Source organism: Streptomyces sp. NPDC057565, assembly GCF_042801455.1.
Lineage (GTDB): Bacteria > Actinomycetota > Actinomycetes > Streptomycetales > Streptomycetaceae > Streptomyces > Streptomyces yanii.
Window position 1 is genome coordinate 1 of sequence record NZ_JBHVFU010000028.1, and the last position, 57,671, is coordinate 57,671.

Sequence of the window (57,671 nt, forward strand, 5' to 3'; positions counted from 1 at the left end):
ACGTGCACACAGTCCGCAAAACAGACACCGCGAAGCGGCGGACGAAGAAGTCAACGACCCCACGTCCACGCCGAACAGGTTAAAGATCAAGCTAGATCGCGCCGAGGAAGGCACGGACCGCGGCGGCGAATGCGTCCGGGGCGGTGGAGGGGATCAGGTGGTCGCCTTCCAGCTCGGAGGTCACGGTGCCGGGACGACGCTCGACCATGGCGCGGATCTGCTCGGGCGGGATGATGCCCTTGGTGCCGTGAATGAGCAGGGCGGGGCAGGTGCTGGCCGTCCAGTCGTCCCAGTGGTCACCGTGCACCTGCTCCTCGGACCGGTGCATGTCCTGCGGGTGGAAGGGCAGTCGCCAGCTGCCGTCGGGGTTCTCACGGAGCCGGTCGGAGAAGTACGGCGCGGCCGGGCCCAAACCGGCCACGAGCGCGTCTCGGGTGGCTGCCCCGTAGGGCAGCCCCAGGAGGAAGCCGAGCGGATTCGGCCCGTCCAGGTCGAGCGCGACGGGGCCCTCGGTGTTGACGAACGCGCTGACGCGCTCGGGGTGGCGGGCTGCGAACTGGTAGGCGTTGATGGCTCCGAGGGAGTGGCCGAGCAGGACGACGCGGCCCAGATCGAGGTGGTCCAGGAGCGCCAGGACATCGGCGAGGTAGCCCTCCCGGGAGTAGTCACAGGCACGGTCGGACTCACCCTGGCCGCGCTGGTCCGGGGCGATCAGCCGCCATTCGGGGGTCAGCGCACGGGCGAGCGGGGCGAACGTGGCGCCCTCGGACAGGTGTCCGTGCAGCGCGACCAGCGGGCGGCCGGTGCCGCCGAAGTCGAGGTAGGACAGCCGACGTCCGTCGATGTTCAGTTCGGCGCGGACTGCGGTGCCGTTCGAAGCCGTGTCGTTCACTGCGGATCTCCCCTGCTCGATGGCGATGGAAGGACCGTAGGGAAAATTGGGCGCTTGCACAAGGCGTTTGCCTCATTCGATCGCCTAAGGCTTTCGTCTGATGCGTTCGATCCACCGTTGGATAGCATGCGGCCATGGGAAATCGCGAAGACCTGCTCGCCGGGGCCCGCCGCTGCCTGGAGGAAAAGGGGTGGGCGCGCACCACCATCCGCGACATCACGGCCGCGTCCGGCGGCGTCAGCATGGCCGCGATCGGCTACCACTTCGGCTCCCGCGAGGCGCTGCTGAACGCGGCGCTCATCGAGGCGATCGACGAGTGGGGGACGCACACCGGCCGCACCCTCGCCGCGTTCGAGCGGGAGGGGGCCACGCCCGCCGAACGCTACGAGGCGATGTGGGACCGGGTGATCGAGTCCTTCGGCACCCACCGCGCCCTGTGGCTCGCCTCGATCGAGGCGCTCGCCCAGGCCGAGCACTCCGCGGACCTCCGCCGCTATCTCGCCGGGGGCCAGGCCGAGGGCCGGCGCGGGCTGGCGGCGATCCTCAGCGGTGTCGACGAGGACGCGGTCGACGACGCCGCCGCGCGCACCCTGGGCGGCGTCCAGATGGCCCTGCTCAGCGGCCTGATGACGCAGTGGCTCACGGATCCCGGCCAGGCCCCCACCGGCGCCGACGTCGTCGCCGGGCTGCGCGCGTTGGCCCGGATCGTCGGCCCCGGCCGGTCCTGAGCCGCCCGCCGGGCCCGGTGTTCGACCGGCTGGAGAAGGAGCGTCACGCCATCGCCGGCGTCATCGAGCGGATCGACCAGGCGCTGGGGGCCCGGGTCATCGGCGAGGACGGCGCCGGAGCGGCGACGATGACGCTGCGTTCGGCCATCGAACTGCTCACCGATGTGCTGGTCCCGCATCCGGCAGACGAGGAGCGTGAACTCATCGAGCCGATGGCCCGGTTCGGCACCGGCCGGTAGGGACGCATCGCGGGTGAGGGGCCGGCCGTGGAGGTCGGTCCCTCACCCGTGTTGCAGCGCTCGGGGCGTGTTGCCCGTGACGACGGGGCGGCCCAGGTCCGCGTCTCGGTGACGCCGCACCGGATCCGGGGGCAATCCACCCCGTCGGCCGGGTACACCGCCTGCCGCACCGGGGATGATCCGGTCACGCCTCCGGCCTGCCCTTCGCCACCGCCCCGGGCTACTCCTCGAAGTAGGCGTCAAGCACCACGTCGAGTTCTTCCGCCCACGCCTTGAGACTGCTTCTGTCGGCCGCCTCGACCTCGGCGTTGAACCAGCGGCGGGACGACATGTGGACGGTGACGGTGAATCGGCGCCCGAACCGGGGGACCTTCACCTCGACCGCTCCGACCTCGTCCCAGTGGAACTCGGCCTCCTGGTCGTCCAGCCGGAACCGGATGCCGTCACGGTCCGCGGTGATCGAACCCCGCCGGTCGCTGACCTCGAATACGGGCCCGTTCTCGGCCTTCTCGTCCTTCTCGTGTTCCTCCTGCTCCCCGTCCTTTGCGTCCTCCGAGCCGGAATCGGCGGCGGAGCCCCCGGGGGCACCCTCCGCAAGGGCGCCGTCGGGGACGGCACCTTCGGGCGCCGGCTCCTCGGTCTTCTCCTGGTCCGCCTCGGGCGTCCCGACGGCGAGGGGGGCCGTGAGACCAGGTATGTACGCCGGGTCTGTCCCTGCGGCGTACGCGGGCTGAGTGTTCGGATCTATGCGCTGCTCCACGGCGGGCAGTATGGCCGACGAACCTGTACGAGACCAGTAAGGGCCGGACGGGCCGTGAAGTCATGCGAGAACGTACCGAGTTGGCGGAGCACGAACCGGCGTCCGCAGGACCTCCGCGGCGCCCGCGGCCAGGAGCCCCGGGTGATCGATACGATCGACGCCCCGGGAGGGGCATGCCCTGCTCCTGTTCCGCAACCCGCAGTCCGGCGGACGGGATGGCGATCGCCTACCGCTCGATGGTGACCTTCGGAGCCCTGCCGTCACTCCCGACCGTCTCCTTCCGCAGCGTTCACGACTTCACCGCCCTCCAGACGTGTCCGCCTTCCTGGTGCCGTCGCTGTCGATCGACACGGGCACGCAGACCGGCGAGCGGACGACCACCCGCCCCGCGCCCCGGACCGGGCTGCTCACGGGGCTGCCCGTCGGCGCCGCCGGAACCTCTGGCGCTCGCCCTCGGGATCTCCACCGACGTCGGGTGCGGTGCGGTCGTCGGCTGCGGGCGTGCCCACACACGCCCGTTCGTACCCATTCTTTGCCCGAGTCTGTTTACATCGCCGCCTCACGGCCGTAACCTGACGGCGAAACCACACAGTCGGACATTGATCGGAACCAAAACAACATGTACGCACCGGAGCGGCAGCAGGAAATCCTCCGCCTCGCCCGCGAGAGCGGCCGGGTCGATGTGGTGTCCCTGGCCGAGGAGTTCCAGGTCACCGCCGAGACCGTGCGGCGTGACCTGAAGGCCCTCGACCGGGCCGGGCTGCTGCGGCGCGTCCACGGCGGTGCGATCCCGGCCGGGCGACTCGACTTCGAGCCCGATCTGGCCGAACGCGATGCGGTGGCCATCGACGAGAAGGAACGCATCGCGGCCGCCGCGCTCGGCGAACTCCCCGTCGACGGCAGCGTGATCATCGACGCGGGCAGCACGGCCGCCCGGCTGGCCGCGGTCATCCCGCTGGACGCCCACCTCACCGTGGTCACCCACGCGCTGCCGGTCGCCGTCCGGCTCGCCGACCACCCGGGCATCGCGCTGCACCTGGTCGGCGGCCGGGTCCGGCACCGTACCCGCGCGGCCGTCGACGCCTGGGCGCTGAACGCCTACCGCGAGGTCAACGCGGACGTCGTCTTCCTCGCCACCAACGGCTTCTCCCCGAACGGCGGTCTCACCACGCCGGACCTGGCCGAGGCCGCCGTCAAGCGCGCCATGATCTCCGCCGCGCGGCGGGTCGTGCTGCTCGCCGACTCCGCCAAGTTCGGCCAGGAGCACTTCGCGCGCTTCGGTGATCTCGCCCAGGTCGACCTGCTCATCACCGACACCGGACTCGGCCCCGACGACGCCCTCGCCATCGAGAGCCAGGGCACGGAAGTAGTACGTACATGATCCTCACCGTCACCCCCAACCCGAGCCTGGACCGTACGTACGAACTGCCCGGGCTCACCCGCGGCACCGTGTTGCGGGCCACGACGGACCGGGTCGACCCCGGCGGCAAGGGCATCAACGTCTCGCGCGCGGTCGCCGCGGCCGGCCACCGTACGGTCGCCGTCGCACCGCTCGGCGGGCCGGAGGGCGCACTGCTCACCCGGCTGCTCGGCGAGCACGGCATCGAGGCGGCAGGAGTCCCGATCGTCGCCAGCACTCGTATCAACGTCACGCTCGTCGAGCCCGACGGGACACTCACCAAGGTCAACGCCGTCGGTCCGCAGCTCACCGGCGCCGAAGCGGAGGCCCTGCTGGAAGCGGTACGGATCCGGTCGGCGGGCACGGACTGGATCGCCTGCTGCGGCAGTCTGCCGCGCGGGCTGCCCCCGCAGTGGTACGCAGAGCTGGTCGCCCGGAGTCACCGCGCCGGGGTCCGGATCGCCCTCGACACCTCCGGAGCCGCGCTGACCGCAGCCCTGCGGGAGCGGCCCGATGTGATCAAGCCGAACGCGGAGGAGCTCGCCGAAGCGGTCGGTCGCCCGCTGGCCACGGTGGGCGACGCCGTGAAGGCGGCCGAGGAGCTGCGTGAGCGCGGTGCCCGAGCCGTGCTCGCCAGCCTGGGGGCCGACGGGCAGCTGCTGGTCGACGGCACGGGCACCTACTTCGGCACCGCCCGGGTGGAGTCGGTCCGCAGCAACGTCGGAGCGGGCGACGCCTCCCTCGCGGGCTTCCTCGCCGCGGGCGGAAGCGGCCCGGCCGCGCTCGCCGCTGCGGTCGCCCACGGGGCGGCGGCCGTACAGCTCCCCGGCAGCGTCATGCCGACCCCCGCCGATCTCGACCTGTCGGCGGTCACCACGACCCCCGACATCCCCCTGGACCGCCCCCTGAAGGAGCCGGCGCCGTGACCGCCGCGCCTCCGCGAACGACCCCGCACCGCCCCACGTCCCCCCGCACCGCCCACAGGACGGTCCCCGAGCAAGGAGCCCCGCGATGAGTGAACTGATCACCGCGGCACTGGTCGATCTCGATCTTCCCGCCGAGACGAAGGACGACGCCGCCAGGTCGCTCGCCGAGCGGATGGTCGCGGCCGGCCGCGTCACCGACCTCGACGGCTTCCTCGCAGACGTCGCCGCCCGTGAGGCCCAGATGCCGACCGGTCTGGACGGCGGCATCGGCATCCCGCACTGCCGCAGCGAGCACGTCTCCGTGCCGACCCTCGCGTTCGGCCGCAGCGAGCGTGGCATCGACTTCGGCGCTGCGGACGGCCCCGCCGATCTGATCTTCCTGATCGCGGCTCCGGCCGGGGCGGACGACGACCACCTCACCATCCTCTCCGGCCTGGCACGACGGCTGATGGACCCGGAGTTCACAGGCGCACTGCGCGCGGAGCGCGATGCGGGTGCGGCCGCCGCCCTGATCCGCGGCGAAGAGGCCGCGGCGGACGAGTCGGCGCCGGACGCTGCGGCGACCGAGGAGCCCGCAGGAACCGCCCCGGCCACCCCCGCCGCCGAACCCTTCCGAATCGTCGCCGTCACCTCATGTCCGACCGGCATCGCCCACACCTACATGGCTGCGCAGTCCCTGGAGGCCGCCGCCCGCGCCGAAGGCGTGGAACTCACCGTCGAGACGCAGGGCTCGGCCGGCTTCGAGCGGCTGGACCCCGCGGTCATCGCCGCCGCCGACGCGGTCATCTGGTCCCACGACGTCGAGGTGCGCGAGAAGGCGCGGTTCGACGGCAAACCTCTCGTCGACACCGGGGTCAAGGCGGGGATCAACCGGCCCGCCGAGCTGATCGCCGAAGCCCGGCAGAAGGCAGCGCGCGGCGAGATCAGCACTGTCTCGGACGGCACCGGTCCCCAGGACGACGGCACCCCGTCCGCCGGTGACCACGCACACTTCGGGATCCGGCTGCGGACCTATCTGATGTCCGGCGTCAGTTACATGGTGCCGTTCGTCGCCGCCGGTGGCCTTCTCATCGCGCTGTCGTTCGCCATCGGCGGCTACGAGATCGCCGGCGCCAAGTCCGTCGCCGACCACTTCGTCTGGGGAGAGACCGCCAGCTGGGCCGCTCTGCTCAACCAGATCGGCACCGCGGCATTCGCCTTCCTGGTGCCGGTGCTGGCCGGATACATCGCGTACGGCATGGCTGACCGGCCCGCACTCGTCCCCGGTTTCGTCGGCGGTGCCATCGCCCTCACCATCAACGCGGGCTTCCTCGGCGGTCTTGCCGCGGGTCTGCTGGCCGGTGCGGTGGTGATGGCGATCCAACGGGTGAAGGTCCATCCCACGCTGCGTGGCATCATGCCGGTGCTGGTGATCCCCCTGGTCGCCTCGACCGTCGTCGGCTTCCTGATGTTCATCGTCGTCGGCAAGCCGATTGCCTCGCTCCAACGGGCCCTGACCGACGGACTCAACGGGCTCTCCGGATCGAACGCGATCATCCTGGGCGTCGTCCTCGGCCTGATGATGTGCTTCGACATGGGCGGTCCGCTCAACAAGGTCGCGTACGCCTTCGCGGTCGGCGGCCTGGCCGACCCGACGCCCGGCAGCCTCAAGGTGATGGCTGCGGTCATGGCGGCCGGCATGGTGCCGCCGCTGGCCATGGCCCTCGCGACGACCGTGCGCGGCAGCCTGTTCAGCAGGACCGAGCGGGAGAACGGCCGGGCGGCCTGGGTGCTGGGCGCGTCCTTCATCAGCGAGGGCGCGATCCCGTTCGCGGCGGCCGACCCCCTCCGGGTGATCCCGTCGGCCATGGTCGGCGGCGCGGTCACCGGTGGACTGTCGATGGCCTTCGGCTGCACACTCCGCGCCCCGCACGGCGGCATCTTCGTGGTGCCGCTCATCGGCAGCCCGTTCCTCTACCTGCTGGCCATCGCCGTCGGTACGGCGGTCGCGACCACCCTGGTCGTCCTCCTCAAGGGGATGCGCAGGACCGCGCCGACGCCCGCCCCGGCGACCGGCGAACCCCAGATATCCGTCGCCGCCTGACGGACTCCACCTCCCACCACCCACACGGAAGAGAGATCACCATGCACCAGCGCACCGTCGCCGTCGGCTCCCGCAGCGGACTGCACGCCCGTCCGGCCTCCTTGTTCGTCCAGGCAGCCACCCGGCAGCCGGTCAGGGTGACCATCGGCCGGGACGGCCAGAGCCCGGTCGACGCCCGGAGCCTGCTCTCGGTTCTCGCCCTCGGGGCCCAGCACGGCGACTCGATGGTGCTGGCCGCGGACGGCGAGGGTGCGGAAGCCGCGATCGAGGAACTGGCCACGCTCCTCGCCCGCGATCTCGACGCGACGCCGTAAAGCCGCAACGCCGCCGGACGGCGCGGCAGCACCTCGTCATTCGGCCCGCAGGGCGATCTCGAACCAGGTGGTCTTGCCGCGCCCCGCGGGCGAGCTTCCCCAGTCGCCGGCAAGCGCGTCGACGATCAGCAGTCCGCGCCCGGACTCGGCCTCCTGATTGGTCTCCTCGTCCGCGACGATCGCCGTCGGGACGGGCGGATGTGGGTCACTGTCGCGGACTTCGACGCGGATGCGGTCCGGGTACTCCCGCAGCCTCAGTTCCACTTCGCTGTCGGCGTGGATCAGTGCGTTGGTGACCACCTCGGTCGTCACCAGTTCCAGGGTTTCCTGCAGCTGCGCCCTGTCCCACTGGCGCAGCAGGTCCCGCAGGAACACTCTGACCTGGGCGACTGCCTGCAGGTGGTGTCGCTGTACCGACATCCGCGCCGTCCGCCGGTGGCCCTGGGGATGCGCTCCCTCGTACCGCACCAGCAGCAGAGCCGCGTCGTCGGCGAGCACCCGCCACTCGCGGCGGTCCGCGACGATGCGGTCGGCGAGCACCTCCAGGTTGTCTCCGCTGTGGTCGGCGAGCACCCGGCCGAGCTTCGCCATCGCCGCGTCCGATCCGAGGAGCCGCGCGTCCAGCAGGCCGTCGGTGAACAGTGCCAGTACCGAGCCCGGCTCCAGCTGCGCATCGCTCTGCTCGTACCGCGCCAGTGGGTCGACGCCCAGCGGAGGTCCGACGGGCAGCGGCCCGGTGATGCTCCGCCCTCCCGCTCCGACGAGGAGCGGACTCGGGTGGCCCGCGGTCGCCGTGGCGGCGGTCCCGGTCGACAGATCGAGCCAGACGCAGCAGCAGGTGGCGTACAGATCCGTGTCCAGCCCGGACAGGAGCCGGTTGCTCCGTTCGAGCACGGTGGCCGGGTCGTGCCCCTCGGTGGCGTACGCCCGGACGCCGCTGCGCAGCTGCCCCATGACCGCCACCGCTTCCAGGCTGTGGCCCTCCACGTCACCGATGACCAGGCCGATTCCGCCGCCGGGCAGCGGGACGATGTCGTACCAGTCGCCGCCCACCTCCGCCCCCTCGGTCGCCGGGAGATAGCGGGCCGTGGCGACCGCCTCGGTCAGATGCGGGAGGCTGCGGGGCAGCAGACTGCGCTGCAGGGTCTGGGTGAGTGCGTGCTCGATCTCGTACGAGCGGGCCCGCTCCAGGGACTGGCCCACCTGCTCCAGCATGATCGCCAGGACGGCGAGCTCCTCGGGCGCGATGGGGCGCGCGGGTTCCGGGAATTCCAGGACGCAGCAGCCCATGGCCCGACCGTTGGAGACGAGGGGGAGGTAGGCGCGGGCCTGGACCTCCGGGTCAGGATCGCCATCCGGATAGGCGTCCCGCAGTTCCTCGGCGGACCGGAACGACCGGATCTCGAGCGAGCGGATCGTGTCCGTCTCCGGGGTGTGGCGGGACAGCAGCGTCCCCTCCACCCGGTGAACCGCCTCGCGTGAGAACCCCGAGGCGCCGATCACGTGCAGCCGCCCCTGCTGGGCGAGGCACAGCATCACCGCCCGGCCGCCGAAGGGCCGCACCACTTGGGATTCGGCGGCGGCGAGTACGTCCCGGATGTGCACCGCGGCCGTGAGTTCGGCGGCGAGCCGTTGCAGCTGGTAGAGGAACATGCTGCTGGTCGGCACGGGGGCGGTCGGCGACTGTGCTCCCCCGCTCCTTTCCGTGGGGGCGTTGCTGTGCGGCAGCGCGGAAATGAACAGCGGGAGGTCCGGAGCCTTCATCGACACGCCCTGCTGTGCGAGGTCCTGCAGCTCGACAGCCAGGTCCTCCGCGACAACCCGGAGGTAGTCCAGCGTCTCGTCCGCGACCGGCCGCGGCGGCACCCACCGCATGGTCACGGCACCGAACCGGTGCCGGTCGGTCCGTACCGGCGCGGAGGCGACCATCATCGGGTAGGGGTTGGTGAGGAAGAGCGCGGGAACCCGACGGGTCAGCTCCCGCAGCTCCGAGTTCTCGAACAGCACCACCCTCCCCGACTGATGCGCTCGCGCCGCGGAGAAGTTGCTGTCGTCCGCCGCGATGCCCGAGGGCACCGTGAAACTCATGGTGGTGTCGACCATCATCGCGGCCACCAGCGCCCGGTCGTCCTCCGTCAGCAGATAGGCGGTGCAGGTGGTGAAGTCGACATGGTGATTCAGGCGTCGCAGGGCCGCGGCGATGGCGCGGTCACGGGACGTCGTCGCACGCCCGGCCGGCCCGTCGGGGCATGCCGCGGAGGATGGGGAGTCCATGAGATCCACCCCGGTGCGTCGGCGACAGGTGGGGCTGCCCGGCTGCTCGGCGATACGCGCCGTAGCCATTTCAGTATGGGCGCAATCCTTTAGGTACGCGCCCGCGCGACGCCACTCGGTGTCCCCACCGGTGCATGGAGGGCCGGGCGGACAGGTCGTGGTCGCCGCATCGGACTCGGAGATCCCACCGCGTACCCGTCGCGCCGCCCGGCAGGGCCGGACGCAGGCCGAACGGGCCTTGAATCCCGTATTCAAGAGGAGCTCCCTGGCCGGGGGCGGCCACCGATGAATAAGGTTGCGCTTGCACATCCCACCGAAGAATCCGGCCATGGGAAACAGTCCGTGCACACATCCGTCCTTGCTGCCGCGTGGGACGTTCACCCGTACCGAACAGCCGACAGCACAGGAGCAGGCACGATGTCAGGGACCGGCCGGGCGGCCTCGGCCGACGAGGCAGCGGAAACCCCCGCGCGCGGCGTACCGGAGCGGCCTGACCGCCCGGTGGGCCAGGACGCCCCTCTCGTGATCGGCGAACGGGTGAAGCGGCTCCGCAAGGAGCGTGAGCTGACCCAGCGCCAGCTGGCCGAGCCCTCCTACACGGCCGCGTACATCTCCACCCTGGAGGCCGGAAAGGTCCGGCCCTCCGAGGCGGCGCTGCGCCACCTCGCCGAGCGGCTCGACGTCTCGTACGAGGAGCTCGCCACCGGGCGCCCCGGCCATCTCGCCACCGCGCTCCGGCTTCGCCTGGCCGACGCACAGCGGATCCTGGCCACCGGAGACGCGGCCGATGCGGCCGTGGAGTACGGGCGGCTGCTCGCCCGGGCCGAGGAGTACGGCCTCCGGACCGAACAGGCAACCGCCCTCACCGGGCTGGGCGAATGCGCCTTGGAAACAGGTGAACTCGCCGAGGCGCGTGCCCACTTCGAGGCCGCCGAGCAGCAACTCACCGACGCGCCCCTGCCCGAGCGGGCCCGAGCGGTACGCGGCCGGGCGGTCGCCCACTTCCTCGCGGGCGAACTCCGCTACTCCTGCTACCTGCTGGAAAGCGCCCTCGATGAACTGAACACCTCGGGCCTGCAGGACCCCGGCGCCCTGCTCCAGCTCTACACCGCCTCCATCGCGCCCTACATGGACCTGGGAGCGCACGCACGCGCCGCACAGGCCGCCGACCTGGCCCTGGCGCTGGCTCCGCAGGTCTCCGATCCCGCGCTGGTCGCCTCCATGCACCGCTCGGTGGCCCGCACCCTCATCGCGGAGGGCCGGGCAGCAGCAGCCGACGCCGCGCTCGCCAAGGCGGCCGAGCTCTACCAGCAACTGCAGATGCGCACCGAACTCGCCCACTGCCATTGGATGCGCGGCTACGTCCACGCCCAGCACGACGACCTGGAAAAGGCGGAAAGCGAACTGCGCACCGCGCACTCCATGCTGATCTCCAAGCGCGCCGCCCTCTACACCTCCCAGGTCGAGGTGGAGCTCGCCGATGTACTTCGCCGCCGCGGCAAGGCCGACGAGGCCGCGGCCCTGTTGCGCGACCTGCTCGGCGGCCTCCACCCCGACCGCGGCGCGGTCCACGCGGGCGGAGCCCATCGACTGCTCGGCCTGATCGCCGAGGAATCCGGTGACGCCGAGGCCGCCGAGGAGCACTACGTCACCGCTCTCTCCCTGCTCGAACGTGCCGGAGCGGCGGGTGACCTCGCCGACATCTGCCGACTCCTGGGCGACCTGCTGCGCAGCGAGGGCCGCACCGAAGCAGCCATGGACGCCTACCGCACCGGTCTCGGTCACCGCTCCAGTCCGGGCACCACCACCCTCGGCCCGGCTCCGGCCCGTCCGCCGGAGACGCCCTGGGGCTGACGGTCCCGACCGTGGCCCCGTTTCTCACTCTCCGACTCCGCGACACGGGCGAGGAGTTCGTCACGGCCGATCGGGTCGGTTCGCGTCGACTCCACCGTGCAGGCGTGGGCTCCGGCCACCGCACCGTAGAGGCCGCACCGCCGCGGCGGTTCGCCGGCCAGCCAACCGAGGAGGAAGCCGGACACGAAGGCGTCGCCGGCGCCGTTGGAGTCCACCACCGGCCCCGGGGGCGTGACGGCCGGAATCCGGGTCACCTCGCCGTCGGCCAGCAGATAGGCGCCCTCGGCTCCGGCCGTGGCAACGACCACCTGGGCACGTCCCCGCTCGGCGACCCGTCGCATGGTCCGCTCCGGGTCTGCCAGGGCGACGGCGGAGACGAAGACGAGGTCCGCCTCGTGGGCGAACGGTTCGTGGTAGGGGTTGACGCCGTCCCAGTTGTGCAGGTCGGTCGAGATCGTCACTCCGGCCTCCCGCAGCACGGGAAGAGCGAAGGCACACGGGTAGGTGATCGAGACATGGGCATGACGGCTCGCCGTGGCCAGGGACCGGACCGTTGCCTCGGGCAGCCTGTCCCCCTCCTGCGACCGGCTGTCGTCGTACAGGGACAGCCGTCGCCCGTCGGGGCCGACGAGATTGACGGCGCGCTTGGTACCGCCGGGCAGCGGAACCTCGGTGAGTGCGATGCCACGGTCGCGGTGCAGCGCCCGGATCAGGTCACCTGCGTGGTCGTCGCCGATCATGTCGAGGTGATGGACGCGCAGGCCCAGGGCGCTCACCCCCAACGCAACGAAGTCCCCGGTCTGCCCCGCCCGTGTCTCGATCCCCGGGCGGATCATGTAGCTGTCGGCGTACGGGAGGGGCAGCTCCGGCACGTACACGATCGTGTCGACGCCCGCGCCTCCCAGGACGAGGACATCGGTCTCGGCGCTCATGGGTGTTCCTCTCCGGCCGACCGGCAACTGTGGCTGTCGGCAGGCGAGTCAAGCAGGGCAGCCATCACGACCACAAGACGTTGCAGAATCTTCCCGCAAGCATTTGCTTCTCGCCTGCCGACCCGTCGCTTCCGTTCCCTCAGGCGCGGACCAGTGGCGTGTCGACCAGGTGCTCGGCCAGGAACCACGCCTGGAGCTCGCCGGTGCGGATCACCTGGGAGACGAACAGGTCGTTGGTGCCGTCGTCCCCCAGCTCGGCGGCCCGGGCGGCGGCGTCGTGGGCGTCGATGAGGATGGCCTCATGGGCCTCGAGGAGCCGGGACAGCATCGCCGGCACCTCCTCCACGCCGTCCGGAGGACGCGGGATCGACGTGATCTCCGCTACGTGCCGGGGGTCGCCCACCGCGACGCCCCCCAGGGACTGGACACGTTCGGCGATGGTGTCGACGATTTCGAGCTGTTCCCCCGCGTGCTTGTCCAGGACCAGGTGCAGTTGGTAGAAGGTCGCTCCGCGCATCAGCCAGTGATGCTTCTTGTAGAGGCCGTAGAGGATCTGCGTGTCCGCCAGGGCCTTGTTCAGACGCTGGCAGGAATACATCCGCGCCTCGTAGGACAGACCGACCGGGAACTGCTTGACGGTCCCGAACTCCTGGATCACCTCGCCCTTCTGGTGCAGCCACGGCTGGCTGCTGCTCACGGGCTGGGACTTGTTGGTCATGATCCGCCTCCTGCGGTGCCGTGCTGTGCGTACCCGGGTGACGCTAGGCGCCCGGACGGGGCAGGGGTTGCCCGCAAGCGCACGCGGTGATGCCTGCCCGCGCACTGTGTCCGTCGCATGTGCGAGGCGTTCGCTCTCGGGCGAGACCCCGTGCGCTGGCAGGCATGGGCGGTTGCCCTGCCGCTCTAGCCTCGGCCGGGCAACCCACGCCCGGTGAGCCGGGGAACGAGGAGAGACATGAGTACGAACGAGCAGGTGGATGTGGTGGTCGTCGGGCTGGGGCCGGGCGGCGAGTACGTCGCGGGCACGCTGGCCGAGGCCGGACTCGACGTGGTGGGGGTCGAGGCGGAACTCGTCGGCGGCGAGTGTCCGTACTGGGCGTGCGTGCCCAGCAAGATGATGATCCGGGCCGGTAATCTGCTCGCCGAGGCGGGCCGGATCCCCGCTCTCGCCGGTGAGGTGGCCGTCACTCCGGACTGGGGCCGCGTCGCCGGGCGTATTCGCAACGAGGCGACCGACGGCTGGAACGACCAGGTGGCGGTCGACCGGCTCGCGGCCAGGGGCGGTCGACTCGTCCGGGGAACAGGTCGCCTCACAGGGCCGCGCCGGGTGGCGGTCGGCGACCGTACCTTCGAAGCCCGGCGCGGTGTCGTGCTGGCCACCGGCACGAGGCCCCGGATCCCTCCGGTGCCAGGCCTCGAGGGAACGCCGTACTGGACCAACCGGGATGCCATGGCGGCCAAGGAGCTGCCGGAGTCGATGGTCGTGCTCGGCGGAGGCGCCATCGGCGTCGAACTCGCGCAGGTCTTCGCCCGCTTCACGTGTGTGGTCACGGTGATCGAGGGGCAGGAACGGCTGCTGTCACAGGAGGAGCCGGAGGCGGGGGAGCTGGCGGCGCAGGCTCTGCGGGCGGACGGGGTCACCGTCCTGACAGGCGCTCGGGTGCGGCAGGTCAGTCACGACGGCACGGCGTTCACCATACGGTTGGAAGGGGGCGGGGAGCCGCTGCGTGCCGAGAGACTGCTGGTCGCCGCCGGGCGTCAAGCCGACCTTGCTCCGCTGGCGGTCGACTCGGTGGGGCTCGACCCGACCGCAGGAGTCGTGCACACGGACGGGCAGATGCGGGCCGCGGACGGACTGTGGGCGGTCGGTGACATCACCGGCCGGGGTGCCTTCACCCACGTGTCGATGTACCAGGCCGAGATCGCGGTTCGGGACATACTCCGCCGGCCCGGTCCCGACGCCGACTACCGGGCGCTGCCCCGTGTCACCTTCACCGACCCGGAGATCGGCGCCGTGGGGCTGACGGAGCGTCAGGCGCGGGAGCAGGGGCTGCGGGTGCGCACCAGCGTGCTGCCCCTTTCCTCCTCCACGCGGGGGTGGATCCACGGGCCGGGCAATGAGGGGTTCGTCAAGCTCGTCGAGGACACCGACCAGGGCGTACTGGTCGGTGCGACGTCGGCGGGGCCTGCGGGAGGAGAGGTGCTCTACGGGCTGAACGTGGCCGTCCACGCCGAGATACCCGTCGACCGCCTCCAGCACATGATTTACACGTATCCCACCTTCCACCGAACGGTGGAGGCCGCGCTCGGAGCCCTCCGCTGAACCGCCCACCGATCACTCACACCGACCCGGCACCCAGGCGATGGCGCACCATGCCGGGCCGCGACCCCGGCGAGCCGCACAGGTCCGCCACCCCGCTGGAACTCCTCTTCGACCTGTGCTTCGTCATCGCGGTGGCGCAGGCGTCCGGGAGTCTGCACGAGGCGCTGACCGATGGGGAGTACGCCACCGGTGTCCTGCGCTTCGCGCTGATCTTCTTCACCATCTGGTGGGCGTGGATGAACTTCACCTGGTTCGCATCCGCCTACGACCCGGACGACCTCCTGTACCGGCTGACGGTGTTGGTCCAGATCACCGGGTCGCTCGTGCTCGCCGCCGGTGTTCCCAGCGCGTTCGAGGAGGGCGATCTGCGGGTCATCACGGCCGGATACGTCGTGTTGCGCACGGCCCTGGCCGCCCTGTGGCTGCGTGCCGCGTGGTCCGATCCCGCTCGGCGGCCGACCACTCTGCGCTTCGCCGCCGGAGTGTCGCTGTGTCAGATCGGGTGGGTCGGGCTGCTCGGTCTCCCGGTCTCGGCGCGGCTGCCGGGCATGCTCGTGATGATCGTCGCCGAGGTCTCCGTCCCGGTGTGGGCGCAGTCCGCCGGGATGACCCCATGGCATCCGCGCCACATTGCCGAGCGCTACGAACTCTTCACCCTGATCGTCCTCGGGGAGTCCGTCGCGGCGGCCACCGTCGCCGTCCGGGGCGCCTTCGACCGGCACCAAGGCACCGGTTCGCTCTACGCGGTGGCAGCCGGTGGCCTGTTCATGGCCTACGCCATGTGGTGGCTGTACTTCGCCAGGCCCGCGCACACCCTGCTCGCCACGACGCACCGGGCCCACCGCAGGAGATTCATCTGGGCCTACGGCCACTACCTGATCTTCGCTTCGGCGACCGCCGAGGGAGCCGGCCTGGCCGCGTACGCCGATCACGTCACGCGTCGCACGGACGCCTCGCCGTTGGCCGCCGGCGCGGCGGTCACCGTCCCCGCGGCCGTCTTCCTGATCACTGTCTGGGCTGTACACCTGCGGCCCCACCAAAGAACCGTGTCCGAGTGGATTCCCTATCCCGTCGCCGCGGTCGGCATCCTGCTGGCCGCTTGCTCCCCGGCCCCGGCCCTCGCCGCCGGCGCGCTGCTGGCGGCCCTGGTCGTGGTGGTCACGGTGCGGCGCCGGTGAAGAAGCCCGCAGCGGGATCTCACGCTGGGCCAGGACCGAAGGCCGCGCGACCGAACTCCCCGTATGGGGAGTTCGGTCGCGCGGCCGCATGCGCCGCCTGCGGCACGCCGGACTCACCCCCACCCTGGGCCTGGCGCCGGTGCTGATCACGGCGACCTCCGTGGCCTGGCACCGCCTCTCGGCCTCGAACGCCGCCTGGACCGGGCCGCAGTCGTGAAGGGGCGCGGGCCCCGCACCCGGATCGTGGCGCGGAGCCCGCTCCCTTTCCCGGGGTCGTACGCCTCAGACCGAACGGGCCAGGTCGGCCGTTCGCCGCTGCTGCGTGCCGGCGGTCGCGCGCCACTGGGTCGGAGAGACCCCGTAGGCCCGGCGGAAGGCACGGCTGAAGTGGGCCGGGTTGATGAAACCCCAGCGGGCGGCCACGGCCGAGATCGCCAGGTCGGCCGCGCCGGGACGGGCCAGTTCGGCCCTGCACGCATCGAGTCGCCGTTGGCGTACCCAGCCGCTGACCGTGGTGCCCTGCGCGTGGAAAAGCTTGTGCAGGTAGCGCAGGGAGATGCGGTGCTCGTCGGCGAGCATCCGGGGAGACAGCTCGGGCTCGCCGAGGCGGGACTCGGCCGAGGCCTTGATCCTGTCCAGCACCGTGACCGGCCCCGCCTCGGCCGCGGGCCGCCCGTCCGCGTCCACCAGGTCTTCGGCCAGTGTGGAGAGCAGACCCGTAACGGTGCGCGCGAGTCGCTCGCGTACCTGGGGCGAGGCGGAACCGATCTCCTGCGCCAGCCCGGACAGCAGCGGCAGAATCAGTTCTGACGGTCGGTCGGCCGTGCCGCCGACGGCCCTCGCGGTGACCCGGCGCATCCCCGCCTCGTCCAGCCTCAGCATCGCGCGGGGAACCATCAGGACACAGGCCCGGTGCGGCTCCGGCAGGACAAGGGTGAACGGCCGGCTCGCGTCGTAGAAGGCCAGGACTCCCGGGTGCAGCTGCGCGGCGCGGCCGTCCTGGGACAGCAGCGCCGAACCCTCCAGCTGGACGCGGGCGAACATGTACGCGCGGCCGTCCCCCGCCGCGCCCTCCGGGGTCCGAAGGACCTTCACGGGGTCCGACTCCTCGGTGGCGACCTGAAGCGATCCCAGCCGGTCCGCCCTGAGGGACCCCTTCCAGGACCGCGGGTCTTCCCGGACGACCAGATCCAGATCGACGTAGGTCCGCGAAAGGGCCCGCTTCCAGGCCGGGACCCTGTCCGCGGGCCCGACGGTCTCCGTGGACAGGTCCATCGGCGGCACACCGCCCGTCAGCGGCGTTCGGACCGGCATGTCACTCGCCCCCCTCGACGGAGCGTCGGCCCTGCTCGTGCCGCAGCCACTCGGTCGGCGACGTCCCGTATTCCCGGCGGAAGGCCCGTCCGAAATGGGACGTGCTGGTGAATCCCCAGCGGCGGGCGACGCTTCCCACGCCGGCGCCCCGCGCGGTGGTGGCCATCAGCTCCCGGCGGCACTCCTGCATGCGCAGCTCACGGATCCAACGGCTGACCGTCGTACCCTCCCCCTCGAACAGCCGGTGCAGATACCGCACCGAGATGTGATGGGCCCGTGCGACGGCCTCGGGGGTGAGGTCCGGTTCCGCCAGATGCCAGCGGATGAACCGGTGAATACGCAGCAGCAGGACGCGGTCGGCGCCGGGCAGGCTCGTCGGCTCCGCGCCGAGTTGCTGCGCCGCCGCCGCGGCCAGCAGGTCCACCGCGCTGCCGGCCAGTTGCTCGGCGGCGGACGGGGAGTACGACTCGGACGTGTCCGCCAGGCGCGACATGAACGGCGAGAGCAGGGCCGCCAGCCCGGTCTCCGGGCGCATGGACCTCGCCGTGATCTGTCTGAGGTCCGCCTCCGCCAGGCCCAGAAGGTTTCGCGGCACGGCGAAGATCTTCAACTGGAACCGTTGGGGAAACCGGATGCGGAAGGGGCGAATGCTCTCGAAGAACCCGACATCGCCCGGTTGCAGCTCCGTGGCGCGGTCATCCTGCTCGACCTGGGCGACGCCCCTGGTGAGTACGGCGACGAACACCTCGTGGCCGTCGCCACCGGCGATGAAGCGCGGGGCCCGGTGGACCACTCCGGGATCGCACTCGATCGTGCTGATCTGAAGGTCGCCGAGGTGGTCCGTACGCATGGTGGCGTCGTATGTTCCCCCTTCCGCGGAGATGTCCATCCCCACGAGCTGCGCGAGGACGGCGTCGTGCCAGAAGTCCATACTCTTGCTGAGGGGCACGGTGCTCGTGCACAGCACCTGACGCGGGCGTCGCCGCGTGGCGGGGTCATGGACGTGGACACCGTCCCCCGGGAAGGCACCGAAACTCGTTCGCATACAGACCAGCGTGCCTTCGCCGGGGTGTCGGACGCATCAGTCGGCCGACTGGTCCGGTCCCACCTGCTCCGTCCTGGCCGGGCACAGCGGGCAGCCGCCCTCACCTCAGGTGGCTGCGAAGGAAGAGTCCTCCCAGCAGCACGGCCGCCCGCGTGGGCGGGCTGTCGCGCAACGCGGTCAGCGACACGAAGTCGTGGACCGTGCCCAGGAATCTGGCTGAGGTCACCTCGACTCCGGCACGACGCAGCCGGTCCGCGTACCGCTCTCCCTCGTCCCGTGTCACATCGGCCTCCGCCGTGATCACCAGCGCAGGCGGCAGCTCGGCGAGCTCCGCGACGCTCGCACGCACGGGGGACGCGGCCGGCTCGTCCCGCTGCACGGGATCGTCGGCGTACTGCTGCCAGTACGAGCGCAGCGCTTCCCGGGTGAGCAGATAGCCCGTGGCGAAGTGCCGCTGGGAGGGGCTGTCGCAGCGGGAGTCGGTGAGCGGGTAGTACAGCAGTTGGGCGCGGACCCTCGGGCCGCCGCGCGACTTCGCCATCAGCGTGAGCGCCGTGGCCACGGTGGCGCCGGCGCAGTCCCCGGCGACGGCCAGCCGGTCGGCGTCGAGCCCGAGTGCCCCGGCCTGCCGGACCACCCAGGTCATCAGCGCGTAGCACTCCTCGAGGGCCACGGGGTAGCGGGCCTCGGGAGTACGGCTGTACTCGGGGACGACAGCGGCCACGCCCGCGCCCCGCACGAGCTCGCTGACGAGCCGTGCGTGGGTCTGTGCGTCTCCCAGCATCCATCGGCCCCCGTGGGCGTAGAGCACGGTGGGAAGCGGGCCGGCGAGGCCCAACGGCCTGAAGATCCAGAAGCCGACCAGGCCGGAGGGCCCCACGGGCGCCACGTGGAAGGTGGCATCCACCTCGAAGTCGTCGACCAGGTGGATCTGAGACTCCCGCAACGCCTGTCGGCCGTCCACCGGTCCCAGCTCATGCAGAAAGGGGGGTGCCGCGGACGCGTCGACGAGCCGCTGCACCAGCGGATCGAGGATCACGGCCGACAGAGGTTCTCCGCCCGCTTCCCCTTCGGGGTCCAACTGCATCCGGTTCGCCTCTCGCACGGCCCCTCGGGGTTCTGGTTCGTTGCCCGTCACCTGTCATACAGGAGGTCCCGCAGTTGGTGGCGGCTGCTGACGCCGAGCTTCGGATAGACGTTGTAGAGGTGCGAGCCCACAGTACGCGGCGAAAGGAAGAGCCGTTCGCCGATCTCGCGGTTCGACAGTCCGTTCGCGGCCAGCCTCGCGATCTGCTGTTGCTGAGCAGTCAGTTCGGCCAGACGATCGGCCGACGCGGGAGCCTGGGCCACCCCGGTCGCGCGCAGCTCGCCGCGGGCCGACGCGGCAAGGTGCCGGGCGTCGAGCCGGGCCGCGACCTCCAGCACCGCGGTCAGCTGCCCTCGGGCATCCAGGGGCCTTCTGCGCCTGCGCAGCCAGATCGCGTAGTGCAGACGGGCTCGGGCCCGCTCCAGGGGCCACTTCTCCGCCTCCGAATTGACCAGGGCCAGCCGGAAGTGGTGCTCGGGGTCGGCATCCTCGTTCACGAGGGCCGCCGCATGATGCATCAGGAGCGTCATCCGCGTCGTCGGTCGCGCACCCTGGCGTTCCCGTACGTCCCCGAGGATGCGTGCCGCCTCCTGCTGCCGGCCGATGCGCTGGGCGGCAGCGGCCAGTTCGCTGATGGAGCGCGGTGAAAGGAAGGGATCAAGGGGCGAACCGTCCTCCCCGAACAACGCCCGCAAGTGCCGGAAGGCCCGGTCGCCGTCCCCGAGGACCATCGCGGTCAGACCGCACGCCCGCAGCATTCTGGCGTGTGTGGACCGGTTCTCGTCCAGACTGACGGAGCGCCAGGGGGACCCGGTGAACGGGATGTCCGGCATCGTCTCGCCGCGAAGCGCGCGGAGGGTCACCTCCAGGGCTTCGAGGTCCATGTCGACACGGGTCAACCGGTGGACCGCGGCGGCGGACCGGCCCTCCTCGATCACAGCCTCGGCCTCGGCCCACCGTCCGATGCTCACGAGGGTGTCCACCTCGGCCGCGAGCGTCCATGCGCGCGGCCCCAGCGTTCCCCGCGTGCCACGGAGCGCTCCTGCCTGCCGGTAACTCTCCGCGCAGAGCTCCGACTCGTCGACGTGGTGGGCGACCGAGGCGGTCGCCAGCAGACGGGTCAGCCGGCGCGCACCGTCGAGGGGTTCGGAGGGAGGGGCGGTCAACCTTCGCAGCGCGTCGCTGCCGCCCCGTACGGCAGGATCGATCCCCACCGACACGGCGGCCTCCAGGGAGGCGAGGACCTCGGGCCCGGAGAGCTCGTGGAAGAACCCGTCCTGCTGTGCGCACCGGTCCTTCTCGGCCTGCGCTGCCCGGACCGCGTGGTCGAGCAGTCGTGGCAGTGGCAGCCGGTGCTCGGGCAGCCCGGACCGGCGGGAGATCTCCGTGGCGACCGCGGCCAGTGCGAAGGAGGTCGTTGCACGGCTCGGTGGCGTGCGCTGCCACACGTCGAGCAGGAGGTCGAAGGCCTCCCGCTGGAACGAGAGCAGTGACAGCGCGCCACTCATGGCGCAGGCCGCGATGCACAGCAGTTCCGGGTCGCGGTTCACCCGGGTGAATCGTTCGTACAGGTCGCGCACCCATTCCGGGTCCCCGACGTCGCTCGCGGCGGCCAGCGCTCCGGCCAGACGCCGAGCGCGGTCGTGGACGCCGGCACTGAAGCGCGCGGCTTGTTCCAGTGCCTTCGCCGAGGCGAAGCAGTCTCCGGTCTGCGCGGCCTGGGTGGCGGCTTCCTCCAGGGCCGTGGCCACCGCCTCGTCCGGACCGATGGCTGCTGCGGCCAGGTGCCAGGCCCGACGTGCGGGGACCTGGCCTCGTGCGGCGGCGAGATCCCGGTGGACCTGCTGCCGCAGCTTCGCGGCGTACCGGTGGAATGCTGCGGTGCGGATCAGCGGGTTGCGGAACGCGAGACGGCCGTCGGCGATGGTGATCAGGTCGGCTTCCTCCGCCCGGACCCACACGGCGAGGTCGTGGGCGCCCAGTGCGGCCATGACGGTGACGAGTTCGTCCTCCTGCGAGGAGGCCGCGGCGTACAGCAGGGCGCGCTGTGTTTCCTCGGGGAGCTCGCCCAGCCGTGCGGCGAACATCTGCTGGATCCGCGCGGTCTGCCGCGGGTCCGCACCGGCCGTTGCCGGCCCGCTTGCACCGTACGCCGCCCGGCTCAGCTCGACGACCGCCAGCGGGTTCCCCTCCGCCTGTCGGAGCAGGTCCAGCCTGACCCTTCCCTCGGGTGCGCCTGGCTGCGCATCCAGAAGCAGGGCCGACGCCCGGTCCGACAGCGGGCCGAGCGGCAGGACGGGAAGATCCGCGGGGACCCCGGCCGGGGGAGCCTCGCCGCGTGCGGTGAACAGCACGGTCACGGCCTGGTTCGTCAGGCGTCGCGTCACAAAGAAGAGAACACGCATGGACGCGCGATCGCAGTCCTGCAGATCGTCCACGGCCAGCAGGACCGGGCATGCCTGCGCGAGGTGCCCCAGGAGTGCCAGCACCGCGGCGCCCAGTGCCTGGATCTCCGGCGGTCCAGCCTCCGGGGCCGGACCGAAAGCGGTGCACAGCGCCCGCCGCTGGTGCTCCGGCAGAGCGTCGATCGCGCCGAGCACCGGCAGGAGCAGCTGGTGCAGGGTGGAGAACGCCTGCGGCTCCTCGGAGCCCCAGCCCTGCGCCGACAGGACCCGGGTGCGGCGTCGTTCGGCTGTCTCCGCGGCAACCCGGAGCAGCCGGGACTTGCCGGTTCCGGCCTCGCCGAGCAGGAGAAGAGCCTGGGGGAGGCCATCGCGTACATCGAGGGACCGCAGGATCCGGTCGACCTCCGCCTCCCGGCCGATCACCGCTGCGGTCGGCTCGGAGCCGCCGGGGTCGATTTCCTCACCGGCGGCTGCCGCGCCCCTCACGTCGAATTCCGTCATCGCACTCCGCTCCCCCGAACCATGGACGAGATCGCCACGGCCTACCGACTTCACTGGACGAAAGGTCGGCAAGTCTCACGTCCCACGCCCATGAGTGGATGCTGTCAGAGCGCCGGAAGAGGCGCTTCTGTCATGTGACCAGTCATGCCGGAATCGGGCCTGTCAGAATTCCTTCAGAGCGATGAGCAGGAAATTTGCTTCCGCACCGGTTCGGCAGGCGGACGGTTGGACGGACAAGGGAGAGCATGGACTTCGGCACCGACCCGGCACGCACGCGGGAGATCCTGGGCAGGGATCGTGAACTGGCGCGGATCGCGCAACTGATCGACGCCGGGAACGACCGCGGCCCGAAGGTGCTCGTGCTGACCGGCGAGGCGGGAGCGGGCAAGAGCGCCCTGGTGGAATGGGCGGCCTCGCACGCCGTGGCCGGCGGCCGACGTGTGCTCCGGGTACGAGGCAGCGAAGGCGAGAAGGACCTCGGTTTCGCGGGGGTGCACCAGCTGCTGCGCCCGGTACTCTCCGGCGTCGACCGGCTTCCCCCGCGGCAGCGTGATGCCCTGCGCCGCGCATTGGGTTCGGACGACACCGACGAGTCCCAGGCACCCGACCCGCTGTTGATCATGGTCGGCGTGCTGACGCTGCTCTCGGACGCAGCGACGGAACGCCCGTTGCTGATCGCCGTCGACGACGCACAGTGGCTGGACGTCGGCTCGCTGGACGTACTCGCGTTCATCGCCCGGCGCCTCGAAGGCGAACACATCACCCTGCTGCTCGCCGCACGGGATGAAGCGGTGCCGGCGCGCTTCGACCGCGACTTCCCGCATCTGGCCGCAGGCCCTCTGGACCGAGCCGCGGCGGGGCTCCTGCTGGACGCGCAGCCGCATCCGCCACGGGATCGCGCCCGGTCCCGGATTCTCCGGCAGGCGGCCGGGAACCCGCTGGCCCTCATCGAGCTCACACGAGCCTTCGCCAGGGACCTGGACAGCCGCGGAGCCGGCTCGATCGACTCGCTCCCCCTCACCGCCCGGCTGGAGCATCTGTTCGCCGCCGACCTGCCCGCCCTGCCGCACGACACACGCCGGGTCCTGCTCCTGACGGCGGCAGCCGGCAGCGCCGATCTCTCGGACGTTCTCCACGCCGTGCCCGGCCTGGACGGGCCGGAGGTGTGGGGACCAGCCGAGCGGGCGGGGCTGGTGCGCGTCGAGGGCGGTCACGTGCGTCTGCGTCATCCGCTGGTCCGCTCGGCGATCTACCAGGCCGCTTCGTTCGCCGAGCGCCGCGAGGCCCACCTGGCGCTCGCCGCCGCGCTCGCGCGGGAACCCGATCGCCGTGCCTGGCATCTCGCCGCGGCCGCACTCGGACCGGACGAACAGGTCGCCGGCGCTCTCGCGGAGAGCGCGGAACGCTCCCGGCGTCGCGGCGGATACGCGGCCGCGGCCACGGCGCTGGAACGCGCCGCGGAACTCACGTCGGAGCCGGATCAGCGTGCCAGACGCCTGCTCGCCGCTGCCGCGTCGGCCATGTATGCCGGGTATCCGCAGTGGGTCGGTGAGATCGCGGCCCGAGTCGGCACCCTGACGGACGACCCCCAGCTCCTCGCCGAGGCTTCCCTGCGCGGCGGGTGGTCCCTGGCCGTGACGCTCCGGCACGACGACTCCCTGGCCTTCCTGCTGCCCGTGGCCGAGTCCATGGCCACACAGGCACCTGCCCTGGCTCTGGACGCGCTGGGAACGGCATCGACCCCGGCGTACAACTCCGGCGCCCCGTTCTACCGGACCGAACTCCAGCGGATCGGCGGCCTCATCACGCCGCCGCCGAACAGGATCGACTGCCTCTGGTCACAGGTGGTCAGCCACCCGTTCACGGACCGGGAGGAGACTCTCAAAAGCCTCACCCACGCAGTGGACACACTGCAGGACGGTTCCCTGTCCGACTTCGTCATGCTCGGCGGCACAGCCTGGATCCTGGACGAGACCGACCAGGCCGTGCGTCTGCTCGGCCAGGCCCTGGACCATCTGCGGCGGGCTGCGACCGCCGGCACCAACTGCACCGTCGCGCAGGCCCTCGCCCTCGCACTGTTCGAGAGCGGAGCCTGGACCGCGGCCCGATCCGCCGCCGAGGACGCCTTCTGGATGGCGACAGAGGCGGGCGCGGACAACGTCACCGTGGGATCGTCCATCCTGCGGGCCACGCTGCGCGCCGCCCGCGGAGACCACGAGGCCGCGCGTGCGCAGGCCGGTGATGCCGTCCGCGGCATCGACCTGCTCGATTCCCGCAGCCTGTATGTGCGCTACTGCCACGCGCTCGGCATGGCAGCCCTGGCGGAGGGCGACCACAAGGCGGCGTACGAGCACTTCCGGCGCGTGTTCACCCAGGACTTCCACCCTGCACCCGTGCACTATCACGCTTCCCTGTACTACCTGGCCGATCTTGCCGCCGCAGGCGTCCGCGCCGGGCAGGCGGACGATGCCCGCTCCGTGCTCCGGGCCGCAGAGAAGACCCTGGGCGCGGCCCGATCAGCCCGCCTGGACGCGATCGTGCATCGTGCCTCGGCCCTGCTGAGCGATCCCGAGGACGCGGAGCCCCATTTCCGTGCGGCGCTCGCCGACCCGGCCTGCCCCCGATGGCCTTTCGAGCACGCCCTCGCACAGCTGGACTTCGGCGAGTGGCTGCGGCGGCGCCGACGGGCCGCGGAGGCGCGGACCGTTCTCGGCACCGCCCTCGAGTTCTTCGAACGGCTCGACGCACGCCCCTGGATCGAGCGCACCACGGCCGAACTCCGCGCGACGGGCGTGGCCGTGGCGGATTCCGCAACGCCCGAAGCGGTGGCCGACCTCACGCCGCAGGAGCTGCAGATCGCCCAACTGGCCGCGGAGGGCCTGACCAACCGGGACATCGGCGCCCGGCTCTATCTGTCTCCGCGTACCATCGGCTTTCATCTGCACAAGATCTTTCCCAAGCTCGGCATCACGGGCCGCGCCCAACTGCGCGATGTCCTCGGCCCGGCGCGCCTGCCGGATCACTGAGGGGGGATTCCCCGCACGGGATGCTTGCTCAGGATGGAGACCCGGTTGAAGGCGTTGATGGTGATGGCCACCCAGATCACTGCGGAGATCTCCTCCTCGGTGAGGACCTGGCGGGCCACGGCGTAGGCTTTCTCCTGCTCGACGGCGTTCGCGGGGTCGGTGGTCGCCTCCGCGAGGGCGAGTGCCGCGCGTTCCCGGGCCGTGAAGAGTTCGGTGTCGCGCCAGGCGGCCAGCACGCCCAGGCGCTGCGTCGTCTCACCGGCGCGCAGCGCGGCCCCGGTGTGCACGCTCAGGCAGTACGCGCAGCCGTTGATCTGCGACACGCGGAGGTTGATCAGCTCCACCAGGCTTCGGTCGATCCCCGCCTCGGCCGCGGCCGTGCGGACCGCGTCGGCCGTGCCGACGAGCGCGCGGTAGGCCTTGGGGCTCTGCTTGTCGATGTAGACCCGTCGGCTTGCCAGGTCTGCTGTCGTGTCACTCAACGTGGACTCCTCCGGGGGCCGCTTCGGGCCCGCGCTCCTCTGCCGTGCATGTGCGGGGACATGGACTTAGTATCAGGCATAATAGTTGAATGTGAAATCATTCTCCGATGAGAGGGGCGTACGGTGAGTGACCTCGAAGTGGATCCGGTCGAACGGCGCCGGGGTGCGGCAGGCCACGGCGAGTCTGCTGGGCAGCATGTCGATGTGCTGTCCGCACGCGACGTCCCGTTGGGCGGGCCGCGCGCGATGACGGTACGGCGCACGCTGCCGCAGCGGGCGCGGACGCTGATCGGGGCCTGGTGTTTCGTCGACCACTACGGCCCCGACGACGTCGCCGACACGGGTGGCATGGACGTGGCTCCTCATCCACACATCGGTCTGCAGACCGTGAGCTGGCTGTTCAGCGGAGAGATCGAGCACCGCGACAGCCTCGGCAGCCACGCGCTCGTCCGGCCCGGCGAGCTCAACCTCATGACCAGCGGGTACGGCATCAGCCACTCGGAGGTCTCCACCACCCGCACCACCGTGCTGCACGGCGTCCAGCTGTGGGTGGCCCTGCCCGAAGAACACCGGCACACCGGACGTGACTTCCAGCACTACGTCCCGCGACGGGTCCGGGTGGACGGAGCCGACATCAGGGTGTTCCTGGGGTCGTTGGCGGGTGACACCTCTCCGGTGCCGACCTTCACGCCCTTGCTCGGCGCCGAACTCGTTCTCGACCCGCGCTCGACGACCGGCCTCCGCGTGGATCCCGGCTTCGAGCACGGACTGCTCGTCGACGAAGGGAGCGTCCGTGTCGACGGAACACTTCTGCACCCGGCCGAGTTGGGATACATCGGCACCGGAAGCGACTCCCTGACTCTGACGAACGAGACGGATCGCCCGGCCCGCGTGGTGCTGTTGGGCGGCACACCGTTCCAGGAGCAGATCGTCATGTGGTGGAACTTCATCGGTCGCAGCCACGAGGACATCGTCGAAGCGCGGGCCGCGTGGGAGAACGCCTCCGATCGCTTCGGAAGTGTCGACGGTTACGACGGCGGCCGCCTTCCCGCGCCGGGCCTTCCGAACGCCCGCATCGCCCCACGCAAGAACCCTGCACACTGAGTGACGTACGACACCGAAAGGCCCGTCATGACCCAGCACGCATCCGAGCCGACCGTTCAGAGAGTCGACGCCAGGCACCGCTACGAGGTTCTCGTCGACGGCAAACGCGCAGGCCTCACCGCCTACCGCGACCGCGACGGACAGCGCGTCTTCTTTCACACCGAGATCGACGACGCCTTCGCAGGCCAGGGCCTGGCCTCCATCCTGGTGGAGCAGGCCCTGACCGACGTACGCGCCTCCGGAAAGCGCATCGTGCCGGTCTGCCCGTACGTGGCGAAGTTCCTCAAGAAGCACGACGAGTTCGCGGACATCACCGACCCGGTGACGCCCGAGGTCCTGGAGTGGCTGGAGACCGCCCTGAAGCGGTGACCTCCCCGGAGCCGGCCCGTGCGTGCGCCACTTCGATCGGGCACGTCCGGTTCCCGCTGCCCGTCGGGCGGGCGTGACGGATCCTCGGGCCGGCAGACCGCCGGCGTGCCCGTCCTCGGCGAGCATCCGCCACGCCCGCCCGGGCGTCCGTGGCGACGGCGGCCCGGATCGAAGGGTGCGGACGGGTCGGGAGAGGGCACCGCCGTTGGCCGAGAAGGGCCGTTCCACTTGCCGCCACAGGCCGCGAAATCGAAACGATAATCCGTGAACACCACCCCCTTCTAGCGTCCCCCACAACAGCCGTCGCGCTACCGCGCGCGGCTCCGAACGGGGGAAACACATGAAGTTCAGCATCCTCGGCCCGGTTGAGGCGTCCGTCGACGGTGCCGACATCCCGCTCGACGGCACCAAACAACGCACCACCCTCGCCGCCCTGTTGTTGGCTCGCGGGCATATGGTCACCGACGACCGGCTCAGCACCCTTCTGTGGGGCTGGGAGCCACCCGCGACGATGAGCGCGCAGATCTACACGTACATCTCCCGGCTGCGCAAGCGCCTCGGTCCCGGGATCCGGCTGGAACGACGCGGTCCCGGCTACTGGCTGGACATCGGCCCCGCAGGTTTCGACTGGGCGGAGTTCGAGCGGCTGGCCGGCATCGGGACCCGGGCGCTGAGCGGCGGACGGTTCGAGCAGGCCGCCCGGGACCTGCGGGAAGCGCTGAGTCTGTGGAGCGCGCCGGCCCTCTCCAACACCACCGACTTCCTCGGCGAGATCGAGCTGCCCCGGCTGGAGGAGGCCTACATGGCCGCCCTGGAGAGCCGCATCGAGGCCGACCTCGCCATGGGCTCGCACGCCGCGCTGATCGCGGAGCTGACGCCGCTGGTGGCCCGCCATCCGCTACGGGAACGGCTGCGCGCCCAGCTGATGACCGCCCTCTACCGCAGCGAGCGGCAGGCGGAGGCGCTCGCCGTCTACCGCGCCGGACGGCGCACGCTGCGCGAGGAGCTCGGGATCGACCCGGGGCAGGCGCTGCGTACGGTGCACGACGCGATCCTCACCGGGGACCTGGACGGGCCCGCCGCGGGAGCCGCCATCCTGTCGGCGTCCTCCCACAGCTGGAACGGACTCGTGCCCGCGATGCTGCCGTCGGACACCACCGACTTCCACGGGCGCGAGAAACAGCTCGCCGAAGTGACCGCCCTGCTCCGGCCGCACGCGGCGCACCCGCACCGGGCCGTGATCACCGGTATGTCGGGCATCGGGAAGTCGGCGCTCGCCGTGCATGCCGCCCAGCTGAGCCGTGAGCACTTCCCCGACGGACAGCTCTACGTCGACCTGCGCGACGCCCGGGGGCGGGCCAAGGACCCGTATGAGGTGCTGGGCTGGTTCCTGCACGCGCTCGGCACCCCCGAGGGGGATCTGCCGGTCTCGCTGGACGAGCGCAGCCAGCTGTACCGGAGCCGGCTGGCGGGGCGCCGTGTGCTCGTCGTCCTCGACAACACGGAGGACGACCGGCAGACCCGACCCCTGCTGCCGGGCGGGCAGCTGTGCCGGACCATCATCACCGGGCGCAGTCCGCTGAGCGGCCTGGAGGGCATCCGCCTGGTCCACCTGGGGCTGCCGGACCCGGACGAGGCGACCGGGCTGCTCGCCCGGCTCGTGGGCGCCGACCGGGTGGCGGCGGAGCCGGAGGCGGCGGCCCGGCTGGTCGAGCTCTGCGACCGGCTTCCGCTCGCGTTGCGCATCGCCGCGACCCGGCTGACGGCCAACCCCCGGTGGCGGCTCTCCCGGCTGGTGGCCAGACTCGCACCCGAAGAGCACCGGCTGAGCGAGCTGCGGCTCGGCAGCCACGATCTGCGGGCCTCCCTGCACCTCGGGCATACCGCACTCGACGCCGAATCACGCCGGGCGTTCAGGGAGTTGGCACGTGGCTGCGCGGCCGGACTCAGCGCGCGGGAGGCCGCCGAGGTGCTGGGGGTGTGCGAGGAGCGGGCCGAATGGGTTCTCGAGGCGCTGGCCGACGCCCGGCTGATCGAGGTCAGCGGTGTCTGCACCGACGAGCGACTGCACTACCGCTTCCTGTCGCTGGTCCGGCTGTTCGCCCAGGAGCAGCCCGCATCGGAGCCCGCCGCCTCCTAGGGCGTGTGTCGGAAGTCCCGCCGTCCGCCCGAAGGGCGGGCCCGGCGGCGTCCGGTGCGTGCGATCGCAAGGCGGAGGGTCGTCCTCGTACGGGACGTACTCGGGCGAGCCCGACAACGCAGCGAGCGTGCGTGCCGGGCGCCGCCGGGCAGGCGGGACCTCCGACACACGCCCTAGTGCCCCTCCCGGCACCAAGGGCCGTCCCGTAGGACTTTTCGTCGAACCGCCGTCTGCCGCGCACACGCGTGTGCGGTGCGGACACTTCGCCGACACCCCTGTGGCAGCAGGGGTGTCGGTGACGCGTCAGGACCAGCCATGCAGGCGCAGGATCAGCCGCTTGACCTCGGTGGCGTGGTAGCGCTGCTGAGCCTCTGCGGGCTCCGAGCACAGCAGCATCGGGGCGTCCCGGTCGTCGTCGGGAAGCCGGCCGTGGCTCCCCCGTACACAGTGCGGATCGATCGGCACGACGGTCATCGGGGCCCGCATGCCCGCCTTCTTACGCAGCAGCGTCAGCGCCGCCTTGGCCTTGATCATCGGATCGGCCGGGTCGAAGAACAGCTCGGCCGGGTCGTAGCCGGGCTTGCGGTGGATCTCGACGCCCCGGGCGAAGTCGGGGGCGCGGTCGTCGTCCAGCCAGTAGTAGTACGTGAACCAGGCGTCCGGTTCCGCGACCGTCACGAGCTCGCCCGCGTTCGGGTGGTCGATGCCGAAGTCGGCCTGCTGGACGCGGTCGAGGACCGTGTCGACACCCGCGGTGGCCTTGAGCGTGTCCCGTACCCGCGGCAGGTCGGAGGGGTCGGCGACATACACATGGGCGACCTGGTGGTCGGCGACGGCGAAGGCCCGGGAGGTGTGTGGGTCGAGATACTCCATGCCGCGCTGCACATAGACGGAGAGCAGCCCTTCGCGGCGCAGCGCCCGGTTGATGTCGACGGGTCGGCGCACCGGGGCAATCCCGTACTCGCTCAGCGCGATCACGGTGGTGCCGCGGTCCCGCAGGTCGTCCAGGAGCGGTCCGAGCGCGGCGTCCGCCTCGCGGGCCGCACGGACGGCCTGCGGGCTGTCGGGGCCGTAGCGCTGGAGGTCGTAGTCGAGGTGCGGGACATAGATGAAGGTCAGATCGGGGCTGCGGCGGTCCAGGACGTAGCGGGATGCCTGGGCGATCCAGCTGGTCGAGGCGATGCCGGCGGTCGGGCCCCAGTAGTTGAACAGGGGGAAGTCACCGTGCAGTGCGGTCAGTTCGTCGCGCAGGCCCGCCGGGACGGTGTAGCAGTCGGGCTGCTTGCGGCCGTCGTAGTGGTAGACGGGGCGCGGGGTGAGGACGGTGTCGACCTCGGCGCCCATCGCCCACCACCAGCAGAGGTACGCGGTGGTGTGGTCCGGGTCCTTCTCCCGGGCGGCGTGCCACACCTTTTCGCCGTGGACGAGGGCGTTGTGCTGACGCCACATGAGCACCTCGCCCTGGTCACGGTGGTACCAGCCGTTGGCCACCGCGCCGTGGTCGTTGGGCAGGCTGCCGGTGGTCAGGGACGCCTGGACGGTGGCGGTGACGGCCGGGAAGACCGTGTCCAGCGCGGCGGCGAAGCCCTGTTCGCCGATGGCCCGGAGGTGAGGCATGTGCGGCAGCAGCCGCGGGGTGAGGCCGACCGTGCACAGCACGGCGACCTTTCTGCGTCGGTCGGTCATGAGTGGTGCTCCTCAGCACTCTTGAGGCCGAGTGCGATCAGCTCGGCTTCTGTCCATGCCAGTTCGGCGGCTATCCCGTCGACCAGGCCGTCCCGTCCGGCCGGGCGCCGGCCTTCCGGCAGCACGGTCCAGGTGTAGGTCTCCACCTCGACATGGCCGGTGAGCGCCCGCTCCCCCGCGAACAGCGCGCGGAGGGTGGCGCGGAGCTCGGGCCGGGTGCTGCTGAGCGGCGGCGCCGGCTCGGTGTGCAGGGGGACGTGGTAGTGGACCCGCCAGGGCCGGTGGCCGGGCAGTCCGCCGTCCTCGGCGAGGGCCTCGTCGAGGTCGTCGCGGCCCAGCACGGAGCCGCCGGGCGCCTGCTCCCTGGTCTGGTGCAGGAAGCGGGGTTCGACGAACTCCGCCAGGGCGGACCGGACTGCGGGGTCGTGAGGCCGGTCGGCGCACAGGGCGGCGGACGCCTGGAGCTTGACCACCGGGACCTCGTGGACGGCCAGGGCGCGGAGGGCTTCGTCGGGGTCCTCGTGGGCCACGGCGAGGTGGCAGGCGTCGAGGCACACCCCGATCCGCTCGGGATCCGTGGCGGCGAGGGCGGCGGCCGTGTGCCGCACGGTCTCGGTCACACAACCGGGTTCGGGTTCGACGGCGACCCGGATGACGCGGCCGGTGTCGGCCTCGATCTGCTTCAGCCCTGCGGCCAGCAGGTCGAGTTGGCGCAGGGCGGCGTCGTGGCGTTCCGTCGGCCAGGGGATGCGCCAGGCGAAGGGGAGCGTGGAGACGCTGCCGTGGGTGGCGGTGTCGGGGAGCAGGGCGGCGAGGATACGGGCCAGGCGCAGGGTGTGGTCGAGTCTGCGCGGGTCGGACCAGTCGGGGGTGTACACGGCGTGCTTGACGACCGGAGCGTGGAAGCCGCGGTACGGGAAACCGTTGAAGGTGACCGTCTCCAGGCCGCGGGCAACCAGGTCGGCGCCGAGGCGGGCAAGGGCGGCCGGGTCGGTGTCGAGTGCGGTGGCGGTGGCGTCGGACAGCCAGAGACCCAGTCCGAGGGTGGCGGCGCCGAGGCGTTCTCGTACCGGAAGGGCGTACAGGTCGAACTGTGCGGTGATACCCGCCAGATCCTCCGCCGGGTGCACATTGGTGCAGTAGGCGAGATGGACGTCGGTCCCGTCGCGATGGCGCAGTCTCACGGTCCCGGCGTCCTCAGCTGCCGCCCCGGGCAACGGAGTTGCCCGCATACAGGCCCGCCGCCGGGGATGTCGGGTTCGCCGGGACACCGCCGCTCTCCGCGGACCCGGTGGCGTCGACGTCGAGCCGGCCGCTCTGTGCGTAGAAGGCGGTCGGGTTCTGCCACAGGACGCGGTCCACGTCCGCCTCGTCGAAACCGGCGGCGAGCATCGCCTCGCCGGTGGCGCGGGTGAGCAGCGGATCGCTGTGTCCCCAGTCCGCCGCGGAGTTCACCAGCATCCGTTCGGTGCCGTACCGCTGGAGGATCTCGACCATGCGGGAGGGGGTCATCTTGGTGTCGGGGTAGATGGAGAAGCCCATCCAGCACCCGGTTTCGACAACGTGACCGACGGTCAGTTCGTTGAGGTGGTCCAGCACGACGAAGCCCGGGTCGATGCCGGATTCCGCCACGACGGCCAGCGACCGGGCGGTTCCGCCCGCCTTGTCGCGGTGCGGGGTGTGCACGAGTGCGGGCAGCCGGTGCTCGACGGCGAGGGCGAGCTGCGCGGCGAATGCGTGCTCCTCGGCGGGGGTGACGGTGTCGAAGCCGATCTCACCGACGGCGACGACGCCGTCCTTGGCGAGGAAGCGCGGCAGCAGGTCGAGCACGGGGGTGCAGCGGGAGTCGTTGGCCTCCTTCGGGTTGAGGCCGATGGTGCAGTGGTGCCTGATCCCGTACTGGGCGGCGCGGTAGGGCTCCCAGCCGAGGAGTCCGTCGAAGTAGTCGCTGAAACTCGCCGGTGAGGTACGGGGCTGGCCGAGCCAGAACGCGGGTTCGACCAAGGCGCGGACACCCGCGTCGTACATCGCCCGGTAGTCGTCGGTGGTGCGTGAGGTCATATGGATGTGCGGGTCGAAAATCCGCATGTGCGGGCTCCTGCGAGTAGGGGGTGGCTATCGGTCGCGGCCGCGGTCCGGGACGAGAAGGACGAGATCGGCCGGCACGGGGCGGCCCGCGGCGCGGCGCTCGTCGGCGAACGCCTGGGCCATCCGTGCGAGTTCGGCGTCCTTGCGCTCGTGGAGCCCGGCGACGACGGACAGCGGTATCTCGGTGAACAGGCACTTGAGTACGGCGTGGCGCCAGCGGTGCTGATCGAGATGTGCGCGGGCGTACGGGCCGAGTGCGGCGATGATCAGCCGGGTGTCGTTGCTGCGCAGGGCGTCGTCGGTGAGGGAGGCCGCGGCGCCGCCGAGCGGCAGATACGGCAGGGACAGCAGCACTCCGCGCCGTTCGGCGGCATCGCCCTGCGCATAGCGGGCGGCGGTCTCGGTGGCGGCGCGGTCGGGGGCGACGGCGAGCAGCAGTGCGGCACGCACGGCGTCATCGACGGTCCAGCCCGCGCGGTCGGGCAGCGCCCGGTCCGGCAGCGGGAGCCGCCCGTAGACGCGGCCGGCCGAGGGGAACCGGGTGTCCAGCGCGGCCGGGTCGGCGGCGACGGCCGCGGTGTCCTGTGCGAGCCGCTCCCGGCGGTCCGCGTCGAGGGCGGCGTCCAGCGCACCGAGCAGGGCCCTGACGGTGCGCTCGTCGTGGACGGCTCCGGTGGATGTGGTGGTGTCCGAGAGCGTCATGGGCGTACCGCGCCCTTCATGAGTCGGGGTTCGGGGGCAGAGGTGGACACGAGCTCCGGCGCGCGTACGGTCCTCGCGGCGGCCGCCGCCTCCCGCAGGAACGCGATGCTGCGGCGCGCCTGAAGGGTTGCTGCGTGGCTGTGCCGGGGCAGTTCCACCGACACCAGGCCGCGGTAGCCCACATCGGCGAGTGCGGCCAGAACCGGCGGGAAGTCGATCTCGCCGTCCCCGAACGGAAGATGCTCGTGCACCGCGCGCCGCATGTCCTCGATCTGGACATGGGCGAGCCGGTCGGCCGAGCGGTGCACGCACTCCACGACGGGGTGCGGTTCCAGGCAGCGGCAGTGCCCGATGTCGAGGGTGAGCCGGAACCGGTCGTGCCCGCCCAGCAGGTCCGCCAGCCGGCGGTAGTCCTGCAACGTGGCGACCAGCATGCCCGGTTCGGGTTCGAAAGCCAGGTCGACTCCCGCGCGTCCGGCGTGCTCCAGCACGGTGGCGCACCCTTGGGCGAGCCGCTTCCACGCCTCGTCGGCCGGGACGTCGTCGGGGGCGGCGCCGCTCCACAGGTGGACGGTGGTGGCGCCGAGACCGGCCGCGATCTCGGTCGCCCTGCGCAGCAGATCGGCACGGTGGGCGCGGCCCTCGGTGGAGACCAGGGTCGGCTGGTGCTTGCGCATCGGGTCGAGCAGGTACCGGGCGCCGGTCTCGACGACCACGTCGAGACCGGTACGGTCGAGCACCTTCCTGACCCGGGCGGTCCGCGCGGCCACGTCCGGTGCGTACGGGTCGAGGTGGTGGTGGTCGAGGGTCAACGAGACCCCGTCGTAGCCGAGGTCCGCGAGGACCCGAAGGGCGTCGCCGATCCGGTGGTCGCCGAAGCCGTTGGTTCCGTACGCGAAGCGCAGCGCGGTCCTCGTCATGTCGGCGACACCTTCCGGGCCAGTCGTCGGGCGAGCGGCAGTGCCGCGGCCACCGGCAGGGCCACGGCCGTGGAGCCGGCCGCCGCGGCCAGCGCGGCCTGGAGCGGCATCATGGCGTGGATCCCGGCGCCCACGGCCCGGCGTACGCTCGCGGCGGTCGGGGTGCGGGCGGCGCTGTACTGGGCGAGTCCGCAGGTACTGAGGTAGGCGGCGGCCAGTGTGCGGCTGACCGCCCGGTGTGCCGGTGCGGCCCGGTTGCCGTACGCCACGGCCGCCGCCGTGACCGCCCCGCTCGCGGCGAGCGTCGCGGCGGGAACGGCCCTGCTCGCACCGCTGACTTCGCGCCGGCTGAGCACGGTGACGGCGAACGTGTGCGCGGCCACGGTGAGGGCCGCCGGGAGCGCGGCCCGGGTGCGTCCGCTGCCCGCGCCGCCGAGGAGCACGTCGAGCCCCCGGGCGGTCGCCATCGCGGCGGGCCCGGCCGGGGTGGACTTCAGGGCGAGGTCGTACGCCCAGACGACCCCGGCGAGCGATACGGCGGTGGGCAGTGCGGCGCGTCCCCCGCCGAGCGCGGCAAGTCCGATCCCGGCGGCGGTGAGACCGGTGGCGAGGGCAAGGGCCTGTCCGGGCGAGACCTCTCCGGAAGGGATCGGGCGCTCGGGGCGTTCCACGGCGTCAAGGCCGCGGTCGGCGTAGTCGTTGAGCGCCATACCCGCCCAGTAGAGGCAGACGGAGGAGGCGGCAAGCCCCACTGTCCGGGGCCCGCGCCGCACTCCCGCGGCCGCGGCCCCCGCCAGCACATCGCCGGGGACGGTGAGCGCGGCGGGAGCCCGTACCAGCCGGGCGACGGCACTCGCGGAGGGCAGGCGCCGCCTCGCGTACCCGCTCACACCCGCACCGCTGCGGCGGCCCGTGCCCAGTCCACCAGGGCCGTGAACTGTTCCTCCAGGCCGTGGACCGTGGAGCCCACCGGGTCCTTGAAGAAGAAGCCGAGGGCGGGCACGGGCCCGCTCTCCCCCGCGCGGTGGGCCAGAGCCATGAACCGGGCCAGGTCGAGGACGAGCGGCGCCGCGAGCGCCGAGTCGCAACCCTCCCAGGTGAACTGCATCGTCATCCGCACGTCGAGGAACCCGTCGAAGACGATGTGGTCCCAGGCCGTCTTCCAGTCGCCGAGCGCGGCGATGTGGTGGATGTGCACCCCGCCCTCGACCGGGTGGCCGAGCCCCTCGTCGAGCACGCGCCGCTTGGACTCGACCTTGCTGCGGGCGCGGGAGGGTTCGGCGAGTGCCGCTCCGTCGCCGCCGCCGAGCAGGTTGGTGCCGGACCAGGAGCGCACGGCGAGGGCCCGTCGCGCGAACATCGGCATCAGGGCGGACTTGACGAGGGTCTCCCCCGTCTTGCCGTCGCTGCCCGCATACGGCAGCCCGGCAGCGACGGCGTACGCGTGGAGTGCCGGCAGCCGCGCCCCCGCAGAGGGGGTGAAGTCGACATACGCGCAGCCGGACTTCAGTGCGGCGTAGGCGTACACCGCGCTGTAGGGCAGCGGTGCCTCCCCCGCCGCGAGCGCCGCGTCCAGTGCCTCCGTCGAGGCGCAGGCCGGGTCGGGTTCCGCGAGGGGTTCGGTCGTGGCGACGTTGACGACCACGACCCGGTCGAGTCCGGCGCGGCGCCGGAAGGAGTCGATGTCCGCCGCGAGCGTCTCGATCAGCAGGTCCTGTCGCCCGGCACCACCACCGCCGACCGGCCGGATCTCGGCGTCGGCCTCGGCGAGGTCCGCCGCGAGCGGACCGAGGAGCGCCTGCGGCAGAACTCCCGCGTCCGCCAGCTGCTCGGCCCGCTTGACCAGCGGGGTCTCGTCGATGTCGTGACCGCCGAAGACCAGCCGGCCGAAGTCGGGCAGACCGAGCTCCGCGAAGGGGGGCAGGGCGGCGACACAGCCGGTCTGCCGGGCCAGTCCGGCCCGGATCGCCGCGGCTCCGACGACCGCGGTCGTCGCCACCGAACCACGGGCGCCGATGAGCCAGACTCCGGTCCTCTCCTCAGATGCTGCGGTGGGTTCCGTCTGTGCCGTTCGCATGATTCTGCCTCTCGGAACGCGGTCGGATGGGTCAGCTGACGCCCTGCGGGTACGGGAAGGTCTCGAAGGCGGTGTCGCACTCGGCGGGGCTGCGGCTGAGCCACTTCGCGGTCAGCCGGCGGAGCACCTTGGCGTCGAGCGGCGGGTAGATGACGTCGGGCTGCGGCTTGACGATCGACTGGATCTCCCAGGACAGCCCGATCAGCGGGTCGATCACGGCCCAGCGGCGGGAGTCGATGCCGAGGAGCTGCATGGCGCGCAGGTAGCAGTGCCAGGCGTGGAAGCCGACCGGCGGGTTGCCGTTCATGGTGTGGCTGCGCTGGCCCTCGGACAGCCGCGGGTCGTAGAGGACGCCCTGCCCGAAGTCGGCGAACGCCTTGGTGAGACCGGCCAGGTCGGTGTGCGGGTAGTAGCGGTCGATGACGCTCCACTGGGCGTCGGAGAGGACGGTCAGCGCTTCCTTGAGGGGGGTGACGAGCGTGCGGAAGCCGCTGGGGTAGGTGCCCGCGCTGCGGTGGGCGAGGTACGCCTGGATGATGGCGACCTCGGGGTCCTCGCCGAGCACCTCACCGAGCTTCTCGTTGGCGGCGATGACCTCGGGCGTGCGGTGGTACCAGAGTTCCTGGTCGAAGACGTACCAGAACTCGTTGGATCGGGGGTCCCCGTTCATGCCCGGGACGTTCGGGATCTCCGGGTAGTCCGCGGACTTCGGCCGGACGGGGGCGGCGGACGCGGTGGTGGCCGTTCCCACGGTGGCGAGGCCGGCCACCAGGAGGGCCCCGGCGGAGGTGCGGAGGGCCTGACGGCGGTCGATGGGCGGAGTCATGGGAAATTCCCTTTCGCCGGAAGGAGGTTGATGGTCCAGAAACTAGGAAGAGGCGCTATACCGGGCCTATACCGCCGAGTTGTCCTCGCCCGGTGCCGGGTCGGGGCGCCGAAGTGCCGGAGCGACCAGCGCTGTTGTGGCGAGAAGCACCATGCAGCCCGCGATCCCGGCGAGGGTGCCGGTCACCCCGAGCCCGTCGAGCAGGAAGCCGCTGCCGAGCGCACCGAGCGCGCCGGCGCCGGAGGCGATCAGGGTGAGGACGCTGCTGACGCGCCCCTGCATCTCGTCGGGGGTGACGGACACCTGGTAGACGCCGCCCACCACATTGACGAGTCCGCCCGCGTACGCCATGACGGCGAGGAGGGCACCGATCACGACCGGTGCGCGCACCACGATCAGCAGGGGAATGACGGCGGCCCAGACGGTGATGCTCCCGATGACCACGGTGCGCAGGGGCGCCCGCCGGGTCCACCAGGTCGCGCCGAGCGCGCCGAGCATCCCGCCGATCCCGCCGACGGCGGTGATCGTTCCCAGGAGCGCGGCCGAGCCTCCGCCGTCGCGCACGATGAGGATCACGGCGAGGCTGAGGCCCTGGAAGAGCAGATTGGTCGCGGCGATCAGCCCGACCAGCGTGGTGAGGAACCGACGCCGCCAGGTCCAGGTGAACCCTTCGGCGACTTCGACGGCGAGCCGGCGACGCGGTGCGGTGTCGCGCGGGCCCTGGAACGACTTTCCGATCAGCAGGAGCGAGACCAGCGACAGCAGATGGGCCGCGGCCGCGAAGAGGAAGGGTGACCAGCGCGCCACGGTGTACAGCGCCCCGCCGACGGGCTGCCCCAGCAGTCCGGCGGCCCGCCATCGCGCCTCGTTCTGGGTGAGGGCGACGGGCAGTTGTCCGGGTGGTACGAGGTGGCGTACCGCGGCCCGTTCGGCGAGCTGGTGGAAGACGGCCAGGCTGCCGCTGACGAAGGCGGCGGCCACCAGGTGGCCGAGGTCGATCCGGCCGGTGGCCACCGCGAGGGCGACCGATGCGGTGGCCAGCAGGGAGCCCAGATCGCAGAGGATCATCAGCCGCCTGCGGTCCCAGCGGTCCACGAGCGCCCCTGCGGGCAGCTGCACCAGCAGATTGGGCAGGAGCGCGGCGAAGCCGACCAGTCCGGCGTCGCTCGCCGATCCGGTGTACCAGAGGACCAGGAACGGGTACGCGACATAGCAGGCGCGGGCGCCGAGCAGTGTGGCCCCGACGCCGCCCCACAGGAGGACGAAGTCGCGGTTGCGGCGCAGGGGCTGGAGGGGGGCGGAGCCGGCCGTGCCGATGTCCTCCTGCTCACCCGGCGGAGCCGTCATCCGGCTGTGGCCACGGCCCTGGCTCCCGCGCCGCCCTCCACCGTGAGACCGGTCGCCGGGCTGCCGACGGGGCCGGTGCGGCACCATTCGAGGACGGCCATGGCGCTGTGCATCTTGTTCTCGGCCTGTTGGAAGGCGATCGACGCCGGTCCGTCGAGGATCTCGGCGGTGACCTCCTCGCCCCGGTGAGCGGGCAGGTCATGGAGAAACACCGCGTCCGGACTCCCCTTCCACAGCGTGGAGTTCACCTGGAAGGGCGCGAAGACGTCCCGCCAGTCGGGGTCGGGCTTGCTGGTCCCCGTGGTCTGCCACCGGGTGGTGTAGATGGCGTCGAAATCCTCGGGGAGCGCCTCCATGTCGTGCCGCTCCACGACGGTGGATCCGGTGCGCTTCGCGGTGGCGAGGGCGCGGGCGAGGGTCGCGGGGGCGAGTCCGTACCCGGGCGGGGTGCGCAGCTCCAGGGTGATGTTCCTGAACCTCGGCAGGGCGAGCGCCAGGGCCGCCGCGGAGTTGTTCCCCTCGCCGACGTAGAGCACGCGCAGTCCCTCGATCCGCCCGAACCGGCCGAGGAGCGTGGTCAGATCGGTCAGCGCCTGGGTGGGGTGCTCGTCGGCGCTCATCGCGTTGACGACGGACATTCCGCCCTGCGACGCCCAGCTGCGCATCTCGGCGGGGTCGGCGGCGGTGCGGGCAACCAGCAGGTCGAGCATGCCGGCGAGGACGCGCCCGGTGTCCTCGGTGGTCTCCCCGGTGTTGGTCTGGAGATCGTTGGGGCCGTACGAGACGATCTGCGCGCCCAGGCGCAGGGCGCCGCTGGAGAACGCGGTACGGGTACGGGTCGAGGTCTTGGCGAAGTAGATGCCGGCCACGAGCCCGGCCAGTGGGCGGTCCCCGGTGGCGCGGCCCGCGGAGAAGTCCGCGCCCCGGGTGACAATCGACGTCAGGTCCTCATCGGTCAGATCGTCGATGGAGATGAGATGGCGTACGTCGGGCATGGGGTGATCCCTTCTGTCGGTTGTGGCAGGTCCGGGTGAACGGGCGGCCCTGAGGGCCTCGGTCACCACTGGCCGCCGAAGGACGAGGAGTCGCTCCGGTGGGATTCGATGGCCGCGCGGCCGACCTCGCGGCCCGAGTCGCCGTTGGTGAGCACGATCAGCCCGTCGCCGTCCTTGATCCGGGTGAGGCTCATCGCCCAGTAGCCCTCGAACTCGCCGAAGGCGCCGTACTCGATGTCGTCGCCTGTGGCGTCGACGACGGTGGACAGTCCGTACAGGGCGTCCTGATGAGGCGTCAGCATCTGCTGGGCGAGTGGCTGGGTGAGGAGGTCGGCGCCCTGCCCGAGATGGGCGCGGCGGATCTCGGCGGCGGCCCGGGCGAGATCGCCGGCCGTGGTCCACAGGCCGCCGCCGGCGACCGAGGGGTGGATCGGCAGCCCGGGCGGCACGGGCCGCCCGGACGCATCGTGACCGAGGGCCACGGGGCGGCGGGAGCGCGCGTGATGGGCCCAGTCGTAGGCGCTGCGGACCATGCCGAGCGGCTGAAGGACCAGGGTGCGCATCAGTTCGGGGAAGGGGTCGCCGGTGACCTCGGTCATCAGCTGTTCCAGGACCAGGTAGTTGAGCCGGTTCTTGCGGAACACATCCCCCGGTGCGTGCTCGAAGCGGACGGCGGGGGTACGGGCCGGCGGCCGGCCGTGCAGTGCGTCCAGGACGCCGGGCACGGCGTCGCCGGGGAGATAGGGGTCGTGGGCCGGTTCCAGGGCGAGCCCGGACACATTCGCCAACAGATGACGCACCGTCACGATGCCGCCCTGATGGCCCTCTTCACCAAGGGAGGGCGCGCGCCAGCCGGTGAGATAGCTGTTGATGTCGGCGTCCAGGTCGATGACGCCCTGGGCGGCCAGCGTCAGTGCGCCGAGTGCGGTGATGTGCTTGCTCACCGACGCCACCTTGAACGGGGTGTCGGGGGTGATCCGGTCCGTGGAACCGGCGCCCACCACCCCGTACGCCTCCAGCGCGACCAACTCGCCGTCCCGCAGCACCGCGAGGCTGGCCCCCGGTACTCCGTGCAGCTCCATGGCCTCCGCGACAGCCCCCTTCGGGGCGGGCCGGGTGCGGGGAGCGGATGTGGCCAGTGACGCGGCGAGCTGTTCGATCGTCCCGGCCCGGTAGAGGGCGCGGAGCGTGACGGGCAGCCCGGCCTCGCGGGCCTCGGCCATCACCCGGAGCACGCTGATGGAGTCGCCGCCCAGGTCGAAGAAGCTGTCGCGGATGCCGACCTTCTCCACATCGAGCACCCGGGACCAGATCTCGGTGAGCTGCCGCTCGACGTCGGTGCGCGGCGCCACGAATGCGCGGTCCGACCAGCCGGAGGAGCGGTCGGGAGCGGGCAGTGCGGCGTGGTCGAGCTTGCCGTTGACGGTGAGCGGGATCCGGGCCATCGGCACGAACGACGACGGGACCATGTAGGCGGGCAGCCGCTCCGAGCAGTGCGCGGCCAGCTCGGCGGCGGTCGGGGCGTCCGTCCCGACCGGGACCACGTAGCCGACCAGGCGGCGGTCGCCCTGCTCCGACTGCCGGGCCACCACGACGGCCTCGCGGACCCGCGGGTGCTCGGTCAGCACCGTCTGGATCTCGCCGGGCTCGATGCGATAGCCGCGGATCTTCAGCTGCTCGTCGGCGCGGCCCAGGAACTCCAGGTCCCCGTCCTGCCGTACGCGCGCCAGGTCACCGGTCCGGTACATCCGCGCGCCGGGCGGACCGTACGGGTCGGGCAGGAAGCGTTCGGCCGTCATCGCCGGGCGGTTCGCGTAGCCGCGGGCGAGGCCCGCGCCGCTGACGTACAGCTCGCCCGGGACCCCGACGGGGGCGAGCCGCCCCTCGCCGTCCAGGACGTAGACCCGGGTGTCGTCCACGGCCCGCCCGAGCGGCACGGCGCCGCCGGCCGCGACATCGTCGGCCGTGACGCGGCGGAAGGTGACGTGGACGGTCGTCTCGGTGGGTCCGTACGCCTGGATCGGCACGGTACGTTCCAGTCCCTGATGGGCCAGCCATTCAGCGAGGTCGGACACGTCCAGGCCGTCCCCGCCGAAGACGACGGTGCGCAGGGCGAGGGCGTCCAGCCGCGCCTTGTCGCCGCCCGCCGCGGCGATCAGCGCACGGAAGGCCACAGGTGACAGCGAGAGCGTCGTCACCTGCTGCTCGGCGAGCAGGGAGAGCAGTGCCTCGGGGTCACGGGCGACCGCCGGTGGCACCACGGACACCCGGCCGCCGTGCAGCAGCGCGCCCCAGATCTCCCAGACGGAGACATCGAAGGCGTACGAGTGCAGCAGCGCCCAGACCTGCGAGGAGTCCAGGTCGATGCGGTCGGCCGTGGCCGCGTAGAGCCGCAGCAGATTGCGGTGGGTGAGGGTGACGCCCTTGGGCCGCCCCGAACTGCCCGAGGTGTAGATGACGTACAGGGCGTTGTCGGGCCCGGCGAGCGGCTCCGGGTCGGTGGCCGGGCGGCCGGCCAGGGTGTCGGCGTCCGTGTCGATGAGGACGAGTCCGCGCGCCCCTGCCGCCGCCTCGGTGTGTGCACTGCGGGTCACGACGAGGGGCCCGCCCGCGTCGCTCAGCATGTAGGCGAGGCGGCCCGTCGGCTGGGTCGGATCGAGGGGCAGATAGGCGGCGCCGGACTTCATGACGCCGAGCAGGGCGGGCAGGAGGTCGATGTCCGGCTCCAGGAGCACGCCGACAACCGACTCGGGGCCCGCGCCGAGGGCGCGCAGCTGGTGGGCGAGCCGGTTGGCCCGGGTGTTCACCTCGGCGTAGCTGAGCCGCTCGTCGCCGTACGAGACGGCGATCGCCTCGGGGGTACGGGCCGCCCATGACTCGAAGACCTCGTGCACACAGCCGTCGCCCACGGCGAGCGTGAGCGGTGCGCCGTTCCAGGTGTCGAGCAGCAACTCCCGCTCCCCCGGCGGCAGACAGGTCGCCCGTGCGTCTCCGTCGGAGTCGGCGACCATCGCCTCCAGCACGGCCCGGTACATCCCCGCCAGTCGGTCGGCGTGGTGCCGGGAGAGTGCGTGGGTGTGGGTGCGCAGGGTGAAGTAGCCGGGGGTGGTGGGCACTCCGAGCGCGAATTCGGTGGAGTCGTCGCCCTCACCGGCGTCGGTGTCGACGAGGTCGGTGTCCATCTGGTCGAAGTCCTGGAAGGTGAACAGCACATCGATGAGCCGTTGTCCGTCTCCCGCTTCACGCTGGATGGCGGGCATCGGGTAGCGCCGGTACTGCCATTGCTCGACCTCGCGGTCGAAGGTCTGCCGCACCAGTTCGCGCCAGGTGGCGGCGGTGCGTTCGAAGGGGAAGGGCAGGCTGTTGAGCTGCATGCCGTAGACCCGGTCGGCACCTTCGAGTTCGGGCCGGGCGCTGTACACGAGTCCGGTGAAGAAGGTGGGCTCGTCGGTGAGCATGCTCATCACCTTGAGATGGGCGGCGTGCAGCACGCTCTTCAGTGAGACGCCGGCCTCTGCGGCCAGTGCGCGCAGCCCCGGCTCCAGGTCCCGGTGCGGGACATGGATCTGGTAGTCCGCGCGGGGCGCGGTGGTGTCCGCCCAGGCGGCGGGAAGGGTGAACTTGGGGTGGCGGGCCACGAGGTCGTGCCAGTAGGCACGGTCGTCGGCTGACTGGAGGGCGCGCTGTTCGGCGGCGATGAAGTCGGCGTACCGGACCGCCGGGGGCTCGACGGGCGCGGGCCGGTTTCCGTCCCGCAGGGTGCGGTAGGTGTCCAGGATCTCCATCACGAGGGAGTGGAAGGTCCAGCCCTCGGTGATGGCGTGGCACTGGGTGAAGGTGAGCCGCCAGCTCCGGTCGGTCTCGAGCAGGGCGCCGATGCGCATCAGGGGTGCGCGGGTGGTGTCGAAGACGGCGGCGCGCTCGCTCGCGGTGTACGCCTCCAGCTCCGCCTGCTGCCGTTCGGCGTCCAGCTTCCGCAGATCCCGCACCTCGACGGGGACGTCGGCCTGGTCGTGGACGAGCTGCATCGGCACGGAGTAGCCGGAGACGGCGAAGGAGGTGCGCAGCATCTCGTGCCGGCTCGTGACCAGCGCCGCCGCGTCACGCAGAGCGTCGGCGTCGAAGGGCTGCTCGTCGCGGATCCGGAACAGCGTGATGTTGTGATAGCTGTGCTGCTCCTCGTCGGCCAGCATCTCCACCAGCATCCCGAGCTGCACCTGCGACATCGGATACGCGTCCGACACCCCGACAGGCACCCGCTCCCGGTCCGCGGCCGACAACAGCGCGAACCGCTCCACCGGCCGCTCCCGCTCCACCACCCCACGACCACCCACCGACGCCGCCAGCTCGGCAACCGTACGGAACTCGAACACATCCCGCACCGACACATCCACACCCGCCGACCGCAGCGCACCCACCAGCACCACCGCACGGATCGAGTGGCCGCCGAGCTCGAAGAAGTTGTCGTGGACACCGATCCGGTCGGCTTCGAGGACCTGCGACCAGGCGGTCGCCAGCAGCTCTTCGAGGGGGTTGCGGGGTGCGACGTACGCCCGCTCGCCTTGGCCGAACGAGGCTTCGTCGGGTGCGGGCAGGGCCCGCCGGTCGACCTTGCCGTTGCGGTTGAGCGGCAGGGCGTCCAGCGCGAGGAACGCGGTGGGCGTCATATAGGCGGGCAGCCGTGCGCCGCAGTGGGCGGCCAGTTCCGCTGTGGCCGGGGCCCGGCCGTCGGCCGGCACGTAGTGGGCGACGAGCCGCGGATCACCGGTCGCCGAACGGTGGGCGACGACGACGCACTCCTGGACGGCCGGGTGTTCGGCCAGGACGACCTGGATCTCGCCGAGCTCCACGCGGTAGCCGCGGATCTTCACCTGCTCGTCGATCCGACCGAGGAACTCGACGACGCCGCCCTCGGTCATCCGGGTCAGATCGCCCGTGCGGTAGAGCCGGGCGCCGGGCGGTCCGAACGGGTCGGGTACGAAGCGCTCGGCGGTGAGGCCCGGCTGGGCCGCGTATCCGCGCGCCACTCCCGCACCCCCCACATAGAGCTCTCCCGGCACGCCGACGGGGACGGGGCACAGCGTGGAGTCGAGGACGAAGAGGGTCGCGCCGGGGAGGGCGCTGCCGATCGGCACGGTCTCGGCGTCGCTCAGGCGCTCCACGTCGACGGGGAAGACGGTGCTGCCGACGGAGGCTTCGGTGGGCCCGTACTCGTTGATGAGCCGGCCGGGGCCGAGGAGGCGCAGCCAGTGGTCGGCGCTGCGCCGCGGGAAGGCCTCGCCCGCCACGACGACGGCCGCGGCGAGCTCCTTGGCCCGGGTGTCGTCGAGCCGGTGCGCGATGATCTCCAGATGGCCGGGGGTCAGCTTGAGGAAGCTGAAGGGGCCGGCTTCGTGCAGCAGCGGACCGAGGTCCTCGACCGGGAAGTCCTGCGCCAGGATGTGCACCCGGCGGCCGGTGACCAGGGGCGCCCAGAGGTTGGGCACGACCAGGTCGAAGGCGACGGAGGAGAAGAGAGCGGCGCCTCCGGTGCCGCGTGCCGCCAGCGTGTCGGCGGCCCAGTCGATGTGGTTCGAAAGGCCCCGGTGGGTGATCTGCACGCCCTTCGGGACACCGGTGGAGCCCGAGGTGTAGATGACGTAGGCCAGCCGGTCGAGGTCTGCGGAGACCTCCGGCCGGGTGGCGGGGCGGCGGTCGATGGAGGCCGACGCCTCGGGCCGGTCCAGGACGACCTGGTGCCCCTCGAAGGCTTCGGCGAGCCGGTCGCTGTGGGCCGTCGCGGTCACCAGGAGTCGGGCGCCCGCGGCGCCCAGCATCCTGGCGGTACGGGCCGCGGGCTGGCCCGGGTCCAGCGGCAGATAGGCGGCGCCCGCCTTCCATACGGCGAGCAGGGAGACGATCAGCTCCGGACCGCGGTCGAGGAGGACTCCGATCACGGACTCGGGGCCGGCTCCGAGCGCGCGCAGTTCATGGGCGAGCCGGTTGGCCCTGGCGTCGGTCTCGGCGTAGGTCAGCCGGTCCTCCCCGTAGGTGACGGCAGTCTCCTCGGGGGTGCGGACCGCCCAGGACTCGAAGAGCTCGGGGACCGTCGCGGCAGCGGTCACCGGGGCCGCGGTGGCACTCCATTCCTCGACGAGCAGCTCCCGTTCGCCCTCGGGAAGGAAGGTGGCGCGTGCGTCCCCGTCGGTGTCGGCGACCATCGCTTCGAGCACCGCCCGGTACATCCCGGCGAGGCGGTCGGCATGCGCCCGCGTCATGACGTGGGTGTGCGACATCAGCACCACATGGCCGCCCACCGCCAGGGTGGCGAGGGCGAATTCGGTGAGTGAGTCGTCGATGCTCGCCCCGAAGTCCACGAGTTCGGTGTCCACCTGGTGGAAGTCCAGGTAGCTGAAGCGGACATCGAGCAGCCGGGCGCCGTCGCCCTTCTCGCGCTGGATGGCGGGCATCGGGAACCGCCGGTGCGGCCAGAGCTCGACCTCGCGGTCGAAGGTGCGGCGCACCAGGTCGCGCCAGGTGGTGGTGACGGTGCGGTCGTAGCCGAACGGCAGGCTGTTGAGGTACATGCCGTAGACCCGGTCGGCGCCCTCCGCCTCGGGCCTGGCGTTGCAGACGAGTCCGGTGAAGAAGGCGGGCTCGTCGGTGAGCATGCTCATCACCTTGAGATGGGCGGCGTGCAGCACGCTCTTCAGTGAGACACCGACCTCGGCGGCCAGCGCGCGCAGCCCGGCGTCGAGGTCCTGGTAGGGAATGCGTACCCGGTAGTTTTCCCGCGGTTTGTCCTGGTCACCGGCCCAGGCGGCCGGGAGGGAGAACGTCGCGTGGCGATCGACGACGTCGTGCCAGTAGGCGCGGTCGTCCGCGGAGGCCAGCGAGCGCTGCTCGGCGGCGATGAAGTCGGCGTACCGGACCGCCGGGGGCTCGACGGGCGCCGGCAGGTCGCCGTCGCGCAGGGTGCGGTAGGCCGCCAGCACCTCCATGAGCAGGGAGTGGAAGCTCCAGCCCTCCAGGATGGAGTGGCATTCGGTGAGTCCGAACCACCAGCTGCCTTCGTCGATCACATGGGCCGAGATCCGGATCATGGGGGCCTGCGTGGTGTCGAAGACGGCGGCGCGCTCGCTCGCGGTGTACGCCTCCAGCTCCGCCTGCTGCCGTTCGGCGTCCAGCTTCCGCAGATCCCGCACCTCGACAGGGACATCGGCCTGCTCGTGGACGAGCTGCATCGGCACGGAGTAGCCGGAGACGGCGAAGGAGGTGCGCAGCATCTCGTGCCGGCTCGTGACCAGCGCCGCCGCGTCACGCAGAGCGTCGGCGTCGAAGGGCTGCTCGTCGCGGATCCGGAACAGCGTGATGTTGTGATAGCTGTGCTGCTCCTCGTCGGCCAGCATCTCCACCAGCATCCCGAGCTGCACCTGCGACATCGGATACGCGTCCGACACCCCGACAGGCACCCGCTCCCGGTCCGCGGCCGACAACAGCGCGAACCGCTCCACCGGCCGCTCCCGCTCCACCACCCCACGACCACCCACCGACGCCGCCAGCTCGGCAACCGTACGGAACTCGAACACATCCCGCACCGACACATCCACACCCGCCGACCGCAGCGCACCCACCAGCACCACCGCACGGATCGAGTCCCCGCCGAGCTCGAAGAAGTTGTCGTGGACACCGATCCGGTCGCCGTCGAGGACCTGCGACCAGGCCGTGGCGATCTGCTCCTCGAGGGGGTTGCGGGGCGCGAGGTACTGCCCGCCGGTGTGAAGGCTGTGCTGCTCGGGTGCGGGCAGCGCGCGCCGGTCCAGCTTGCCGTTCGCGGTGAGCGGCAGGGCGTCCAGCACGACGAACGCGGCGGGGACCATGTAGGAGGGCAGGCGTTCCCCCAGGGCGGCCCTGAGCGCGCCGCCGTCGGGGGCGCGTCCGGCCTCCGGCACGACGTACGCGATCAGCCGTCGGCCCACGGCGTCGTCGTCGCGCACCACCACGGCGGCGTCGCGGACGCCGGGCTGGGCGGCCAGGGCGGCCTGGATCTCGCCGAGTTCGATGCGGTAGCCGCGGATCTTCACCTGGTCGTCGATACGGCCCAGGAAGTCCAGGGTGCCGTCCGGGTTGCGCCGGGCGAGGTCGCCGCTGCGGTAGAGACGCGCGCCGGGCGGACCGAACGGATCGGGGACGAAACGCTCGGCGGTGAGCGCGGGGCGGCCGAGATAGCCCCGGGTGACGCCGGGACCTCCGACGTGGATCTCGCCCGGCACTCCGGCCGGCACGACCTGCCCGTGGCGGTCCAGGAGGTAGATGGTCAGATCCTCCAGCGGGCGCCCGACCGGGTTGCCACCGGCTGTCAGGTCGTCGTGGGTGATGCGGTGGTACGTCGAGTGGACCGTGGTCTCCGTGATGCCGTACATGTTCAGCAACTGCGGCCGGTCGAGACCCAGCCGCTCCACCCACGGAGCCAGCTCGGCGAACTCCAGCCGCTCACCCGCGAACACCACCGCTCTCAGGGCCAGTTGATCAATCCGCGGATCGCCCGACCCCGCGGCGCCGACGAGCGACCGGAAGGCCGAAGGCGTCTGATTGAGCACCGTCACCCGGTGCCGGACCAGCAGATCGAGGAAATCGTCCGGCGACCGGGCGACGTCGAACGGCACCACCACCAGCCGCCCACCGTGCGCCAGCGCACCCCACAGCTCCCACACCGACACATCGAAGGCATAGGAGTGGAACAGCGGCCACACATCGTCCGCGCCGAACGCGTAGTGCCGGTCCCCGACGGCGAGCAGGCGCCACACCTGGGTGTGGCTCACGCACACACCCTTCGGGCGCCCGGTGGAGCCCGAGGTGTAGATGACGTACGCCAGCGCGTCCGGGCCTGCCGTGCTGGGGGCGGGGTTCGCCTCGGACTCGGCCGCGATCGCGACCGCGTCACGGTCGAGGACGACGATCCGCCCCGCGTACACGCCGGCGAGCCGCTCGGCGTACTCCGAGGTGGTGACCACGACCGGCGCCCCGGTGTCGCCGAGGACGAACCCCCACCGGTCGACCGGGTGCGAGGGGTCCAACGGCACGTAGGCAGCACCGGACTTCAGCACGCCGAGCAGGGCGGGGACGAGGTGGCTGCCGCGTCCGAGGCACACGCCGACCAGATCCTCGGTGCCCACGCCGAGCGCCTTGAGGTGGTGGGCGAGCCGGTTGGCGCGGGCGTTGAGTTCCCCGTACGACAGTGCCTCGTCGCCGGCGACGACGGCGACCGCGGCGGGGTTCTCGGCCGCCCGGTCCTGGAAGACCTCGTGCATCGGCCGCGCGTCACCGGCCGACCGCACCGCGGGCGGCGCCACGACGGCGCTCTCCCGCTCGCCGTGGAGCGGCAGCCGGGTGACGGGGCTGTCCGGGGAGGCGACCAGGCCGTCGAGCAGGCGCAGGAAGGATGCGGCGAAGCCGTCCATCCACGGCTGGTCGAAGAGCGCGGTGGCGTACTCCAGCTGGCCGCGCAGGCTGCCGCCCGCCGTCTCCTCGATCTGCAGCGCGAGGTCGAACTTCGCGGTGAGCCAGGGGAGTTCGACGACCGAGGTGGCGATTCCGGGCAGGTCGAGCGCGCCGTCCGCCGCCTCGTGCAGGGTGAAGGCGATCTGGAACAGCGGGGTGCGGGAGGTGTCACGGGCCGGGGCGAGCTCGTCGACCAGGCGCGCGAAGGGCACCTCCTGGTGGTCGAAGGCGCCGAGTACCGTGCTCCGCGCGGCGGCGATCAGCTCGGTGAACGCCGGTTCGCCCTGCCAGGTTCCGCGCATCACCAGGGAGTTGATCCCGTAGCCGATGACGTTCTGGAGTTCGGGGCGGGTGCGCTCGGAGACGACGGTGCCGACCGCGATGTCGTCGCGTCCGGTGTAGCGGGACAGCAGCGCCTGGAACGCGGCGAGCAGCGTCGTGTAGAGGGTGACGCCGTGCTCCTTGGACAGGGCGCGCAGCCCGGCGGCCAGCGGTTCCGGCAGCTCCAGCGGCACGGCAGCGCCCCGCCAGTCCCGCACCGGCGGCCTGGGCCGGGCAGTGGGGAGCTCGGCGGGCGTGCTGTCGGCAAGGAGGTCGCGCCAGTAGCCGAGGCGGCGGTCGAGCTCGGGACCGGCGACACGGCTCCGCTGCCACGCGGCGAAGTCGGCGTACTGCACGGGCAGTGCGGGCAGCGGGGACGGGCGGCCGGCGGCGAACGCGCCGTAGAGCGCACCCAGTTCACGCTCGAACACCTGGATGGACCAGGCGTCGCAGGCGATGTGGTGGAACACCACGGCCAGCAGGTGGTCGTCCTCCGCGAGCCGGATCAGCCGGGCGCGGACCGGCCACTGGCCTGCGAGATCGAAGGACGCGGCGGCGGCTTCGGCCGCCAGGTCGGCGGCCTTCTGCTCGCGTGCGGCGGCGGGCAGCGCGCCGAGGTCCGTGACCGGCAGGTCCGGGGTGCCCGACGGGTCGACGACCTGGACGGGTTCGCCGTTCTCCAGGCGGTAGCGGGTGCGCAGGATCTCGTGCCGGGCGACGATCTCGGTGTACGCGGCGTGGAGGGCGCCGAGGTCGAGCGGTCCGCGCAGGCGGCGAAGGACCGGCACCAGGTACTCGGGACTCTCCGGGTCGAGGCTGCTCAGGAACCAGAGCTGCTGCTGCCCGAAGGAGAGCGGCAGGGTGCCTTCGCGGTCGGCGCGCGGAATACCCGCGCGGGGAGCCGAGCGGCGCCCGGCGAGCCGCTGCCGCAGCAATTCCTCGCGGGCCGCCTCCACGGCGGTGGCGGACTTCTCGGTCTCTCCGGCGCTCATATCTCTCGTTCCTCCGCCAGCATCGGGTCCGTCAGCAGTGCGGCGTCGTCGAGCCGCGCGATGTCCGCTCTGAGCTGTGTCTCAACCTCGGCGGCCAGCTGGGCCACCGAGGGCATGTCGAAGACCTTGCGCACCGGCAGGTCGATGTCGAACTGCTCCTGGACCGCGGCCACCAGCCGCAGCGCGAGCAGGGAATTCCCGCCGAGCTCGAAGAAGTTGTCGTGGACGCCGATCCGCTCGGTGTGCAGGATCTGGGCCCAGATGTCGGTGACGGCCTCTTCGGCCTGGCTGCGGGGGGCCACATAGTCCCCGCCCGTGTGAAGGCTCTGCTGCTCCGGTGCGGGCAGGGCCCGCCGGTCCAGCTTGCCGTTCGCGGTCAGCGGCAGGGCGTCCAGCACGACGAAGGCCGCGGGCACCATGTACGACGGCAGCCGGTCGGCCAGGGCCGCCCGCAGCTCACCGCCGTCGGCGGAGGCGTCGGGTGCCATGACCACGTAGGCGACCAGCCGGCGGTCGCCCGGCCGGTCCTCCCGTACCACCACCGCCGCGTCGCGGACGGCCGGCCGATCGGCCAGGGCGGCCTGGATCTCGCCGAGTTCGATGCGGTAGCCGCGGATCTTCACCTGGTCGTCGATACGGCCCAGGAAGTCCAGGGTGCCGTCCGGGTTGCGCCGGGCGAGGTCGCCGCTGCGGTAGAAGCGCGCGCCGGGCGGACCGAACGGATCGGGCAGAAAACGCTCCGCGGTGAGTCCCGGCCGCCCCAGGTAGCCACGGGCGACGCCGGGGCCGCCGACATGGATCTCGCCGGTGACGCCGACGGGCACGGTCTGTCCGTGGCGGTCGAGCAGATGGATCCGCAGATCGGCGAGCGGGCGCCCGACCGGGTTGCCACCGGCTGTCAGGTCGTCGTGGGTGATGCGGTGGTACGTCGAGTGGACCGTGGTCTCCGTGATGCCGTACATGTTCAGCAACTGCGGCCGGTCGAGACCCAGCCGCTCCACCCACGGAGCCAGCTCGGCGAACTCCAGCCGCTCACCCGCGAACACCACCGCTCTCAGGGCCAGTTGATCAATCCGCGGATCGCCCGACCCCGCGGCGCCGACGAGCGACCGGAAGGCCGAAGGCGTCTGGTTGAGCACCGTCACCCGGTGCCGGACCAGCAGATCGAGGAAATCGTCCGGCGACCGGGCGACGTCGAACGGCACCACCACCAGCCGCCCACCGTGCGCCAGCGCACCCCACAGCTCCCACACCGACACATCGAAGGCATAGGAGTGGAACAGCGGCCACACATCGTCCGCGCCGAACCCGTAGTGCCTGCGGGCGATGGCGTGCAGCCGCCACACCTGGGTGTGGCTCACGCACACACCCTTCGGGCGCCCCGTGGAGCCCGAGGTGTAGATGACGTACGCCGTCGAGTCCGGCCCGGCCGGCAGCGGCGCCGGGTTCGGCGGCTCCGCGTCCGCCTCGCTCCGTTCCTGCGGCGTGTCCTCGTCGAGGACGATCAGGGTCCCGGAGTGGATCCGCCCCAGCCGTTCGGCGAACTCCGAGGTGGTGACCACGAGAGAGGCCGCCGTGTCACCGAGGATGAACTCCCAGCGATCCAGGGGATGCGCCGGGTCCAGCGGAACGTACGCGGCACCCGACTTCAGTACGCCGAGCAGGGCGGGCACCAGCTCGGGGCCGCGCTCCAGGCACACGCCGACCAGGGCCTCGGGTCCGGCGCCCAGCGCCCTCAGCCGGTGGGCCAGCCGGTTCGCTCGCGCGTTCAGCGCGCCGTACGTGAGCTCGGTGTCACCCGCGACGACGGCCACCGCGCCGGGGGTCGCCGCGGCCTGCTCCTCGAAGACCTCGTGCATCGTCCTGGCCTGCCCGGCATCGTCCGCGGCGGCGGGTGCGACGAGGGCCTGCTCGGCGGCGCCGAGCAGCGGAGCCTGCGAGATACGGCCGGACGGGGCGCTCGCCACGGCGTCGAGAAGCCGTACGAAACCGGCCGCGAGATTCTCCACCCAGCCCCGCTCGAAGAGCGCCGTGGCGTACTCGATCTGGCAGCGCGCCCCGCCGCCCGGCTCCAGGTGGACGAAGAGCGTGAGGTCCGTCTTGGCGGTCCGCCAGCTGTCGCCGAGGAGAGCCAGGTCGCTGTCGCTGAGCGCGGACCCGGTCTGGCCTTCGTCGAGCAGGTCGAAGGCGGCCTGGTAGAGCGGGGTGCGCGAGCGGTCACGGTCGCCGAAGGCGTCCACGAGGCGTTCGAAGGGGAGGTCCTGGTGGGCGAAGGCGGTCAGGACCGTGTCCCGTATCCGCTCCAGCACCGCCGTGAACGTCGGGTCGCCGCCGAGATCGCAGCGGAGCACGAGGTTGTTGAGGAAGCAGCCCGCGACCCCGGCGCTCTCTGGCCTGGTGCGGCCCGAGACCGGTGTGCCGACCGCAATGTCCTCGCTGCCCGTGTACCGGGAGAGGAGGGCGGAGAAGGCGGTGAGCAGGGTCATGAAGGGGGTGGCCCCGTGGTGCTGGCCGAGGGCGAGTGCCTGCTTCGTCACGCCGTGCGGGACATGGAAGCCGACCACCGAGCCGCTGATGTCGCGTTCGGCGGGCCGGGGGCGAGCCGTGGGGAGATCGAGGGGGGCGAGTCCGTCGAGGGCCTCGCGCCAGTGGGCGAGCTGTCGTGCGCTCTCCTCGTCGCCGGACTGCTCCCGCTGCCTGACGGCGAAATCCGCGTACTGCAGGGGCAGTTCCGGGAGGTGCTCCGCCTCCGAGGTGAGGCAGAGCGCGCGCAGGTCGTTCTCCAGCAGGACCGACGACCAACCGTCCGAGGCGATGTGATGGATAGTCATGACCAACAGGTCTTCTTCTCCGGGAGTGCGGATCAGCCGGGCCCGCCAGACCGGGCCCTGCTCCAGGTCGAAGCCCTGGGCGAGCTGCGCCGCCAGGTGCGGGGCCGGGCCCTCGGGGCCGGCGTCCAGTGCCTGGAAATCCACCGCGCTGTGGGCGTCGGCCCGTTGACGGGGCTCGCCGTGCTCGCTGACGTACCGCGTACGGAGGATCTCGTGCCGGTCCGCCAGGGCGCGCAGCGCCGTGCGGACGGCCTCCGGGGCGGTGGCGGCGGGCAGGCGCAGCAGGACGGGGGTGACCCATTCGGCGCTCGCCGGGTTCATCCGGTCCAGGAACCAGATGCGTTCCTGCGCGAAGGACAGCGGGAGCGGCGCGTCCCGGCCGGCCGCCGTGACCGTGGCCGCGTCGTCGGTCGGGGCGCCGCGGTCGAGCAGCTGGGCCTGTTCGGCGACGGTGGTGGCAGTGAAGAGGTCTCGGAGTTCGATGCGGCGGCCGGTGGCGGCGGTGAGACGGCCGAGCAGCCGGGTCATGTGGAGCGAGGTGCCGCCGAGGCGGAAGAAGTCGTCGTGTGCACCGACGGTGTCCGTGCCGGTGCCGAGCAGTTCGGCCCAGACGCGGGCGACGAGCCGCTCGTCGTCGGTGCGGGGCCCGACCGCCGCCGGCCCGTCGTCGACCGTGCCGGGGTCGGGCAGGGCGCTTCGGTCGACCTTTCCGCTGGCATTGAGCGGGAAGGCGTCGACCGTCACATAGACGGAGGGGATGAGGGCCTCGGTGAGGCTGCCCCGGAGGAAGGCCCGGAGTTCGGCGGCGGGCACGGGTTCGGCACGGGGGACGACGTACGCGGCCAGGCGCGCGGTGTCGTCATGGGCCTTGAACGGGGTGACGACCGCGCCGCTGAGACCGGGGTGTGCGGCGAGCGCGGCTTCGGCCTCGCCGGGTTCGACACGGGTGCCGTTGATCTTGACCTGATGGTCCACCCGGCCGACGTACTCCAGCACGCCGTCCGAGCGCCAGCGAGCCCGGTCGCCCGTGCGGTACAGCCGTTCGCCCGCCGCGCCGTAGGGGTCGGGGACGAAGCTCGCGGCGGTCGCTCCCGGGCGCCCCAGGTAGCCGCGGGCCACTCCGGGGCCCCCCGCGTACAGTTCGCCCGGCACTCCGACGGGCACCGGTGTCCCGGCCGTGTCGAGCACCAGGACACGCATGGAGTCGATGGGGCGGCCGATGGGTACGGGGCCCTGCTCCCTGTCCGGGTGGACGGGGTGGGCGGTGACGTCGATGGAGCACTCGGTGGGGCCGTAGGTGTTCCAGATTCCGGTGCGGATGCGGTCGGGCAGCCGTCGGCAGAGGTCCGCGTGCAGGGGCTCTCCCGCGCAGAACAGCAGCCGCAGTTCCGTGCAGTGGGCCCAGCCGTCCTCGTCGGCGAGCAGCCGCAACACGGAGGGCACCACCTGGAGGACGGTGATGCGCTGTTCGGCCACCGCCCGCAGCAGCAGCGCGGGATCGCGTTCGGCGCCCTCGGGGGCCATGACGACGGTGCCGCCCGCCGTCAGCGGGGCGAAGATCTCCCAGCCCGCGGCGTCGAAGCTCATCGTGGTCTTCTGGAGGATCCGGTCGTCCGGGCCGATGCCGTGTCTGCGGACGGTCCAGCCGACGCGGTTCGCGATGCCCGCGTGGTCGACGAGGACGCCCTTGGGACGGCCGGTGGATCCCGAGGTGTAGATGACATACGCGGCTGCCGCCGGGGACACGGGTCCCGGCAGGGCGGTCGCGGGCTGCGCGGCGATGCGGTCCCGCTCCTCGTCCAGGCACAGGGCGGCGACGGGCAGGTCGCGGAGGGCGCCCCGGGCGGTGGGCCCGTCGGTGATGACGACACGCGCTGCCGTGTCGTCCAGGACCCACTCCAGGCGGGCGCGCGGATGCCCGGGATCCAGCGGTACGTACGCCGCGCCGGCCTTCCAGACGGCGAGGAGCGCCACCACGAGGCCGATGCCGCGCGGCAGGCAGACGGCGACGAGGTCCTCGGGGCCGACACCGCGGTCGCGCAGGGCATGTGCGAGACGGTTGGACCTCCGGTCGAGCTCGGCGTAACCGAGCCGGTCCCGACCGGAGAGCACGGCGAGGGCGTCGGGGGTCCTGGCCGCCTGCAGTTCGAATCGCGCGGGCAACAGCTCCGTACCGGAACGGTCGGTCTCTGACGTCCGCGGCCACATCTGGGATTCCACCCCTGCTCCTCTTCACCTCTGGGCCGGCGCAGCGGGCGAGGGGCCGCCGCATACCTGCCGCGGCCCCTCGCCGTCGCTCCCGCTCCCGCTCCTGCTGCCTGCGTGCGCCGGTGTCAGACGGCGCTGTGCTGCTCTTCCATGCGCCGGCGCAGGCTCAGCGGGCGCATGTCGGTCCAGACCTCCTCGATCCGGGCGAGGCACTCGGCACGGGTGCCGCGGGTCCCCTCCTGGTGCCAGCCGGCGGGGAGCTCCCGGTCGGCGAGCCAGATCGAGTACTGGAGTTCGTCGTTGTGGACGACGAGGTAGGTCCGGTCGTCGCTCTGCTCTTCGGCCATCGGTGGCCTCCTTCTCGTCTGCGGAATCGGGGTCAGCGGCCCGAGGCCTCGGGTACGGCTGCGGGTGCGGCTTCTGCTGCCGTGAGGAAGTCGTCGACGGCGACGCCGAGCTGCTGCTTCTGCGCCTCCTCGTACACCAGCTGGGCGACGGCGAGGTCGAGCACACCGAGGCCGAACGGCGAGACGATGACGGTGCGTTCGGGGTCGCGGCGGAACGACGTGGCGCCCCCGACCAGTTCCCCGATCGACGCGTCGATGAAGTCGCGGTTCCCGGAGAGCTGTTGGGCCAGATCCGGGGAGGTCCGCTCGCGGCAGACATGGTCGGCGTCGTCGACGACGTTCTGCGCGTCGAGGAGCGTCTGTGGACGGATGTCCCGCAGCGAGACGTTGAGGACCGTCGAGCCCGGGCGGAAGGCGTCCACAGGCAGATACGGTTCTGCGGAAGTGGTGGCCAGCGAGACGAGCGAGTGCGCGGCCAGCGCCTGCGCCTGCTCGCGGGCCACGGTCACGGTGATGCCCGGGGCCTTCTCCTCGGCCGTGCGGACGAAGGCGGCGGCCCGTACCGGGTCCTGGTCGTACACGGTCGCCTCGGTCAGCGAGGGCAGCCGGGTGCTGAGGAAGTGCAGGATCTCCGCGTTGATGACCCCACAGCCGATGAGCGTGACGCCGGTGGTGCCCGCACCCTCGTCGGGCAGCAGCAGTCCGGCGGCGAGCGCCGCGCCGGCCGCGGTGCGCTTCGCCGAGATCAGCGAGGCCTCGATCACCGCCTGCGGGTGGCCGTTGAGCAGCGAGCTGAGCACGATCACCGCGCTGGCGCGGTCGACGCCCGTCCGGATGTTCCCGGGAAAGGACGCGATCCATTTCATTCCGGCGGAAGGACTGTCGCCGCCGATGAATGCGGGCAGTCCGATGATGCGGTTGGCCGGTGCATCGGGAAAGCGGAGAAAGGTGGAGTGCGGCAGTGAGGTGCGTCCCTCGTCATGGAGCCGGTACGCGTTCGCCACCAGGTCGATCAGTTCGGCGGAGCGGCTTTCGAGAATGCCGCTCACCTCGCTCTTGCGGACAATCAGCATTCCTGTGCCACCTGTCCTTCCTTGTCCTTCCAGAGATGGGTGACGTCACCGAAGTTCTCACGCACCCAATTATCGGAGTAGATCGTGTCGAGATAGCGGTCGCCGCCGTCGGGGAAGATCAGCACACAGGTGGCACCGTCCTCGATGGAGGGGCTGAGTTTCTCCAGCGCGGCGACGGTCGCCCCGGAGGAGCCGCCGGCCAGGATCGATTCGCGCCGGGACAGCCGTCGGCAACCGGTCACGCACTCCAGGTCCGTGATGTGGACGATCTCGTCCGGTGTGCTGGTGTCCAGCAGGGCGGGACGCACGGAAGCGCCGTGGCCCGGGATCAGCCGGCGCTCGGTGGTGGTCGGCGGACCGAACAGCACACTGCCGACCGCGTCGACCGCGACGACCTTGGTGC

Annotated in this window: 39 protein-coding genes (1 of these 39 running past the window's edge); 14 read left to right on the plus strand and 25 right to left on the minus strand. The window is 71.8% G+C overall.

Going from position 1 to position 57,671, the window contains the following annotated elements:
* Positions 1-91 precede the first annotated feature (91 nt).
* Positions 92-892 (minus strand): alpha/beta fold hydrolase, encoded by an 801-nt coding sequence (locus ACFU8W_RS32940; protein ID WP_384045002.1) that lies wholly within the window; start codon positions 890-892, stop codon positions 92-94.
* Positions 893-1,026: 134 nt separating this feature from the next.
* Between ACFU8W_RS32940 and ACFU8W_RS32945 the strand changes: the two genes are divergently transcribed.
* Together ACFU8W_RS32945 and ACFU8W_RS32950 are read left to right on the plus strand one after the other, a co-directional pair.
* The gene (locus ACFU8W_RS32945) at positions 1,027-1,620 is read left to right on the plus strand and encodes a TetR/AcrR family transcriptional regulator (protein ID WP_384045005.1); all 594 of its coding nucleotides are present in this window, start codon (positions 1,027-1,029) and stop codon (positions 1,618-1,620) included.
* Positions 1,621-1,637: 17 nt separating this feature from the next.
* Positions 1,638-1,859 carry a hypothetical protein gene (locus ACFU8W_RS32950; protein ID WP_384045008.1) on the plus strand — a complete coding sequence of 74 codons (222 nt, stop codon included), beginning with the start codon at positions 1,638-1,640 and terminating at the stop codon, positions 1,857-1,859.
* 220 nt (positions 1,860-2,079) lie between these two features.
* Here ACFU8W_RS32950 and ACFU8W_RS32955 read toward each other — a convergent pair whose 3' ends face one another.
* A complete protein-coding gene (locus ACFU8W_RS32955) occupies positions 2,080-2,619 on the minus strand; it encodes a hypothetical protein (protein ID WP_384045011.1) in 540 nt (179 codons plus the stop codon).
* A gap of 619 nt (positions 2,620-3,238) precedes the next feature.
* Here ACFU8W_RS32955 and ACFU8W_RS32960 point away from each other — a divergent pair.
* The 4 genes from ACFU8W_RS32960 to ACFU8W_RS32975 all read left to right on the plus strand — a co-directional run bounded on the left by ACFU8W_RS32960 (position 3,239) and on the right by ACFU8W_RS32975 (position 7,341).
* Complete coding sequence (locus ACFU8W_RS32960; RefSeq protein ID WP_327249373.1) at positions 3,239-4,000, plus strand: DeoR/GlpR family DNA-binding transcription regulator; 762 nt, start codon at positions 3,239-3,241, stop codon at positions 3,998-4,000.
* Complete coding sequence (gene pfkB, locus ACFU8W_RS32965) at positions 3,997-4,944, plus strand: 1-phosphofructokinase (RefSeq protein WP_327243841.1); 948 nt, start codon at positions 3,997-3,999, stop codon at positions 4,942-4,944. The genes ACFU8W_RS32960 and pfkB overlap by 4 nt, the downstream gene beginning before the upstream one ends.
* Positions 4,945-5,029: 85 nt before the next feature.
* Entirely contained in the window at positions 5,030-7,027 is a 1,998-nt protein-coding gene (locus ACFU8W_RS32970) for a fructose-specific PTS transporter subunit EIIC (RefSeq protein WP_384045016.1), read from the plus strand.
* A gap of 41 nt (positions 7,028-7,068) precedes the next feature.
* Positions 7,069-7,341, plus strand: a complete 273-nt coding sequence (locus ACFU8W_RS32975) for an HPr family phosphocarrier protein (protein WP_266980443.1) — start codon at positions 7,069-7,071, stop codon at positions 7,339-7,341.
* Positions 7,342-7,377: 36 nt separating this feature from the next.
* On the opposite strand, the gene ACFU8W_RS32980 is transcribed toward ACFU8W_RS32975, so the two are convergent.
* A complete protein-coding gene (locus ACFU8W_RS32980; RefSeq protein ID WP_384045019.1) occupies positions 7,378-9,615 on the minus strand; it encodes a SpoIIE family protein phosphatase in 2,238 nt (745 codons plus the stop codon).
* Between the two features lie 417 nt (positions 9,616-10,032).
* Here ACFU8W_RS32980 and ACFU8W_RS32985 point away from each other — a divergent pair, with 417 nt between their 5' ends.
* Entirely contained in the window at positions 10,033-11,469 is a 1,437-nt protein-coding gene (locus tag ACFU8W_RS32985; RefSeq protein ID WP_384045022.1) for a helix-turn-helix domain-containing protein, read from the plus strand.
* Here the strand turns inward: ACFU8W_RS32985 and ACFU8W_RS32990 are convergent.
* On the minus strand, positions 11,397-12,401 hold the full coding sequence (locus tag ACFU8W_RS32990) for an adenosine kinase (RefSeq protein ID WP_384045025.1): 1,005 nt from the start codon (positions 12,399-12,401) through the stop codon (positions 11,397-11,399). The genes ACFU8W_RS32985 and ACFU8W_RS32990 overlap by 73 nt on opposite strands.
* Positions 12,402-12,540: 139 nt before the next feature.
* The gene (locus ACFU8W_RS32995; RefSeq protein WP_384045029.1) at positions 12,541-13,119 is read right to left on the minus strand and encodes a Dps family protein; all 579 of its coding nucleotides are present in this window, start codon (positions 13,117-13,119) and stop codon (positions 12,541-12,543) included.
* A gap of 237 nt (positions 13,120-13,356) precedes the next feature.
* Between ACFU8W_RS32995 and ACFU8W_RS33000 the strand changes: the two genes are divergently transcribed.
* From ACFU8W_RS33000 to ACFU8W_RS33010, 3 genes are all read left to right on the plus strand, one after another.
* On the plus strand, positions 13,357-14,724 hold the full coding sequence (locus ACFU8W_RS33000) for a dihydrolipoyl dehydrogenase family protein (RefSeq protein WP_384045032.1): 1,368 nt from the start codon (positions 13,357-13,359) through the stop codon (positions 14,722-14,724).
* Between the two features lie 50 nt (positions 14,725-14,774).
* A complete protein-coding gene (locus ACFU8W_RS33005) occupies positions 14,775-15,902 on the plus strand; it encodes a low temperature requirement protein A (RefSeq protein WP_384045035.1) in 1,128 nt (375 codons plus the stop codon).
* An 88-nt stretch (positions 15,903-15,990) separates the two neighbouring features.
* Positions 15,991-16,119, plus strand: a complete 129-nt coding sequence (locus ACFU8W_RS33010) for a hypothetical protein (RefSeq protein WP_384045038.1) — start codon at positions 15,991-15,993, stop codon at positions 16,117-16,119.
* Between the two features lie 65 nt (positions 16,120-16,184).
* Here the strand turns inward: ACFU8W_RS33010 and ACFU8W_RS33015 are convergent, their stop codons facing one another.
* The 4 genes from ACFU8W_RS33015 to ACFU8W_RS33030 all read right to left on the minus strand — a co-directional run bounded on the left by ACFU8W_RS33015 (position 16,185) and on the right by ACFU8W_RS33030 (position 22,254).
* Positions 16,185-17,216: a helix-turn-helix domain-containing protein gene (locus ACFU8W_RS33015; protein ID WP_384045041.1), complete on the minus strand. Its 1,032-nt coding sequence runs from the start codon at positions 17,214-17,216 to the stop codon at positions 16,185-16,187.
* A 1-nt stretch (position 17,217) separates the two neighbouring features.
* Complete coding sequence (locus ACFU8W_RS33020) at positions 17,218-18,261, minus strand: helix-turn-helix domain-containing protein (protein WP_384045044.1); 1,044 nt, start codon at positions 18,259-18,261, stop codon at positions 17,218-17,220.
* 100 nt (positions 18,262-18,361) lie between these two features.
* The gene (locus tag ACFU8W_RS33025; RefSeq protein WP_384045187.1) at positions 18,362-19,348 is read right to left on the minus strand and encodes an alpha/beta hydrolase; all 987 of its coding nucleotides are present in this window, start codon (positions 19,346-19,348) and stop codon (positions 18,362-18,364) included.
* A 47-nt stretch (positions 19,349-19,395) separates the two neighbouring features.
* On the minus strand, positions 19,396-22,254 hold the full coding sequence (locus ACFU8W_RS33030; protein ID WP_384045047.1) for an AAA family ATPase: 2,859 nt from the start codon (positions 22,252-22,254) through the stop codon (positions 19,396-19,398).
* Between the two features lie 245 nt (positions 22,255-22,499).
* On the opposite strand from ACFU8W_RS33030, the gene ACFU8W_RS33035 reads away from it, so the two are divergent.
* Positions 22,500-25,280 carry a helix-turn-helix transcriptional regulator gene (locus tag ACFU8W_RS33035; RefSeq protein WP_384045051.1) on the plus strand — a complete coding sequence of 927 codons (2,781 nt, stop codon included), beginning with the start codon at positions 22,500-22,502 and terminating at the stop codon, positions 25,278-25,280.
* On the opposite strand, the gene ACFU8W_RS33040 is transcribed toward ACFU8W_RS33035, so the two are convergent.
* Positions 25,274-25,762, minus strand: a complete 489-nt coding sequence (locus tag ACFU8W_RS33040) for a carboxymuconolactone decarboxylase family protein (protein ID WP_384045053.1) — start codon at positions 25,760-25,762, stop codon at positions 25,274-25,276. The two genes, ACFU8W_RS33035 and ACFU8W_RS33040, sit on opposite strands and share 7 nt — an antisense overlap.
* 123 nt (positions 25,763-25,885) lie before the next feature.
* Between ACFU8W_RS33040 and ACFU8W_RS33045 the strand changes: the two genes are divergently transcribed.
* The 3 genes from ACFU8W_RS33045 to ACFU8W_RS33055 all read left to right on the plus strand — a co-directional run bounded on the left by ACFU8W_RS33045 (position 25,886) and on the right by ACFU8W_RS33055 (position 29,375).
* On the plus strand, positions 25,886-26,866 hold the full coding sequence (locus ACFU8W_RS33045) for a pirin family protein (RefSeq protein WP_384045056.1): 981 nt from the start codon (positions 25,886-25,888) through the stop codon (positions 26,864-26,866).
* A 27-nt stretch (positions 26,867-26,893) separates the two neighbouring features.
* A complete protein-coding gene (locus ACFU8W_RS33050) occupies positions 26,894-27,235 on the plus strand; it encodes a GNAT family N-acetyltransferase (protein ID WP_327243861.1) in 342 nt (113 codons plus the stop codon).
* Positions 27,236-27,575: 340 nt separating this feature from the next.
* A complete protein-coding gene (locus ACFU8W_RS33055; RefSeq protein ID WP_384045059.1) occupies positions 27,576-29,375 on the plus strand; it encodes a BTAD domain-containing putative transcriptional regulator in 1,800 nt (599 codons plus the stop codon).
* 303 nt (positions 29,376-29,678) lie between these two features.
* Here the strand turns inward: ACFU8W_RS33055 and ACFU8W_RS33060 are convergent, their stop codons facing one another.
* The 15 genes from ACFU8W_RS33060 to sbnA all read right to left on the minus strand — a co-directional run.
* The gene (locus tag ACFU8W_RS33060; protein WP_384045062.1) at positions 29,679-31,061 is read right to left on the minus strand and encodes an alkaline phosphatase family protein; all 1,383 of its coding nucleotides are present in this window, start codon (positions 31,059-31,061) and stop codon (positions 29,679-29,681) included.
* Complete coding sequence (eboE, locus tag ACFU8W_RS33065) at positions 31,058-32,245, minus strand: metabolite traffic protein EboE (RefSeq protein WP_384045065.1); 1,188 nt, start codon at positions 32,243-32,245, stop codon at positions 31,058-31,060. The genes ACFU8W_RS33060 and eboE overlap by 4 nt, the downstream gene beginning before the upstream one ends.
* 13 nt (positions 32,246-32,258) lie before the next feature.
* Positions 32,259-33,149: a TatD family hydrolase gene (locus ACFU8W_RS33070; protein ID WP_384045068.1), complete on the minus strand. Its 891-nt coding sequence runs from the start codon at positions 33,147-33,149 to the stop codon at positions 32,259-32,261.
* Between the two features lie 27 nt (positions 33,150-33,176).
* Positions 33,177-33,851, minus strand: coding sequence for an EboA domain-containing protein (locus tag ACFU8W_RS33075; RefSeq protein WP_384045071.1), 675 nt, complete (start codon positions 33,849-33,851; stop codon positions 33,177-33,179).
* Positions 33,848-34,771 carry a sugar phosphate isomerase/epimerase family protein gene (locus ACFU8W_RS33080; protein WP_384045074.1) on the minus strand — a complete coding sequence of 308 codons (924 nt, stop codon included), beginning with the start codon at positions 34,769-34,771 and terminating at the stop codon, positions 33,848-33,850. Before ACFU8W_RS33080 ends, ACFU8W_RS33075 begins: the two co-directional genes overlap by 4 nt.
* On the minus strand, positions 34,768-35,661 hold the full coding sequence (locus tag ACFU8W_RS33085) for an SCO3242 family prenyltransferase (protein ID WP_384045077.1): 894 nt from the start codon (positions 35,659-35,661) through the stop codon (positions 34,768-34,770). Before ACFU8W_RS33085 ends, ACFU8W_RS33080 begins: the two co-directional genes overlap by 4 nt.
* Positions 35,658-36,848: an inositol-3-phosphate synthase gene (locus ACFU8W_RS33090; protein ID WP_384045080.1), complete on the minus strand. Its 1,191-nt coding sequence runs from the start codon at positions 36,846-36,848 to the stop codon at positions 35,658-35,660. Before ACFU8W_RS33090 ends, ACFU8W_RS33085 begins: the two co-directional genes overlap by 4 nt.
* Positions 36,849-36,879: 31 nt before the next feature.
* The gene (locus ACFU8W_RS33095) at positions 36,880-37,674 is read right to left on the minus strand and encodes a hypothetical protein (RefSeq protein WP_384045086.1); all 795 of its coding nucleotides are present in this window, start codon (positions 37,672-37,674) and stop codon (positions 36,880-36,882) included.
* Positions 37,675-37,740: 66 nt separating this feature from the next.
* Entirely contained in the window at positions 37,741-39,021 is a 1,281-nt protein-coding gene (locus ACFU8W_RS33100; protein WP_384045092.1) for an MFS transporter, read from the minus strand.
* Positions 39,018-40,016, minus strand: a complete 999-nt coding sequence (locus ACFU8W_RS33105) for an ornithine carbamoyltransferase (protein WP_384045095.1) — start codon at positions 40,014-40,016, stop codon at positions 39,018-39,020. Before ACFU8W_RS33105 ends, ACFU8W_RS33100 begins: the two co-directional genes overlap by 4 nt.
* 62 nt (positions 40,017-40,078) lie before the next feature.
* Entirely contained in the window at positions 40,079-50,809 is a 10,731-nt protein-coding gene (locus ACFU8W_RS33110) for an amino acid adenylation domain-containing protein (protein WP_384045097.1), read from the minus strand.
* Positions 50,806-55,860 carry an amino acid adenylation domain-containing protein gene (locus ACFU8W_RS33115; protein WP_384045100.1) on the minus strand — a complete coding sequence of 1,685 codons (5,055 nt, stop codon included), beginning with the start codon at positions 55,858-55,860 and terminating at the stop codon, positions 50,806-50,808. Before ACFU8W_RS33115 ends, ACFU8W_RS33110 begins: the two co-directional genes overlap by 4 nt.
* Before the next feature lie 113 nt (positions 55,861-55,973).
* Positions 55,974-56,195, minus strand: coding sequence for an MbtH family NRPS accessory protein (locus ACFU8W_RS33120; protein WP_266980505.1), 222 nt, complete (start codon positions 56,193-56,195; stop codon positions 55,974-55,976).
* A gap of 32 nt (positions 56,196-56,227) precedes the next feature.
* Positions 56,228-57,268, minus strand: a complete 1,041-nt coding sequence (gene sbnB, locus ACFU8W_RS33125) for a 2,3-diaminopropionate biosynthesis protein SbnB (protein WP_384045103.1) — start codon at positions 57,266-57,268, stop codon at positions 56,228-56,230.
* Positions 57,262-57,671 carry the 3' portion of a 2,3-diaminopropionate biosynthesis protein SbnA gene (gene sbnA / locus ACFU8W_RS33130; RefSeq protein WP_376663099.1) on the minus strand. It continues 607 nt past the right edge of the window, so the window shows 410 of its 1,017 coding nt (coding positions 608-1,017); its start codon lies beyond the right edge, outside the window — the gene reads right to left on this strand; it ends in the stop codon at positions 57,262-57,264. Before sbnA ends, sbnB begins: the two co-directional genes overlap by 7 nt.

Coding starts and splice junctions, on each gene's coding strand:
- ACFU8W_RS32945 (WP_384045005.1), top strand. CDS start 1,027: ATGGGAAATCGCGAAGACCTGCTCGCCGGGGCCCGCCGCTGCCTGGAG.
- ACFU8W_RS33090 (WP_384045080.1), bottom strand. CDS start 36,848: ATGCGAACGGCACAGACGGAACCCACCGCAGCATCTGAGGAGAGGACC.
- ACFU8W_RS33070 (WP_384045068.1), bottom strand. CDS start 33,149: ATGCGGATTTTCGACCCGCACATCCATATGACCTCACGCACCACCGAC.
- ACFU8W_RS32960 (WP_327249373.1), top strand. CDS start 3,239: ATGTACGCACCGGAGCGGCAGCAGGAAATCCTCCGCCTCGCCCGCGAG.
- ACFU8W_RS33030 (WP_384045047.1), bottom strand. CDS start 22,254: ATGACGGAATTCGACGTGAGGGGCGCGGCAGCCGCCGGTGAGGAAATC.
- ACFU8W_RS33105 (WP_384045095.1), bottom strand. CDS start 40,016: ATGCCCGACGTACGCCATCTCATCTCCATCGACGATCTGACCGATGAG.
- ACFU8W_RS32975 (WP_266980443.1), top strand. CDS start 7,069: ATGCACCAGCGCACCGTCGCCGTCGGCTCCCGCAGCGGACTGCACGCC.
- sbnB (WP_384045103.1), bottom strand. CDS start 57,268: ATGCTGATTGTCCGCAAGAGCGAGGTGAGCGGCATTCTCGAAAGCCGC.
- ACFU8W_RS33080 (WP_384045074.1), bottom strand. CDS start 34,771: ATGACGAGGACCGCGCTGCGCTTCGCGTACGGAACCAACGGCTTCGGC.
- ACFU8W_RS33055 (WP_384045059.1), top strand. CDS start 27,576: ATGAAGTTCAGCATCCTCGGCCCGGTTGAGGCGTCCGTCGACGGTGCC.
- ACFU8W_RS32985 (WP_384045022.1), top strand. CDS start 10,033: ATGTCAGGGACCGGCCGGGCGGCCTCGGCCGACGAGGCAGCGGAAACC.
- ACFU8W_RS32990 (WP_384045025.1), bottom strand. CDS start 12,401: ATGAGCGCCGAGACCGATGTCCTCGTCCTGGGAGGCGCGGGCGTCGAC.
- pfkB (WP_327243841.1), top strand. CDS start 3,997: ATGATCCTCACCGTCACCCCCAACCCGAGCCTGGACCGTACGTACGAA.
- ACFU8W_RS33095 (WP_384045086.1), bottom strand. CDS start 37,674: ATGACTCCGCCCATCGACCGCCGTCAGGCCCTCCGCACCTCCGCCGGG.
- ACFU8W_RS32995 (WP_384045029.1), bottom strand. CDS start 13,119: ATGACCAACAAGTCCCAGCCCGTGAGCAGCAGCCAGCCGTGGCTGCAC.
- ACFU8W_RS33015 (WP_384045041.1), bottom strand. CDS start 17,216: ATGCCGGTCCGAACGCCGCTGACGGGCGGTGTGCCGCCGATGGACCTG.
- ACFU8W_RS33060 (WP_384045062.1), bottom strand. CDS start 31,061: ATGACCGACCGACGCAGAAAGGTCGCCGTGCTGTGCACGGTCGGCCTC.
- ACFU8W_RS33025 (WP_384045187.1), bottom strand. CDS start 19,348: ATGCAGTTGGACCCCGAAGGGGAAGCGGGCGGAGAACCTCTGTCGGCC.
- ACFU8W_RS33120 (WP_266980505.1), bottom strand. CDS start 56,195: ATGGCCGAAGAGCAGAGCGACGACCGGACCTACCTCGTCGTCCACAAC.
- ACFU8W_RS33100 (WP_384045092.1), bottom strand. CDS start 39,021: ATGACGGCTCCGCCGGGTGAGCAGGAGGACATCGGCACGGCCGGCTCC.
- ACFU8W_RS32980 (WP_384045019.1), bottom strand. CDS start 9,615: ATGGACTCCCCATCCTCCGCGGCATGCCCCGACGGGCCGGCCGGGCGT.
- ACFU8W_RS33000 (WP_384045032.1), top strand. CDS start 13,357: ATGAGTACGAACGAGCAGGTGGATGTGGTGGTCGTCGGGCTGGGGCCG.
- ACFU8W_RS33010 (WP_384045038.1), top strand. CDS start 15,991: ATGCGCCGCCTGCGGCACGCCGGACTCACCCCCACCCTGGGCCTGGCG.
- ACFU8W_RS33020 (WP_384045044.1), bottom strand. CDS start 18,261: ATGCGAACGAGTTTCGGTGCCTTCCCGGGGGACGGTGTCCACGTCCAT.
- ACFU8W_RS33035 (WP_384045051.1), top strand. CDS start 22,500: ATGGACTTCGGCACCGACCCGGCACGCACGCGGGAGATCCTGGGCAGG.
- ACFU8W_RS33110 (WP_384045097.1), bottom strand. CDS start 50,809: ATGAGCGCCGGAGAGACCGAGAAGTCCGCCACCGCCGTGGAGGCGGCC.
- ACFU8W_RS33005 (WP_384045035.1), top strand. CDS start 14,775: ATGCCGGGCCGCGACCCCGGCGAGCCGCACAGGTCCGCCACCCCGCTG.
- ACFU8W_RS33075 (WP_384045071.1), bottom strand. CDS start 33,851: ATGACGCTCTCGGACACCACCACATCCACCGGAGCCGTCCACGACGAG.
- ACFU8W_RS33050 (WP_327243861.1), top strand. CDS start 26,894: ATGACCCAGCACGCATCCGAGCCGACCGTTCAGAGAGTCGACGCCAGG.
- ACFU8W_RS32970 (WP_384045016.1), top strand. CDS start 5,030: ATGAGTGAACTGATCACCGCGGCACTGGTCGATCTCGATCTTCCCGCC.